Raw genomic sequence first — 55,839 nt, 5'->3', positions numbered from 1 at the left:
CCGCGCCGGCGCGGGCGGTACGCTCGCGGCCAACAGCGTCGCGCAGGCGCGCCCCGATGGCTATACCTTCCTCGACGACGCCAGCGGCTTCGCCATCAATGCCAGCCTGATGCCGCGCCTGCCCTATGACCCGCGCCGGCAGTTCACGCCGGTGGCTGGCCTCGTCACCGTGCCGAATGTGCTGCTGCTCGGCCCCGCCTGCCCGGCGCGCGATGTCGCGGAACTGGTCGCCCTGGCGCGGGCGCGCGGCACGGAGATCACCTGCGCCAGCACCGGCACCGGCTCGTCCCAGCATCTCGGGCTGGAATTGTTCAACCGCATGGCGGGCGTGGAGATCACGCATATTCCCTATCGCGATGCGCCGGCCGCGCAGAATGACCTGCGCGCGGGCCGCATCGCGATGATTGTCTCCACGGCGACCTCCGCCCTGCCGCTGCACGGGCAGGAGGGCATCCGCGTCATCGCCCATGGCGGGCAGCAGGAGATCGAGAAGCTGCCCGGCGTGCCGCCCGTCGGCGCGACCCTCGCCGGCTACCAGAGCCTCGAATGGCAGGGCCTCTTCGCCCCCGCCGGCACGCCCGCGGCCATCCTCGCCACGCTGAACGCCGCGCTGCGCGAGAGCCTGGCCGCGCCCGAGACGCGCGCGCGCCTCGCCGTGCTGGGGGCCAGCCCCATGGCCCTCTCCCAGGCCGCCTTCGCCACCTTCGTCGAGGCGGAGATGGAGAAATGGGGCCGCCTGATCCGCGAGGCGGGGATCAGCGCGGGGTGAACGGGGCCGCGCCTTTCGGCGCGGCCGGGATGGAGGGGGCTTCGCCCCCGCAAAGGCCCCTCCTTCCTTCCTTTGGGCAGGGGGCGGGCTCCCCCGCACCCGCCTTCGGTTTTCAGGGCTTTGGGCGCCTGCTCAGCGCAGCACCGCCAGCCCGTCCGCCGCGCGGGTGCCGTGGCCCTCGGGCAGCACGAAGAGCGGGTTGATCTCCGCCTCCACCAGCCTCTCCCCGGCGGCGCCGGCCATGGCGGCGAAGGCCAGCACGGCCTCCACCAGCGCCGGCACATCCGCCACGGGGGCGCCGCGATAGCCGCGCAGCAGGCGGCTGGCCTTCAGCTCCTCCACCATGGCCTCAGCATCGGCGCGGGTGATCGGCAGCAGGCGCAGGCTGGTATCCTGGAAGAGCTCCGCCGCGACGCCCCCGGCGCCCAGCAGGAGCACCGGCCCCAGCTGCGGGTCGCGGTGGAAGCCCAGGATCATCTCCACCCCGCCGCGGATGCGCTCCTGCACCAGGAAGCCCTCGGGCGCGGGGGCGCCGGCGGCCGCCAGCCGCCGCAGCATCGCGGCGCAGGCCTCCGGCACCTCCCCGGCGGAGAGGCCCACGCGCACACCGCCGAGCTCGCTCTTGTGCGCGATGGCGCGGGAGAGCAGCTTCAGCACCACCTCGCCCCCCATCGCCCGCGCGGCGGCGGCGGCTTGCGCGGCATCGGCCGCCACCTGCTCGCGCACCACGGGGAGGCCGAAGCGGGCGAAGAGGGCCTTGCTCTCCGCCTCGTTGAGCGGGCCGCAGGGCAGCCCGGCGAGGGCCGCGGCTTCCTCCCGCACCGGCTCCTCCCGCACCGGCTCCGGCGGCGGAGGCAGGGGCGCGCCGTGCAGGGCGCGCAGCATGGTGGCGCAGCTTTCCGGCGTGGCGAAGGCGGGGATGCCCCGGCCGTTCAGCAGCCGCACCAGATGCGGCGCGTGCGGGCTGACATAGGCCAGCACAGGCTTCTCGCTGCGCGCCTGGCAGGCCAGGATGGCCTCCGTCACGATCTCCGGCGTGGCCAGGGCGGAAGAGCCCACCACCACCACCGCCGCGTCATGGGCCGGGCTGTCGAGCAGCGCGGCGAGCGCCCCGGTGAACAGATCGGTCCGCAGCCCGGCCAGGGTGACATCCACCGGGTTGCGCGCCATGGCGGCCGCCTCCTCGCCGAGCAGCGCGGCGAGGCGCCCGGCCGTCTCCGCCTCCAGCGCCGGCAGGTCGAGCCCCATCAGGCCGCATTGATCCGCCAGCAGCGTGCCGGCGCCGCCGGTGGAGGTCAGGATGGCGGCGCGCCGCCCCGCCATGCGCCGCCCCGCCGCGAGCGCTGCGGGAATATCGAGCAGGTCGTTGAAGCTCTGGGCGCGGATGACGCCGCATTGCCGGAACAGCGCGTCATAGACGCGGTCCGCCCCCGCCAGCGCGCCGGTATGCGACACCGCCGCCCGCGCCCCGGATTCCGAGCGGCCGACCTTGTAGACCACGATGGACTTGCCAAGTTCGGCGGCGCGCCGCGCGGCGCGGCGGAAGGCCTCCGGCCGGCGCAGCCCCTCCATATAGACGGCGATGACGCGGGTGGCCTCGTCCTCCACCAGATGCGCGATCATCTCGCTGCTGTCGAGATCGGCCTCGTTGCCGGTGGAGACCAGCTTGGCGAAGCCGATGCCGCGATCCGCCGCGCGCGACAGCAGCGCGCCCAGGATGCCGCCGCTCTGCGACACCACCGAGATGCAGCCGGAGGCCAGCCCGCCCACCTCCAGCGCCCCGCTGGCGGAGAGCGTCATGCCATCGGTCAGGTTCACCAGCCCGATGGTGTTGGGGCCGAGCAGCCGCATGCCGCCCGCCGCCTCCTTCAGCGCCCGCTGCCGCAGCGCGCCTTCCTCCCCCGCCTCGCCATAGCCGCTGGCCAGCACGATGGCGGCGCGGCAGCCGCGGGCGGCCAGGTCGCGCACCGCCGCCTCGGCACGCCCGGCGCCGAGCAGCACGATGGCGGCATCCGGCGCGGCCGGCAGCGCCGCCACATCCGGGTAGCAGGGCAGGCCGGCGATGCTCTCGGCACGCGGGTTCACCGGCCAGATGGCGCCGGAAAAGCCGTGCCGGCGCAGATAGCCGAGGGGGCGGCCGGTCATCTTCGTGGTATCGGCCGAGGCGCCGATCACCGCGACGCTGCGCGGGCGGAGCAGGGCGTCGATGGCGCTCATCAGCCGGCCTCCCCCGCCCCGCCCCGCGCGGCGCGGCGGCGCGCCACCCCCTCCAGGAAGGCGGCGACGGCCTCCTGGTGCTCGCGCGAGCTGTAGCAGATGGCCTGGGCCTGGCTGCCCAGGGAGAACACCTGCTCAACCGGAAGCTCGAAGCTCTGGTCGAGGATGGTCTTGCTCAGCGCCAGCGCCGCCGGGGCGCCTTGCCCCAGTTCGGCGGCCCAGGCCCGCGCCTCCGCCAGCAGCGTGGCGGCGGGCGCGATGCGGTCGATCATGCCGATGCGCAGCGCCTCCTCCGGCTCCACCGTGCGGCCGGAGAAGATCAGCTCCTTGGCGCGGGAGAGGCCGACGCGGCGCGGCAGGAAATACATGCCGCCGCCATCGGGGATGAGGCCGCGCAGGATATAGCTCATGGCGAGGCGCGCGGTGTCGGCGGCGATGATGAAGTCGCAGCACAGCGCCACGTCGCAGCCCAGCCCGGTGGCCGCGCCGTTGACGGCGGCGATGGTCGGCTTGGGCAGGGCGTGCAGCATGGCGATGGCGTGGTGCGTGCGCTGCTGGCGGCGCCAGCCATTCAGCGCCACCTCGCCGGGCGGGACGGCCAGGCGCGCCTGCATCGCCTTCACATCGCCACCGGCGCAGAAGCCCTGCCCGGCGCCGGTGACCACCAGGGCGCGGATGCTGTCGGTCCGGGCCACATGGTCGAGCGCGGCCATCAGCTCGGCGCGCATGGCGTCGTCCATGGCATTGCGCGCGGCGGGGCGGTTGAGGGTCAGCACGGCCACCGGGCCATCGGCGCGCAGCAGGATGGCGGCGGCATCCGGGTCCGCGGCGGGCAGGGCGGTGGGCAGGGCGGTGGGCGCGGCGGCGGGGGAGGGCAGGGACATCGGAGCAATCCTTGTCAGGCTTTGGCGGCGGCGTTCAGCGGCCGCGGCAGGGGTGCGCCCTCGTTCCAGGCCCGCAGGCATTCCACCGCCCCCTCGAAGTACTGGCGGAAGTTCTGCTGCGTGACATAGCCGAGATGCGGCGTCAGGAGCGTGTTCGGCGCGCGCAGGATGGGGTCCGTGGCGGCGATCGGCTCGGGGTCGTGCGTGTCGATGGCGGCGCCGCCCAGAGGGCCGCCGTGCAGCGCGGCGACCAGCGCGGCATGCTCCACCAGCGGGCCGCGCGCGGTGTTCACCAGCAGCGCGCCCGGGCGCATCAGCGCCAGCTCCGCCGCGCCGACGATGCCGCGCGTGGCGGGGCCGAGGCCGAGATGCAGCGTCACGATATCGGCCTGGCGGAACAGCGCGTCCTTGCTGACCAGGGTGGCGCCGGCGGCCTCGGCGGTGGCCGCCGTCATGTTCGGGCTCCAGGCCAGCAGGCGCATGCCGAAGGCGCGGCCGATGGCGGCGACGCCCGTGCCGATGCGGCCCAGCCCGGCGATGCCGAGCACCGCCCCCTCCAGCCCGAGCCAGGCCCCGCGCTGCCATCCGCCCTGCCGCAGGCTCTGCTCCTGCTGCGGGATGCGGCGCGCCAGGGCGAGGATCAGGCCCCAGGTCAGTTCCACCGTCGGCGAGGCGAGGGAGGGCGTGCCGCAGACGGCGATGCCGGCGGCGTCGCAGGCCCCGGTATCGAGGCTGCGGTTGCGCATGCCGGCGGTGACCACCAGCCGCAGCGCGGGCAGGCGCCGCACCAGCGAGGCGGGAAAGGCGCTGCGCTCGCGGATCAGCACCACGGCATCGGCGGCCTCGGCCCGCAGCCGCGCGGCCAGGGCTTTCTCCTCCAGCTTCTGGGTCAGGATGGTGACGGGCAGGCCGGACCAGTCGGCCGCGCCCGGCGCGGCCTCGCCGTAATCATCCAGCACCAGGATGCGGCGGAGCGGGGGGCGCGGCATCATTCGGCCCGGATGCCGGCGCGGGTCACGACATCCTGCCACCGCCGGCGGTCCGCCGCGAGGAAGCGGGCATAGTCGGCGGGGTCGGGGCTGGGCTCGACCCCCACGCCTTCCTCGGCGAGGCGCTGCCGCGCGGCGGGGTCGGCCAGGGTGGCGTTCAGCGCCGCGTGCAGCGCCGCCACCCGCTCCGCCGGGATGCCCGCCGGGCCCAGCAGCCCGTACCAGGTGGAGGAGAGAAGGTTGGGAAAGCCCTGCTCCGGCGTGGCCGGCACCCCGGGCAGGATGTCGAGGCGCTGCGGCGCGGCCACCGCCAGGGCGCGCAGCCCGCCTGCCGCGATGTGTGGCCGCAGCGGCGCCGCCGCGTTGGTCAGGATCTGGACGCGCCCGGCCAGCACATCGGTGATGGCGGGGCCGGTGCCGCGATAGGGGATGTGCACCATCTCGGCGCCGAATTCGAGGCCGAGCATGGCCCCCAGCACATGGCCCGTGGTGCCCACCCCCGGGCTGGCATAGGAGAGCGGCGGCCGGGCGCGGCGGGCCAGGCCCGCCAATTCGCCGAGGGTGGCGGCCTCCACCTTCGGGTGCACGGTGATGACATTGGGCGCCTGGCCGATGAAGCCGATGGGCGCGAAGTCGCGCAGGATGTCGTAGGGCACGCGCGGCTGCACGAGGCTGCTGATGAGGAAGCTGCCGCTGCCGCCGAGCAGCAGCGTGTAGCCATCCCGCGGCGCCGTCGCCACGGCCTCGTTGCCGAGCACGCCGCCGGCGCCGCCACGGTTCTCCACGACGAAGCTCTGGCCGAGCCGCGCGCCCATGCCTTCCGCCACGACGCGGCCGACAATGTCGTTGCTGCCCCCGGTGGCGAAGGGGATGACGAGGCGCAGCGGCCTTTCCGTCGGGCGCCAGGGCGGCGCGCCCTGGGCCAGGACGGCGGGGGCGCGCAGGGCGGGGAGTGCGGGCAGCAGCAGCAGGGCGGCGCGGCGCTTCATGGGTGGGGATCCTCCGGTGGCCTGCCCGTGCGGTCCTGCCGCCGGTGGCCTTGTTTCCGGCAGTCTCGGCCCGGTGGAGTCCGGCGCGAAGTCCCAGATTTTCTTGTGCTACCCCAACCTGATGTTAGGGTGGGGCGATGCACCGCACCCCGCTGCCCCTTGAAAGCCTCTGGGCCTTCCGCGTCATCGCGGAGACGGGCAGCCTGACGGCCGCCGCCGCCGCGCTCGGGGTGACGCAGCCGGCGGTCAGCAAGCGGCTGCGCGAGCTGGAGGCGCGGCTGGGCTGCCCGCTGGTGCGGCGCGGGGTCAATGCCATCGGCCTGACGCAGGCGGGCGCCCGGTTCGCCGCCGAACTCCAGGCCGGCTTCGCCCAGATCCAGGCCGCGGTGGACCACCTCCAGGCGCGGCCCGCGCCGCTGCGCATCCGCGCCTATACGACCTGGGCGCTGCGCTGGCTGATCCCGCGCCTGCCGCGCTTCCACGCGGCGCATCCGGGCATTGACGTGGAGGTCTCGACCTCCACGGCGGTGGTGGACCTGGCGCGGGAGGGGGTGGACGCGGCCGTGCACACCGTGGCCGCCGGCGCCCCGCCGCCCTTTGGCGGGCGGCGCCTGCAACCCGTGGCGATCGCGCCTTTCGCCGCCCCGGCCCTGCTGCGGGGTCTGGCGGCGCCCTGGCCGGCCACGGCGCGGCTGCTGGGCAGCAGGGTCCGCGCGCGGGACTGGGAATTCTGGCTGTCGCGCGCCGGCATGGGCGGGGCCCAGCCGCCCGGCTTCCCGGCGCCCCTGCTGTTCGAGAGCACGACGCTGGCCATCGAGGCGGCGCTGCAGGGGCTTGGTGTCGTCATCTGCTCCCCCGCCTTCGTCTGCGGGGAGGTGGAGGCGGGCACGCTCATTCCCCTCTCGGCGGGCAGCCTGCCCACGGGGGATCTCTACTGGCTCTTCCTGCCGACCGGGCGTGTCGGCGGTGCGCTCGCCACCTTCGCGGACTGGCTGGTGCGCGAGGCCGAGGCCGCGACCCCACCCGCCTGAAGCGGCGGCCCGGCCGGCGCCGCCCGGCGGGCCTCCTGTGCCGCGCGGCCTGGCGGTATCTCCGCCCTCTTCATCCGGCTGTCCTGGCGGGCGCGCTTTCTGGCGCTCCTTCTGGCGCCCCTCCGGGCGCTCCTCCGGGCGCGCCTGTTGGCTGCGGGCGCGTTTTCCGTTTGCAGAATGGCATTCTCCATATTGAATGGTCCGCCGGAGCCGTCTAGCCTCCCCGCCAAGGCCGCGAAGGCCACCGAAGACTCAGGGATGGAAACGGCCAGGGTGCCCCCCCGGCCGCCGGGAGAGGGATGACGCCAGTGCCGGACACCACAGCCGTGCTCTCCAGCCGGGCCTTGCCCCTGGAGGCCCTCCAGGCGCTGCTCGACCCGCGCAGCGTCGCGGTGGTGGGCGCCTCGGGCGAGGCCGCGCGCATCGGCGGGCGGCCCATCGACTACATGGCCCGGCTCGGCTATCGCGGCCGCATCCTGCCGGTGAACCCGAAGCACCGGGTGGTGCAGGGGCTGGCGGCCTATCCCGGCATCGCCGACCTGCCGGAGACGCCGGATGCCGCCATCATCGCCGTCCCCGCCGCCGCGGCGGCGCGGGCGGTGGAGGAACTCGGCGCGCGCGGCACGAAGGCGGCCATCCTGTTCAGCGCCGGCTTCGCCGAGATGGGGGAGGAGGGGGCGGCGGCCCAGGCGGCCATGCTGGCCAGCGCCAGCCGCCACGGCATGCGGCTGCTCGGCCCCAACTGCCTCGGCCTGTTCAATGCCCGCAGCGGCTTCTACGGCACCTTCACCACCAGCCTGGAGCGCGGCGCCCCGGTGCCGGGGCCGATCGGCATCGCCAGCCAGTCCGGCGCCTATGGCATGCACCTCTTCGGCCTGGCGCGCGACCACGGGCTGGGCCTTTCCTGCGTCGTCACCACGGGCAATGAGGCGGATCTCAATATCGGCCACATGATCGGCTGGATGGCGCAGGACCCGGGCACGGAGGTCATCGCCGCCTATGCCGAGGGTATTCGCGACGCGGCGAGCTTCCTGGCCGCGCTGGAACTGGCGCGGCGCAACCACAAGCCGGTGGTGATGATGAAGGTGGGGCGCAGCGCCGTGGGCAGCGCCGCCGCGCGCTCGCACACCGCCTCCATCGCGGGCGATGACGCGGTGACGGAGGCGGTGCTGGCCGAATACGGCGTGGTGCGCGCCCGCACCACGGAGGAGATGCTGGATATCGCGCGCCTCGCCACGCGCCGCATCTACCCGGCGGGGAATTCCCTCGGCGTGCTGACCATCAGTGGCGGCGCCGGCGTGCTGATCTCTGACGCGGCGGAGGCCATCGGCCTGCCCATGCCGGAAATGCCGGCGGCGGCGCAGGCGGAACTCCGCGCGGCGCTGCCCTTCTGCGCGCCGCAGAACCCGGTGGACTGCACCGCCCAGGCGCTGAACGATCTCTCCCTCACCGGCCGCTTCGCCCGCGCGCTGGTGGAGGAGGGCGGATATGGCTCCATCCTCGCCTTCTTCACCCATGCGGGCGGCGCCGCCTCCGTGGCGCCCCGGCTGCGCGCCGAGCTGAAGGCGGTGCGGGACGCGCATCCCGGCCGGCTCTTCGTCCTCTCCGTGCTGGCCGATCCCGCCCTGGTCGCGCAGTTCGAGGCGGATGGCTTCACCGTGTTCGAGGACCCCTCGCGCGCTGTGGTGGCGATCCACGCCATGGGTCGCTTCGGCGATGCCTTCGCCGCGCCGCCGCGCGAGCGCCCGCACGCCGGCCTCGCGGTGGCGCTGCCCGCCAGCACGCCGAGCGAGGCGGAGGCCAAGCGCATCCTCGCCCAGGCCGGCATCGCCGCGGCGCCGGAACGCGCCTGCGCCGATGCGGAGAGCGCGGTTGCGGCGGCGGAGACCCTCGGCTTCCCCGTGGTGCTGAAGATCCTCTCGCCCGACATCCTGCACAAATCCGAGATCGGCGGCGTGCTGCTGAACGTCGCCGATGCCGCCGCCGTGCGCGCGGGTTTTTTTCAGTTGCTGGAACGCGCGGCGCGCGCGGCGCCGGCGGCGCGCATCGAGGGCGTGCTGGTGGCGAAGCAGCTTTCGGGCGGCGTCGAATGCATCCTGGGCGTGCACCGGGACCCGGTCTTCGGCCCGGTCGCCATGTTCGGCCTGGGCGGCATTTTCGTCGAGATCCTCAAGGATGTCGCCTTCCGCCGCTGCCCCTTCGGTGAGGCGGAAGCCGAGCGGATGATCCGCTCCATCAAGGGCGCGCCGCTGCTGCTGGGCGCGCGCGGCCGCCCGCCGGCCGATATTCCCGCCCTGGCGCGCATGCTCGCACGCCTCTCTGTCTTCGCCAGTGAGGCCGGGCCGCGCCTGGCGGGCATCGACCTCAACCCCGTCTTCGCCATGCCCGCGGGGCAGGGCGCCTTCGCCGCCGATGCGGTGATCGACATCGCGGAGGATGCTCAGTGATCGACCCCGAGAAACTCCTCAACTTTCCCATCCCCGAGATGCGCCAGCGCATCCGCCCGCAGGATGCGGTGTTCTACGCCCTCTCCATCGGCATGGGGCAGGACCCGCTGGATGCGCGGCAGCTGCCCTACATCACCACGCAGAAGGGGCCGGTGGTGATGCCGGCCATGGCGGTGGTGCTGGGCCATCCCGGCTTCTGGCTCGGCAATCCGGCGACGGGGGTGGATGCGCTGCGGCTGGTGCATGGCGAGCAGCGCATCACCCTGCACCGCCCCCTGCCTGCTGAGGGCGAGGTGATCGGCCGCACCCGCGTCACCGGCCTCGTCGACAAGGGCGAGGGGAAAGGCGCCTTGCTCTACTCGGAAAAGGAAATCACCGATGCCGCCACGGGGGAATTGCTGGCGGTGACGGGCAGCACCACCTTCCTGCGCGGCGATGGTGGCTTCGGTGGCCCCGCCGGCCCGGTCCTGCCGCCCAACCCGATGCCGGAGGGCGTGCCGGACCATGTGCTGGACCTGCCGACGCGGCCCGAGCAGGCCCTCTATTACCGCCTGAACGGCGACGACAACCCGCTGCACACCGACCCGGAGGTGGCCTCGCGCGCCGGCTTCCCGCGCCCCATCCTGCACGGGCTGTGCACGCTGGGCGTCGTGGCCCACGCCATCCTGCGCGAATTGTGCGGCTACAGCGCCGGGGCGCTGAAGGGGCTTTCGCTGCGCTTCTCCGCGCCGGTCTATCCGGGCGAGACGATCCGCGTGGAGATGTGGCGCGGCGGTGCCTTCCGCGCCCGCGTGGTGGAGCGCGACGTGGTGGTGGTCAACAATGGCGCGGCGGTGCTGGCATGAGCGCGATGCTCCAGGATGAGCGCGAGGACGCCATCCGCATGATCCGCGACAGCGCGGCGGGTATCGCGCCGCGCGGCGGCGACCGCCGGCGCGTGCGCGCGCTGCGCTTCCAGGCCCCCGGCTTCGACCCGGCCGTGTGGCGGCAGATGGGCGAGCTCGGTTGGATCGGCCTGCGCGTGCCGGAAGGGCAGGGCGGGGCCGGCCTCGGCATGGGCGCCTTCTGCGCGCTGGCCGAGGAACTCGGCGCGGCGCTGGCGCCGGAACCGCTGGTGCAGGGCGCGCTTTCCGCGCGGCTGCTGGCGGCGCTGGGCGCCACGGCGCCGCTGGGCCGCCTGATCGCCGGGGAAAGCCTGGTGCTCACGGCCTGGCAGGAGCGCGCCAACAGCCTCGACGTGCCGGGCACGCCGGAGGCGCCGCGCCTCTTCCTGCCCATGGCGGAGGGGGCGCAGTCCTTCCTGGTGCCTGTCCGCGCCGGCGATTCTTGTTCCCTGTTGCTGCAGACGGCGGAAGGCGCCGCGCTCGCGCTGGAGCCGACGCAGGATGGCGGCAGCTTCGGCACGCTGCGCCCGCATGGCGGTGAGCGGCTCGGCACCGTCTCCACCGCTCAGATGGAGGAGGCGCTGGAGGAGGCGGCCCTCGGCACCGCCGCGCTGCTGCTCGGGGTGATGGAGCAGGCCTTCGCGATGACGCTGGATTATCTGCGCACCCGCCAGCAATTCGGCAAGCCGATCGGCAGCTTCCAGGCCCTGCAGCACCGCGCGGCTGATCTCAAGGTGCAGATCGCCCTCAGCCGCGCCAGCATCGAAGCCGCCGCCGCGCTGTGCGACCGCGCCGCCATCCCCGCAGCCCAGCGCCGCGCCGCCATCGCCCGCGCCAAGGCGCGCGCCGCCGATGCCGCGCTGCTGGTGACGCGGCAGGCGGTCCAGCTGCATGGCGGCATCGGCTATACGGACGAGGCCGATATCGGCCTTTATCTGCGGCGCGCGATGGTGCTCGCCAACCAGTTCGGCACGGCGGCGCTGCACCGCCGCCGCTTTGCCGCCGCCCAGCCGGAGGCCGAGGCATGACCGACTTCAACGCCATGACCGACGAGGATTTCCGCGCCGAGGTGCGCCGCTTCGTCGAGGACGAATATCCCGCCCATCTGCGCAATCCGCCGCACCGCCTGCACTGGCAGGAGGGTGAGGAATGGTTCCGCATCGTCCAGAAGAAGGGCTGGGTGGCGCCGGGCTGGCCGCGCGAGCTGGGCGGCATGGGGCTGGACGCGTCGAAGCAGATCATCCTCATCGAGGAATATGAGCGGCACGGCGTGGCGCGCCTGCCGGACCATGGCGTGATCATGCTCGGGCCGCTGTTGATCCGCTTCGGCACGGAAGCGCAGCGCGCGCGCTTCCTGCCGCGCATCCTCTCCGGCGAGGATGTCTGGTGCCAGGGCTATTCCGAGCCCGGCGCCGGCTCCGACCTCGCTTCATTGCGCACCGAGGCGGTGCTGGAGGGAGAGGACTATATCGTCAATGGCCAGAAGATCTGGACCACGCTGGCCACCGATGCCAACTGGATCTTCTGCCTTGTCCGCACCGACAGGAGCGCCAGGAAGCAGGAGGGAATCTCCTTCCTGCTGATCGACATGAAGAGCCCGGGGGTGACGGTGCGGCCGATCATCAATCTCGGCCTGCATGACGAGTTCTGTGAGGTGTTCTTCGACAATGTCCGCGTGCCGCGCGAGAATCTCGTGGGCGAGCCGAACAGGGGCTGGAGCATGGCCAAGGCCCTGCTCGGCTTCGAGCGGATCTTCCTCGGCTCGCCGCGGCAATCCGCCTATGCCCTGGCGCGGCTGCGGATGCTGGCGGAGCGCATGGGCGTCTCCGAGGAGCCGGATTTCCAGGAGCGCTACACCCGCCTGCGCTGCGACCTGGAGGACCACAAGGCGCTCTACGAAACCTTCGTGGCCGTGCTGCGGCGCGGGGAATCGCTCGGCGCCGATGTGTCGATGCTGAAGCTGCACCAGTCCGATCTGTTCCAGCGCATCACCGAGTTGATGCTGGAGATCGGCGGCGAGAATGCCGGGCTGCTGAAGCCGATGGAGGGCAACCGGGACCTGCATCCGGCCGGGCAGTTCATCGAGGCCCGGCCAACCACGATCTATGGCGGCAGCTCGGAAATCCAGCGCGGCATCCTGGCCAAGGCGGTGCTCGAATTGCCGGGCTGAGAGCAGCCCCAGGGGAGGAAAAAGAATGAGCGTCCTGAACAGGCGTGCGGCTCTGGGACTGGCCGCGGCCGGGCTGCTGCCCGCCATGGCGCGCGCGGCCGAATCCTGGCCCGCGCGGCCCCTGCGCATGATCATCCCCTTTCCCCCTGGCGGCACGACCGACCTGATGGGACGGCTGCTGGCGGAGCGCCTCGCGGCGCGGATCGGGCAGTCTGTGGTGGTGGAGAATCGCGGCGGGGCGGGTGGCAATATCGGCGCCGACGCGGTCGCGAAATCGGCGCCCGACGGCTATACGCTGGTGATGTGCTCGATCGGCACGGCGGCCATCAACTATGCCGCCTATGGTGCCTCCATGCCTTACAGGCCGCAGGATCTCGCGGCGGTGGGGCTCGCGGTGCGCGTGCCGAATCTCGTTCTGGCATCGAGGGAATCGGGCTTCGCCAGTTTCCAGGCCATGGTCGAGGCGGCGCGCAGGGCACCGGGCCGGCTGAATTACGGCACCTCCGGCATTGGCGGCAGCCCGCATGCCTGCATGGAACTGGTGAAGGTGCGCACGGGCATCGACGTCACCCATGTGCCCTATCGCGGGTCCGGCCCGATGCTGACGGAACTGGTCGCCGGCCGCATCCAGACGGCGATGGACAATATCCCCTCCGCGCTGAACTTTGTGCGCGAGGGGCAGATCCGTGCCCTGGCGGTGACCAGCCGCGCGCGTGTGGCGCTGCTGCCCGATGTGCCGACACTGATCGAATGCGGACTCGCCGATTTCGATGCCACGGCCTGGTTCGGCGTGCAGGCTCCCGCGGCGACGCCGGCGCCCGTCATCACGAAACTGGGTGCCGCCATGAATGCGGTGGTGGGCAGTGCCGAATGGGCGGAGCGGATCGCGGCCTTTGCCGCCCAGCCGCCGGCGCTCACGCCACAGGGTGGCTCCACGCCGGAAGCCTTCGCCAGTTTCATTGCGCAGGAAATCACCCGCTGGGCCGATGTGGCGCGGGCGGGCAACATCAGTGTCCAGTGATCCCGGGGACAGCAGAAGGAAAAGCCGGTGAGCATCCGAGGCAAGGCCTGCATCATGGGCGCCTATGAGCACCCGACCCGCAAGGCCGAGAATAAGAGCGTGGCGCAGTTGCATGCCGAGGTGGCGCTGGGTGCGCTGCGTGATGCGGGGCTGACGCGGGGCGACGTGGATGGTTATTTCTGCGCCGGTGACGCCCCCGGCATGGGCCCGCTCAGCATGGCCGATTATCTGGGCCTGACGAAGCTGAAGCATGTGGACGCCACGGATCTTGGCGGCTGCTCCTACCTCGCGCATGTGGCGCATGCGGCGGAGGCCATCGCGCTCGGCAAGTGCAGCGTGGCGCTGATCACGCTGGCCGGGCGCCCACGCTCCGAGGGCCAGGCCACCGGCACCGCGCCGCGCGCCGGCAATCCGTCACAGCCGGATGTGCAGTTCGAATATCCCTATGGCGCCGCCATCGCCAATATGTATGCCATGTGCGCGCGGCGGCATATGCATGAGTTCGGCACCACCTCAGAGCAACTCGCCTGGATCAAGGTCGCTGCCAGCCACCACGCGCAGCACAATGAACACGCCATGCTGCGCAAGCTTGTCACCGTCGAGGAGGTTTTGAACTCGCCCCTGGTGGCCGACCCGCTGCACCGGCTCGATTGCTGCGTGATCAGTGATGGCGGCGGCGCGCTGGTGGTGACCAGCCCGGAGATCGCCCGCACGCTGAAGCGTCCCCTGATCTCGGTGCGCGGTGCGGGCGAGGCGGTCAAGCACCAGGAGGGCGGCCGTATCGACCTCACCTATACCGGTGCCCGCCATTCCGGCGCCCGCGCTTTCGCCGAGGCCGGCGTGACCCCGGCCGACATCAAATATGCCAGCATCTATGACAGCTTCACCATCACGGTTCTGCTGCAGCTGGAGGATCTGGGTTTCTGCGCGCAGGGCGAGGGCGGCAAATTCGTCGCTGATGGCAACCTGATTTCCGGTGTCGGCCGGCTGCCCTTCAACACCGATGGCGGCGGCCTCTGCAACAACCACCCGGCCAATCGCGGCGGAATCACCAAGGTGATCGAGGCGGTGCGGCAATTGCGCGGTGAGGCGCACCCCGCCGTGCAGGTGAAGAACTGCGATCTCGCGCTGGCGCATGGCACGGGCGGTTCGATCGGCACTCGCCATGCCAGCGCGACCCTGGTGCTGGAAAGGCTGTGAGCATGACCGACCGCATTCCCCCTTCGCCCACGCCCGACCCTTCCACGCTGCGTTTCTGGGAAGCCGCGCGCGAGGGCAAGCTGCTGATCGGCCGCAACACGCGGACCGGACAGGCGCATTACCCGCCCCGCCCCATCTGCCCTTTCTCCGATGAGGGGGAGGTGGAATGGGTGCAGGCCAGCGGCCGCGGCACGATCTACAGCTTCAGCATCATGCGCGCGAAGCTGCCCTATGCCATCGCCTATGTGGAGCTGGCGGAAGGGCCGCGCATGATGACCAACATCATCGGCTGCGACTTCGATGCGCTCCGCATCGGCCAGGAGGTCCGGCTGGTGTTCCAGCCCAGCGAGGGCGATGGCTACCCCGTGCCGATGTTCAGCCCGGTCTGAGTTTGTCAGTGCTCACAGGATACGCAAGGAATCCAACGCATGATGCTTGAAGGCAAGGTCGCGATCGTCACCGGCGCGGGGGGCGGCATCGGGCGCGAGATCGCGCTGGCCATGGCGCTGGCAGGGGCGAAGGTGGTGGTGAACGACATCGGCGCCTCGCTCACCGGTGAGGGCGAGACCTCGGCCACCCCCGGCCAGCAGACCCGCGCCATCATCGAACAGCGCGGCGGGCAGGCGGTGGTCAACACCGACAGCGTCTCCGACTGGGAGAGTGCGAAGCGCATCGTCGGCACCGCGATCGAAACCTTCGGCCGCGTCGACATCGTCGTCAACAATGCCGGCATCCTGCGCGACCAGATCTTCCACAAGACGACGCCGGAGGAATGGCTGTCTGTCATCAATGTGCACCTGAATGGCAGCTTCTTCGTCTCCCGCGCGGCGGCGGAGCATTTCCGCGCGCAGGGCTCGGGCGCCTATGTGCACATGACCTCGACCTCTGGTCTCGTCGGCAATTTCGGCCAAGCCAATTACTCGGCGGCCAAGCTCGGCATCGCCGCGCTGTCGAAATCCATCGCACTCGACATGCAGCGCTTCGGCGTGCGCTCCAACTGCATCGCGCCCTTCGCCTGGAGCCGCATGACCAGTTCCATTCCGGCCGAGACGCCGGAACAGAAGGCGCGCGTCGAGAAGCTGAAGCGCATGACGCCGGAGAAGAACGCCCCGCTCGCCGTCTTCCTCGCCAGCGATGCGGCCAGGGACGTGACCGGGCAGATCTTCGCTGCCCGCAACAACGAGATTTTTCTGTTCAACCAGCCCCGCCCGGTGCGCAGCGCGCACCGTTCGGAAGGCTGGACGCCGGAGCTGATCGCCGAGCACGCGCTGCCTGCGCTCAGGGCGCAGTTCATGCCGCTCGACCGCAGCGCGGATGTCTTCGCCTGGGATCCGGTCTGAGCGGATCATGGGCTTTCAGGGCTGCGCGCCGGGCCGGAGAATGCCTCGGCGCCTGAACAACAGGGAGAAAAACGAGAATGTTGCAACGCCGCCAGTTCCTGCTGGGCGCGGCCGCGGCCCCCCTTGCCGCAGGCGCCGCCCGTGCCCAGGGTAACCCCACCATCCGCCTCGCGGTGCTGGGGGATTTCTCCGGGCCTTACCGTCATCTCTCCGGCCCCACCGCCGTGGCCTGCGTCCGGCAGGCGGTGATGGATTCCGGCATCACCGCGCGCGGCATCAATGTCGAGGTGCTGCAGGCCGACCACCAGCAGAAGCCCGATATCGGCATGGGCATCACGCGCGAGTGGTTCGACCGCGCCGGTGTCGATGTCGTGCTGGAGGTCAACAACTCCTCCATCGCCCTCGCCCTGAACGGGCTGTGCCGCGAGAAGGACAGGATCCATCTCAACACCGGCGCCGTCACCGCCGAGCTGACCGGCAAGTCCTGCAGCCCCAACACGGTGCACTGGACCTACGACACCTACATGCTCTGCCGCTCCTCCGGCATCGCCACGGTGCGCGCCGGGGCGGACACCTTCTTCATCATCGGCGCCGATATGGCCTTCGGCCACCAGATGGAGCGTGACCTGACGAATTTCGTGAAGGCGGAAGGCGGCAGGGTGCTGGGCACGATCCGCCACCCCTTTCCGGGCACGATGGATTTCTCGCCTTTCCTGCTGCAGGCTTCGCAGAGCCGCGCCAAGGTGGTGGCCTTCGCCAATGGCGGCTCGGACTTCATCACCTGCGTCAAGCAGAGCCACGAATTCGGCCTGGTGCGGCGCGGGCAGAAGCTGCTCGGCACCGTCGGCTTCGTCAACGACGTGAAGGCGCTGGGGCTGGAGATGGCGCAGGGCCTGCTGCTGACGGAAAGCTTCTACTGGGACCTCAATGAGCGCACCCGCGCCTTCACGAAGCGTGTCCTGCCGCTGACGCCGGACAACTACCCGAACCAGACCCATGCCGGGAACTATTCGGCGGTCACGCATTATCTCAAGGCGGTGGCTGAACTGGGGCCGGCGCGCGCCAAGGAATCCGGCCGCGCGGCGATCGAGGTGATGCAGCGCATGCCGAGCGATGACGACGCCTTTGGCGCGGGCCGGCTGCGCCCCGATGGCCGGCACCTGCACGACGTGCATTTGTTCGAGACCAAGAAGCCCACCGAATCCCAGGGCCCCTGGGACCTGCTGAAACTGGTGCAGACCACGCCCGCCGAGGAGGCCTTCCGCCCGCTTTCCGAAGGTGGCTGCCCGCTCGTCAGAGGCTGAGAGGCGCATCCGGGAGGGCGCGTGCCCTCCCGGCGGCGTGCTTACCCGGCGTCGAGCTGCAGCCCCTCGCGCTTCAGCACGGCGCCCCATTTCTCCGTCTCGCCGGCGACGAAGGCGGCGTATGCGGCGGGCGTGCCATAGGCGGGTTCACCGCCCATCTCGGCGAAGCGCTGCCGCGTCTCCGGCTGTTCCAGCAGCGCCTTGATCTGCCCGTTCAGCGCCTGGACGACGGGATCCGGCGTGCCGGCGGGGTAGAAGGCACCGAACCAGGTGTTCACCTCGTAGCTGGCCAGTTCCGGCAGCACCTCGCGCAGCGGCGGCAGGTGCGGCAGCTGCGGGTTGCGCTCGGCGCTGGTCACGCCGAGCGCGCGCGCGCGGCCCTCGCGCACCTGGGTCATCGCGCTGGTCAGGTTGTCCAGGCTGAACTGCACCTCGCCCGCCACCAGCCCCATCATCGAGGGGCCCGCGCCGCGGTAATGCACCGCCGTGGCGCGCGTGCCGGTCAGCTGGGTGAACCACACCGCCGAGAGATGCGGCGACTGGCCGATGCCCGGCGTGCCGTAGCTGAGCCTGCCTGGATGGTCGCGCAGATAGGCGATGAAATCCTTCGCCGATTCCACCGGCAGGGACGGGTGCACCACCAGCACATTCGGCCCGCGGATCATGTTGGAGACGGGGATCAGCTGGTCCGCCCGGTAGGGCAGGCTGCGGAACAGCGAATAGGCGATGGCCTGCGGCCCGATATTGCCGAGCAGGATGGTGTGCCCATCCGGCCTGGAGCGCACCACCTCGGCGGTGCCGATTGTGCCGCCGGCGCCGGATTTGTTCTCCACCACCCCCGGCTGGCCCCAGTTCTGGGTGATGTGCTGGCCGAGCAGCCGGCCCATGATGTCGGTGGTGCCACCCGAGGCGGCGGGGACGATGATGCGCACCGGCTGGCTGGGCCGCCAGGCGGGGGGCGCGCTGGCGCGCGCGGGGAGGGGCGGCAGCCCCGCCCCCAGCGCGGCGCCCAGCCCGATGCCGCGCAGCAGGGTGCGGCGATCCAGGTCCTTCATGACGTTTTCCTCCGCGATGGCCCTCTCGCCGGGGCCATTCCCGCCGGAGTTGAGCCGATGCGCGGGCGCCTGTCATGCGCAAAGCGTGATATTCAGCCAGGAAAATATCATTCCGTATTCTGAGGTGGATGCCCCAGCGGAAACAGCGCCTTGCCGGTAAAGGCCGCGACCTCGCGCAGCTCCCCGCCAAGCCGGGCGAAGACCTCGGGCGGATGCTGCCCGGCGATGGTGATGCCGCTGAGGCCGAAGCGCGGCTGCCCGTTGCGGTCACGCACCAGCGCGCCCACGGTGATGAGGCCGCGGTAGAGATTGCCGTGGTCGAGGCTCCAGCCCTGCGTGCGGGCGGCCGCCACATCGGCCAGATAGGCTTCGAAGCTGGGGGGCGCCTGCCAGCGCAGGGCGGCGAAGCGGCGGCGCAGTTCATCCGCCGGCAGGTCAAGCGCGGCGGCGACGCAGCGCCCCACCGCGCCCACCAGCATCGGCAGCCGCAGCCCCAGGCGCATTTCCACGCGCACTGCCGTGTGGCTGTGGGCGCGGTCGATCAGCACGATGTGGCCATCGCCGGTGACGCGCCACAGCACGATCAGCATGTCGTAGTTCAGCGCCAGCCGCTCCAACTCGGGGCGGATCAGCTCGGCATGGCTGACGCCGATCAGCCCCGCCGCCAGTTCGGCCACGGCCAGGCCCAGCGTGTAGGTCTTGTCACTGTCCCGGAAGGCAACGAAGCGCGCCCGCGTCAGGGTGCGCAGGATGTTGAAGCAGCTGCTGGGGCTGATGCCGGTGCCGCGCGCCACGGCCGCGACGCCGAGCGGGCCGCTGGCGCCCGCCAGATGCTGGAGGATGCGGATGGCGTGGATGACGGCGCCCACATCGCGCTGCCCGGCGGGATCGCGTTCGGGGGCGGGAAGGGCGGTGTCCATTCGATATCCCGAAGAGTTTCCCGTATGCGGAATGTAGCCTGTGCGCCGGCAGGCGCAAAGCACCGCGTTCCGGGCAGTCCGCCGGGTGGCGGCGGGCTGCCTTTCCGGTCTCCCGCAGTCGCGCCACGCAGGCCGTCTGAACGGCGATTGCCGGGGCGCATTTTGATGCCCAAGTTTTATTATGACAATAAAATCACCTGATCATGGCGTGGCCTCCTCCTGCTCCGCCAACCCGATAACGCCGCGCTCACCCAGGGCGCGGATCCGCTCTTCGGAGTAATGCAGGCCATGGCGCAGGATATCCGCCGTGTGCTGGCCCAGCACCGGCGGCGCGGCCAGGGGTGCCTGCGGGCTGCCGGGGAATTTGATGGGGCGGCCCAGCACCGGCAGCGGCCCCAACCGGGCATGCGTCACCTCCACCACCATCTCCCGTGCCCGGGCATGCGGATGCGCCAGCGCCTCCCGCACGCCGAGCACGGGGGCATGCGGGATGTCATGCGCCGCCAGGATCGCCTCCCATTCGGTGACGCGCCGCGTGCGGGTGATGGCGGCAATGCGGGGCTCGATCTCCTCCCGGCGGGCCTGCCGCTGGGCCATGGTGACAAGCCCCGGATCCAGCCCCCATTCCGCGCAGCCCAGCGCGGCGCAGAGGCGTGGCCAGAAATGGTCCGCCAGGCAGGCGATGACGATGGTGCCATCCGCCGCCGGGAAGGCGTCATAGGGCACCACGCTGGGATGGGCCGAGCCCATGGGCCGTGGATCCTCCCCGGTGATGAAGGCCAGCTGCGAGAGATAACCCAGCAGCGACAGGGTGCCGTCATACAGGCTGGCATCGACCAGCCGGCCACGCCCTGTCGCCGCGCGCTCGTGCAGGGCGGCCAGGATGCCGAGCGCGCCGAAAATACCCCCCGACATGTCGCCCACCGGCAGGCCGAGCTTCACCGGTGGCCCGCCCCGGGCGCCGTTGACGCTCATGACGCCGGTCATCGCCTGCGTCACGATGTCGAAGGAGGGCGCCCCGGCCAGCGGGCCGGTGAGGCCGAAGCCGCTGATGGCGCAATAGATCAGGCGGGGATTGCGCGCCATCAGCGCGGCGGCGCCAAGGCCCAGGCGCTCCATCACGCCGGGGCGGAAATTCTCGATCAGCACATCCGCCCCACTCGCCAGCTCGCGCAGGATCGCGGCCCCCTCAGGCTGGCGCAGATCCACCACCATGCTGCGCTTGCCGCGGTTCAGCGCCAGGAAGTAATGGCTCTCCCCCTCCAGGAAGGGGGCGAAGCCGCGGGTCTCGCCGCCGCGCCCCGGCGCCTCCAGCTTCAGCACCTCGGCCCCCAGATCGGCCAGGAACTGCGCCGCCAGCGGGCCGGCCAGCACCCGCGTCAGGTCCAGCACGCGCAGCCCGGACAGCGGGCCGCGCCACCCGCCGCCCCCCTCCCCGGCCGCGCCGCCCCAGGGCATCGCCTGATCCATGACACGCTCCTCCCGCGCCCGGCTACTGCGCCGCCAGCCCCAGCTTGCGGATGACCGGCTCCCAGAGGGCGCGGTCACGCCGCATCAGCGCCGCCAGATCGGCCGGCGTGCCGCCCAGCGGGTCGGCGCCGTCCTGGACCATGGCGGCATGGATCGCCGGTTCGCCCAGCGCCGTGTTCACCGCCCTGTTCAGCGCCTGGATGATGGCCGGCGGCGTGCCGCGCGGCGCGTAGAGGGCATTCCAGGCCTCCAGCGCCACCTCCACCCCGGCTTCCGCCAGGGTCGGCAGATCGGGCAGGGATTCCGAACGCCGCGCGGTGGACAGGGCCAGGGCCGTGACCTGCCCCTGGCGGATCGGCGCCAGGGCCGCGGTGACCGTGTCGATCGAAACCTGCACGTCATTGCGCAGCAGCCCGGTCAGCGCCTGGCCGCTGCCGGTATAGGGCACCGGCAGCAGGTCCAGCCCCGCCCTGTCGCGGATCATCTGCAGCAGCACGCGCGCCGTGGTGCTGGGGCAGCCCACCGAGATTTGCCCCGGCTGCCGCCGTGCCGCCGCGGCCAGCTCCGCCAGGCTGGCATAGCGGCTGCCCCTGCCGCTGGCGAGCACCATGCCGAAGCGCAGCACCCCGGCGACCGGCTCGAAATCGCGCACCGGGTCGAAGCCCAGCGTGGCATAGACGAATTCATTGCCGGCATGGGTGCCGTTGGTGCCCCAGAGCAGGGAATAGCCATCCGGCTCGCTGCGCGCCGCCGCCGCCGCGCCGATATTGCCGCCGGCGCCGACCTTGTTCTCCACGATGAAGCCCTGGCCGAACTGCCGGTGGAAGGATTCGGCGAAGCGCCGGGCGAAGACATCCGAGCCCTGCCCCGCGGCATAGGGAACGATCAGCCGCACCGGCCGGCTGGGATAGGCGGCCTGTGCGCCGGCCCCGGGCGTGAAAAGGCTCGTTCCCGCCAGCAATGCCAGCGGGCCTGCGAGCATGGTCCTCCTGTGCATGACGTGCCATCCCTGTGCTGTGTTCTGTTTTGTCGTTCTTGGCAGGCAGGAGGCCGGGGGCGCGTGCCCCCGGCCGGGTCATGGCCAGAATGTGCTCCGCCTCAGGCGCCGCGGCTCGGCAGCGCCACGAGGCCGGTGCCGACCACCGACAATTCGCCATCCTGGTTGACGGCACGCTGCTCGATCTCGACGAGGTGGCGGCCGCCCTCCACGCGCCTGTCCACCACCGTGCCGTCGATGAAGAGCAGGTCGCCCTCGGGGTTGTGGCGGCGCAGCTTGCTGGTGGCGCGCAGCAGGAAGCCGTCATCGCCCATCCAGTTGGTGAGATGATGGGTCAGCCAGGAGCAGCGTTCCGGGCCGTAGTCATAGGCGCCGGGCGCGCCGACCATCAGCGCCATCTCGGGCTCCCAGTGCACGCGCTCCGGGCAGTCGGGGATGCCGAAGCGGTTCTTGATGCCGAGGCCGGGATGGTTGCGGATCTGCCGCCAGGCGAGCTTGTTGGCGCGGATATAGAGGCCGCCCCAGCCCTGGGCGTAGCCGATGAAGCCGGTGACGGTCATCGGGCCCTTGGCCATGGTCGGCAGCGCCTCGCCGGTGCGCACATCCTCCCAGTAGCGCGGCGTGGCGCCGCGCACCTCCTCCGCCTCGTAGAGCCTGTAGACGCGCTCCAGCTCGGCCTCGGTATAGACGCGGGGCGGCTTGTTCTTCACGTCACGATACTTGGTGCCCTGCTCACGCGCCGCGTCGCGGTCGGTGCGGAAGCACCAGCTCTCGGCCTCGGCCACCTTGTCGCCGCCATCGCCATAGAAATCCACATGGTAGATCTGGCGGATGGCGCGGCCGGCGAATCCCGTCTCGTGCTCGACGAGGTCGGCCAGATGCGCCTCGGTGCGGATGGTCTCGTTGCGCCTGACCCAGCGGTGCCAGCGCCAGTCCGCCCCGGACCACATGGCGTGCACCCCCGGCAGCCCGCCGACATAGCCGGAGATGATGCGGCTGGTGGTGAAGAGGAAGCTGGGCAGCGCGACGATGCCGCCGAGCGCGCTGCGCTCCGCATAGGCCGGGTCGCACCAGAGCGGGTTGTCATCGCCGATGCCATGCGCGTAGTGGCGGATGCCGTCGCGCGTGGCCTCGTAGTTCCAGGGCTCTGCGGTGTTCTCGATCGGTTTGCCGATGCGGGCGCGCAGCTCCTCCAGCGCCGCCTCCGTGATCTTGGGGAAATACCGTGTGCCAGGCTCATCCAGCAGCGTTGCGGACATGCGTGTTCCTCCATGCGTCTCGTTGTTCAGGCGGGGTGGCGGCTCAGGCGACCACGCGGCGCGCGGCCTCGGCGTCGCGCAGGGCCTTGCGGTTGATCTTGCCCGCCGGTGTCTTCGGCAGCTCCGCCACGAAGGCGAGCTGGCGCGGATATTCATGCTGGCTCAGGCGCGCGCGGGTGAAGTCCTGCAATTCGCGCGCGAAGGGCTCGCCGCCCGCGCGCGGGCTGACGATGAAGGCCTTGACCACCTGGCCGCGCAGCGCATCGGGCACGCCGATGGCGGCGGCCTCGCGCACATCGGGGTGCTGCATCAGCACATCCTCGATCTCCACCGCGCTCATGGTCCAGCCGGCGGAGATGATGACGTCATCCGCGCGGCCGGCGTGGTAGAAATAGCCCTCCTCATCCACCCGCCCGAGATCCTTGGTCGGCACCCATTCGCCGCGGCGCAGCAGGCGGATCTCGCCGATCTCGCCCGGCGCGGCGGGGGTGCCGTCCGGCCGCTGCACCTGCACCGTCAGCCCGGGCACGGCCTTGCCCAGCGCGCCGGGCTTGACCACGAAGTCCCGCGCGCCGGGGTAATTGACCAGCGCCACGCCGATCTCCGTCGTGCCGTACATGCTGCAGGCGGGCACGCCAAAGGTTTCGTCGATGAAGCGCAGCGTCTCGGCATCGATCGGCTCGCCCGTATAGGAGAGCTTGCGCAGGGCGAAGCGGAACTGCCCGGCGGCGCCGCTGGTGCGCATCATGCGGTAGTGGGTGGAGGCGGCGGAGAGGTTGGTGATGCCGTAATCCTGCAGGGCGCGCATCAGCCGCGCGGCGTCGAAGCGCCCGGCATAGGTGCCGGTGGTGACGCCCATGGCGAGCGGCGCCAGGGTGCCATGCGCCAGCCCATGCCCCCAGGCCGGTGAGGAAGGGCAGAAGAACTGCTCCCCCGGCCGGATGCCCGTGCCATAGAGCGCCGCCAGCATCAGCACCACCACGGAGCGGTGCGTGTGCCTCACCGCCGCCGGCAATTCCCGTGTCGTGCCCGAGGTATACTGGAACAGGGCGAGGTCGTCCGCCGCCGTCTCCGGCGCATAGGCCGCCGGGAAATCCGCCAGCGCCGCGAGGAAGCCGGCATCGGCGACCACCGTTTCCGTGCCGGCGAGGCCGGCCGTCATGGGCGCCTTCTCGGCATTGGTCAGCAGCAGGCGCGGCGCGCAGTCCGCCACCCTGAGGCGCACCCCTTCCGGCCCGAAAAGGGTGAAGAGTGGCACGGCGATGGCGCCGCATTTCATCGCGCCGAACATCGCCGCGTAGAAGGGCAGCGAGGGGTCGAGCATCACCGCCACACGCTCCCCCGGCGCGACACCGCGCGCCCGCAGCCAGTGCGCGATGCGCGAGGAGGTTTCGGCGAGGGCGCGGAAGGTGATCCTCTCGTCCCGGCCATCGGCATGGGCGACGCGCACCGCGAGGCGCGCCGGGTCGGCCGCGTGCCGGTCGATGCATTCATGGGCGATGTTGAAGCGCGCCCGGTTGCCATCGAAGAAGTCCCACAGGCGCTGCGGCGTGTAGTGCGACTGCGCGAACGCATAGTCACAGCTTTCGGCGAGCTGTGTCATCGGACGGTGCCTCCCTCGGCCTTTGAGGCCGTTGCCGCATTCAGGCGCGCGCCGCAGTGTGTTGTCAAATGGATTCATTTGTTGTATCAGTACAACATGAACCCCCCCGCAGACCCCCTCCCCGCCGCCACGGGCGGCGACACCATCCGGGCCGTGCCCGCGGTGACGCGGGCCATCGCCATCCTGCGCCTGCTCGCCCGCAGCGAGGCGCCGCTCGGCGTGCAGGCCATCGCGCGGGCGCTTGGCATCGTGCCCAGCACCTGCCTGCACATCCTGCGCGCCCTGGTGGCGGAGGAGATGCTGGTGGTGGACCCGGCGACCAAGCGCTACGCGCTGGCCAGCGGCATCCTCGCCCTGGCGCGCGGGATGCTGCGGAACGACCCGTTCAGCAATCTGGCGCAGCCCGTGCTGGACCGGCTGGCGGGGCAATACGGCACAACCGCCATCGGCGTGGAGGCGATGGGGCTGGAGCATATGGTGGTCCTGGCCATCGCCCGGCCCGGCCAGGCGCTGCGCCTGCAGGTGGATGTGGGCAGCCGCTACCCCGCCCTGATCAGCGCGACGGGGCGTTGCGTGGCGGCCTTCGGCGGCCACCCCGCGCGTGAGGTGGAACGGCGTTTCCATGCGCTGCGCTGGGAAAACCCGCCGACGCTGGAGCAGTGGCGCGGCGATGTGGAGGCCACGCGCCACAGTGGCTACGCGATCGACGAGGGGCGCTACATCGCGGGCGTGACGGTGATCGCGGCGCCGGTGCTGCTGCGCGGCCGCGTCTCGCATGCGCTTGTCATCGTCGGCGTGAGCGAGCAGCTCCGCCGCCAGGGCGTGCTGGAGATGGGCGCCGCGCTGAAGGAGGAAGCCGCCGCGCTGTCGCGGCGGCTTGAAAGCCTCTAGCCCGCGCGGTTCAGTTCCCGGCGGTCACGCCGGTCATGTTCAGCAGGGCTTCGCCGCTGCGGCGGTCACGCGCGATGAGGCTGGCAAAGGCCTCCGGCGTGCCGCCGACACCCTGGAAATATTGTGGCGCCAGGACGCGGCGGTGGAATTCCTCGTCCTTCACCACCTGGCGGACCGCGGCGGCCAGCCGCGTGCCGATGGCGGCGGGCGTCTCCGGCGGCGCGCAGAGACCCCACCACGCCCCGGCATAGGGGAAATCATAGCCCAGCTCGGCCATGCTGGGCGTCTCCGGCAGATCGGGGTGGCGCTGATCGCCCAGCACCGCCAGCGGGCGCACGCGCCCCGCGCGGATCTGCGGCATGGCGACCGCCATCGCCACATAGGAGGCCTGCAGGCGCCCGGCCGAAACTTCGCGGATGGCCTCGGCCACGCCGCGATAGGGCACGTGCTCGATCTCGATCCCCTCGCGCCTGCGGAGCCATTCCCACAGCAGGTTCGCCGTCGAACCGGCACCGGAGGAGGCGTAGTTCAGCCCTTTGCGCCCGCGTGCCCAGGCGATGAAGGCGCGCAGGTCGCCCGGCGGCGCCTCCAGGCTGGCGAGCACGACGGAGGGGCTGGTGGCCAGCTGCGTCACCGGCTGCAGGCTGGCGAAGCGCTGGAAGAGCTGCGGCTCCAGGAAAGGCAGGATCGTCATCACCTCCACATTGACCGCGCAGAAGGTGTAGCCATCCGGCGCCGCCTGGGCGCAGGCCTCCAGGCCGATGACGCCATTGCCGCCGGAGCGGTTCTCCACCACCACCGGCTGGCCGAGCACGGGGCGCAGCCCCTCCGCCACGGCGCGCACCAGCAGGTCCAGATTGCCGCCGGGCGGCTGCGGCACGATGAGGCGGAGGGGGCGGCGCGGCCAATCCTCCTGCGCCCGGGCCGGCGTGGCGAGAAGCGGGGCCATGGCGAGGGCCCCCAGCCCCTTCAGCAATGCCCGGCGATGTGCCTCGCTCCTTGGCATTTTCCTGTCTCCCTTGGACGTTTCTGTGGGCGGGCTTCGGCTAGTCTTCGTCGGCCACGCCGTTGACGAGCAGGCCGACCCGGTCGATCTCCACTTCCACCCTGTCGCCCGGCTTCATCCAGAGCGGCGGGGTGCGCTTGGCGCCGACACCGCCCGGTGTTCCGGTGGCGATGACATCGCCCGCCTCCAGCCGCGTGAAGGCGGAGCAGTATTCGATCTGGCGCGGGATATCGAAGAGCATGTCCTTCAGCCGCGCCTCCTGCACCACCACGCCGTTGAGGCGGGTCTGCAGGCGCAGCTCCGGCAGTTCGCCCACCTCGTCCGGCGTCACCATCCAGGGGCCGAAGGCGCCGGTGCCGGGGAAGTTCTTGCCCGGTGTGAACTGGTGCGTGTGGCGCTGCCAGTCGCGCACGCTGCCGTCATTGTAGCAGGCATAGCCGGCGACATGGGCGAAGGCCGCACCGCGCCCGATGGAGCGCCCCGGCGTGCCGATGATGACGGCCAGTTCGCCCTCATAGTCGAGATCGGTGGAGACGCGCGGGCGGAGGATGTTCTGCAGGTGCCCGGTCTGCGAATTGGCGTAGCGGGCGAAGATGGTGGGGTGCTCCACCTCGCTGCGGCCGGTCTCCTTGCGGTGCATCTCGTAATTGAGGCCGACGCAGAGAATCTTGTCCGGGTTCGGGATCACCGGCAGCCATTCGATTTCGCCGAGGGCGTGGCGCGGGGCGCGGGCGGCCTCGGCGGGCAGGTCCGGCAGGGCGCCGGCGGCGATGGCCGATTTCAGGTCCGGCAGCCGCCCGCCGAGGAGGGCGCCGAGATCGGCCACCGCCTCCCCCTCGACAAGGCCCCAGCTGACACGCCCGGCAAGGCGGAAGGTGGCGAGTTTCATGCGATCTCCTTCGCGAGGGAGGCGGGGTGGAGGCGCGCGGCGAAGCGGTGGAGCAGCGCCGCCAGCGCCGCCCCCTCCGCCGCGAGGCCGAAGACGTAGTGGTCAGGCCGCACCAGCGCGGCGATGGCGCCCTGGCGGGCGAACCAGGCGGCCAGCACGCCCTCGCGCTCCACCAGGCCACCAGGGCCGAGGCGCAGCAGGGTGACGCCCGGCGGCAGGGCGGCGGGCGGCGCGGCGCCCTCGGCCAGCACCAGCCGCCAGCCCGTGCCGGCCACGCGGTCCATCAGCACCGCGCCGCCCGGCGCCTCGATCCAGGGCTGGGGGAAGAGGCTGCCGCGCGCCGGATGCGCCGCGCTGTCGAGAAAGCCCGCCTCCAGCGGCGGCACGATCTCCTGGCGGGTGACGACCGGGGCGCGCCCGCCGCCCTGCGCCAGCAGCGCCGCGTCGCGCGCCGCTGCCGCCACCGGGTCGCGCTCGCACACCTGCCGGCCGATCGCCTTGATGCGTCCGGTCAGGGTGCGGACATGCTGGCCGCGCTCCCCGGCATAGCTGTCAAGCAGCGCGGGATCGGCGCCATCGCGCACGGCGGCGAGCTTCCAGGCGAGGTTGGCGACATCGCGCAGCCCCTGGCACATGCCCTGGCCGATGAAGGGCGGCTGCTGGTGCGCCGCGTCACCGGCCAGGAAGACGCGCCCGCGCCGCCATTCCGCCGCCACCAGGGCGTGGAAGCGGTAGCTCGCCGCGCGCCAGAGCCGCGCCGCCGCCGGGGTCACCCAGCGCGCGAGCAGGCGCCAGACGGCGTCTTCCTGCTGCATCGCCTTCGGGTCCTCCCCCGGCAGCAGCATGATCTCGAAGCGCCGGTGCCGCCCGGGGCCGAGGATGTAGGTGACGGGGCGCGCCGGGTCGCAGAACTGTGCCGAGGTCTCGGGCAGGGCATGCGCGGCCCCCGGCTCCAGCAGCAGGTCCACCACCAGCCAGGGCTCGTCGAACACCAGATCCTCGAAGCGGATGCCAAGCGCCTGGCGCACGAAGCTGGAGGCGCCATCGCAGGCGATGACCTGCCCGGCGCGCAGCGGCGCCTCCTCCCCATCGGCGCCGCGCAGCGTGAGGGTGACGCCCTCCGCATCCGGCGCGATGGCGGTGAGGGTGGTGCCGAGCCGCACCTCCACCCCCGGCGTCGCCGCGGCCTGGCGGCGCAGCGCGGCCTCGACCGGCGGCTGGGAGAAGACGAGGCTCGGCGTATAGCCCAGCGGATAGGGCGGCGGCACCATCTCCACCCGGCGGATGAGCTGCCCCGCCGCGCCGAAATGCTCGGAGGCGGTGAAGGGCGCGGTGTGCGGCAGCACCGCCTCCGCCAGCCCCAGATTGTCGAACAGGCGCAGGATCTCGTGGTCGAGGGCGATGGCGCGCGGCCGGTCATACACCGCCGTGTCGCGGTCGATGACGAGGACGGAGAAGCCGGCGCGGCCCAGCAGGGCGGCGGCCGTGGCGCCGGAGGGGCCGAAGCCGATCACGGCGATGTCGCGGGCGGGTGCGGTCATGGCGCGTATCCGATGGCGAGCTGGGCGCGTTTGGTGGCCTCGGGCTTGGGCGGGGCGATGCCCCAGTGGTCGCTGCGGCCCGGCGGCCAGACCCAGTGCTCCGGCCCGCGCGGCACATGGTCCTCGCCCACCTGCTCGACCTCGGCGGTGTATTCGACGACGATGCCGAAGGGATCGACGAAATAGGCGAAGACATTGTCCCCCGGCCCGTGCCGGCCGACGCCCCAGCCGATGGGGAAGCCGGCATCGACCAGCCGGCCGGCGCCGAGCATCACCCCCTCCCAGCCGGGCATCAGGAAGGCGACATGGTTCAGCCCGTTCACCGGCGCCTCGGCCAGGACCAGGGCGTGGTGGTCGCTGTTGCAGCGCTCGAAGGCCATCAGCCGCGACCGGTCGCTGAGGGCGAAGCCCAGCCCGCCCTCCAGGAAGCGCGCGGTGGCGTCCACGTCGCGGCAGTTCAGGTTGAGATGGGCGAGGCGCTCCGGCCGCGACGGGTCCGGCGGCAGGGGCGGCAGGCGCTCATCGCCGCAGACCAGCTTCAGCGCCACGCCATCCGGCAGGCGCAGCAGGGCGCCGAGCCCGCCCCCCGGCTCGGCCAGCGGCGCGGGGGGGGCGAGCAGCGTGGCCCCCGCCGCGACGGCGCGCGGGCAGAGGGCGTGCAGCGCCGCGGCGCTGGCGGCGCGGAAGGCCATGGCCCGCAGGGCCGGGGTGCGCAGGGCCGGGGTGGCGGCCTCGCGCAGCACCAGCACGTGATGATCCGCCCCGGTGGCGCGCAGCCAGAGCGCGCCGGGCGCGCGCGCCACCACCGCGAGGCCCCAGGGGCCGGTGTAGAAACGCTCGGCGGCGGCGAGGTCCGGCACGTCGAGTTCGGCGCTGCGCAGCGCGGAAAGGGGGAAATCCGCCATCACGCCAGCCCCAGGAAATGCCGCGCGGTGCCGGCCAGGATGGCCTCGCGCGCCGCGCCCGGCGGCAGCAGGGCGGTGAGGCGGCCCACCGGGTCGTCTTCGCGGAAGGCGAAGGGGGCATCGGTGCCCAGCATCAGCCGCTCCGCGCCGAAGCCCTCCAGCAGCAGGCGCAGCAGGGGCGCATCGAAGACCAGGGTGTCGAGATAGAGGCGGCGGGCCAGGGCGGTGGGGCTGTCCGGCAGGCTCTCGCCCAGGGCGGGGAAGGTGCGGCAGGCCTGTTCCAGCCGCGGCAGCAGCGCCGCCAGGGTGCCGCCGCCATGGCTGAGGCAGAGGCGCAGCGCCGGGTGGCGGGCCAGCAGGCCGGAGGTGACGAAGGCCGCCCCGGCCAGCCCGATCTCCGAGGGGTAGCCCAGCGCCTGCTCCAGCTTTTCGCCGCCCACCACGCGATCCATGCCGGTGGGGCGGACGGGGTGCACCAGCACCGCCATGCCCAGCGCCGCCGCCGCGGCGAAGAAGGGCTCGAAATCCGGCCCGGCGACGCTGGCGCCATTGACGTTGCTGCCGATCTCCACCCCGGCGAAGCCCAGCGCGCGCAGCCGGCGCAGCTCGGCCAGGGCGAGGTCCATCGCCTGGAGCGGCACGGCGCCGAGGCCGATCAGCCGCCCTTCCGCCTCCCCCACCATGCGGGCGATGTCGTCATTGATGAAGGCGACCAGCTCCGCCGCCGGTTCCGCCGGCAGCCAGTAGGAGAAGAGTTCCGGCATCGGGCAGATGGCCTGCCGCGCGAGGCCGCGCGCCGCCATCCAGGCCAGCCGCGCCGGCACGTCCCAGCAGCGTTCCCCCACGGTGCGGTAGATGCGGCCATCGATCATGACGTGGCGCTGGCCCGGCCCAGCCGGGGCCATGGCGGGCCATCCGGCGGGCGCCCCCGCCCGCGCCGGGAAGGCGCCGGGGACGACATGGGAATGCAGATCGATCGGCCCGTCGGGTCCGGCGGGTGGTGGCATGAACGCTCTCCTCGGCGGGGGCTCTGCGGCGCCCTGCCCCGTTGATGATGCATATTTTTGGGTATGTAAACAGAAATGTATATTTTTTGTCCGGATCGGGGATGATGTATGCTGGGGCCATGAGCATCTCCCGCCCTGCCCCCGCCACCCATGCCTCCAGCATTTTCGAGCGCCTGCGCGGCGATATCCTGGATGGGCGCCTGCCCCCGGGGGGGCGGCTGCAGATCAAGGCGCTGATGGAAAGCTATGGCATCGGCCAGACGCCGCTGCGCGAGGCGCTGAACCGGCTGAGCGCGGAGGGGTTGGTGCTCTCGGAGGACCAGCGCGGCTTCGCCGTGCCCGGCATCAGCGCCGGGGAGCTGACGGAACTGACGCGTACGCGCTGCTGGCTGGAGGAGCGCGGGCTGCGCGAATCCATGGCCGTGGTGACGGAGGAATGGGAGGAGGCGCTGCTGCTGGCCGGCCACCGCCTGGCCCGCACGCCGCGCGTGCCGGAGGGCGAGCTGGGGGCGGCCTGGGAAGTGCGGCACCGCGAGTTTCACCGGCTGCTGATCAGCCGCTGCGGTTCACGCTGGCTGATCGGCTTCTGCGAGCAGATGACCGACCGCCACCAGCGCTACCGCCGCCTCGCCGCGCGCCGTGCCTTTCCCGAGCGCGATGTGGGTGGCGAGCATGCCGCCATCCTGGAGGCGGTGCTGGCGCGCGATGTGGAGAAGGCCGTGGCGCTGCTCACCGCGCATTACCAGCGCACGGCGGCGGTGATCCTGGAGGATGAGACGCTGTTCGGCACGGCGCGGCAGGGCTGAGCTTTCTGCCAAAGTCTTTTTGCTTCTTTTTCTTCAGAAAAAGAAGGCCTTCCCTGCCTCACTCCTTTGTATCGCGCCCGGTTGTTGCGACACCCCGGTGAAGCCTGGGTCAGATCGACAATCCCCTGAGCCTGATCATGGCTCGCCATCATAGTCCGCCATCATAGTTCGCCCGGGGCATGGCCGCGCAGCAGCGCGGCGATCTGCGCGGCGGCGGCCCCGGCCGCCACGGGCAGGGCTGTGCCGGCGCGGGCATAGAGGCCGAAGCGGCTCAGCACCGGCCCGCCCCGGTGGCGCAGCGGCACATGCACCAGCTCCCCCGCCTCCAGCGCCGCCTCGATGCCGATGGGCGTCAGGAAGGCGATGCCCAGCCCCGCCGCCACCATCTGCCGCATCAGCTCGACCGAGCCGGCCTCGAAGGCCGCCCGCGCGCGCAGCCGCGCCTCGGCGAAGAGTGGATGCAGCTGGTCGCGGTTGGCGAAATTGGCCTTGGGCAGGATCAGCGGCGCCTGCTCCTGGCATTCGGCCAGGGTGACGCTCTGCCGCCCCGCCAGCGGCGCATCGGCGCGCATCACCGCCCCCAGGCGCAGCCGCACGGCGGCGATCTCGCGCAGTTCCGCCTGCCGGCGCACCTCGAAGGCCAGGGCCAGATGCGCTTCCCCCTCCGCCAGGCGGCGCGGGATCTCCGCCGCCCCGGCGATGCCCGCGCCGAAGGACAGGCCCGGGAAGCCCGCATGCAGCGCCCGCAGAGCGGCGGGCAGCAGGCGGTGGCAGGCCCCTTCCGGCGCGATGATCTCGACATGCCCGGCGCCGAGGCCGCGCAGCGCATCCAGCTCCGAGGCGGCGCGTTCCAGGTCGCGCAGCACCGTCACCACATGCCCGGCCAGCACCTCCCCCGCCGGTGTCAGGCGCAGCCCGGCGGGCAGGCGGTCGAAGAGCGGCGCGCCCAGCTCCTCCTCCAGCTTCAGGATCTGCCGGTTCACCGCGGAGGAGGCGATGTTGAGCCGCCGCGCCGCCTCGCGGATGGAGCCGGCGCGGCGCACCGCGTCGAAATACTGCAGGGCGGGGGCGTGGATGCGGGGAACGGGCGGGGCCATGGTCTCGCGGGGAAGCTGATGCCGGACCGGCATCGCCTTAGCCGAAAATTTCTTCTTTGGTGAGCGCTCTCGCGGCTTTATGCCGCCGCCTTCCCCTCCCCCGCCATGGAGCACCGCCCTGCCCGACCCCGCCCTCCCCGCCGGCGGCCCGCCCCTTGAGGATCTGGCGGAACGCCTCTTCGCCGCGCTGCGGGCACTGAGCTTCGACGGCACCGGCATCACCCGCGAATGCTACACCCCGGTCGAAACCGCCGCCCTGCGGCTGGTGGAGCAGGAGGCGCGCCGCCTCGGCCTGGAGACCGGCTGGGATGACGGCGCCAATCTCTGGGCCTGCCTGCCCGGCACGGCGCCGGAGCTGCCCGCCGTCACCTGCGGCTCGCATCTCGATTCCGTGCCGCAGGGCGGCAATTTCGACGGCGCGGCGGGCGTCATCGCCGGGCTGCTCGCCCTGGCGCGGCTGAAGGCGGCGGGCTTCCGGCCGCGCCGCTCCCTCCGCCTGCTCGCCCTGCGCGGGGAGGAAAGCGCCTTCTACGGCCAGGCCTATCTCGGCTCGCTGGCGCTGGCCGGGCGGCTCGGCCCGGCCGATCTGGCGGCCCGCCATGTCTCCGGGCGCGGCACGCTGGGGGAGGCCATGGCGGCCACCGGCCTCGACACCGCCCGCATCGCGCGCGGCGAGCCGCTGGCCGATCTCTCCCGCATGGCCTGCTGGCTGGAACTGCATATCGAGCAGGGGCCGGTGCTGGTGGCGCGGCGGATGCCGGTGGCCGTCGTCACCGGCATCCGCGGCAACCTGCGCCACCGCGCGGTGGAATGCCTGGGCGAGGCCGGGCATTCCGGCGCCGTGCCGCGCTGGCTGCGCCATGACGCCGTCTTCGCCGTGGCCGAGCTCATCACCCGGCTGGACCGCCACTGGCGCACCCTGCTGGAGCGCGGGCGGGACCTCGTCGTCACCTCCGGCATCCTCGGCACCGATCCGGCGGAGCACGCCATGGCGCGCATTCCCGGCCGCGTCACCTTCTCCCTCGACATCCGCTCGCAGAGCCCGGAAACGCTGGAGGGCTTCTACGACCTCTTCCTCTCCGAATGCGCGGGCATCGCCGAGGAACGCGGCGTGCGCTTCACCCCCGGCCGGCGCATCGACGCCGCGCCGGCGCGCATGGATGAGGGGCTGACCGCCTTGCTGCGCGAGGAATTGCGCGGCATGAACCTGCCCGACGAGCCGCTGCCCAGCGGCGCGGGGCATGACGCCGCGGTCTTCGCCAATGCCGGCGTGCCGAGCGCCATGATCTTCGTGCGCAACACGCATGGCTCGCACAACCCGATGGAGGCCATGGCGATGGAGGATTTCCACGCCGGCGCGGAACTGCTGCGCCGTGGCCTGGAAAGGCTTTCGGCATGAGCCTCGATCCCCACCGCGCCATCACCGGGCAGGCGGTCGCGCGGCTGCTGCTGGCCGCCGGCGCCATCCGCGTCAGCGCCGAGCAGCCCTTCTTCCTGGCCGCCGGCTGGGCCAGCCCCGTCTATGTCGATTGCCGCCTGCTGATCGGCCGCCCGCGCTGGCGGCGCAGCGTGACGGACCTCGCCGTGGCCACGCTGCGCCGCGCCCCAGCCTGCGACTTCACCATGGTGGCGGGCTGCGAGACGGCGGGCATCCCCTGGGCGGGCTTCCTGGCGGAGCGGCTGGATCTGCCGCTGCGCTATGTGCGCAAGCGCCCCCTCGGCATCGGCCGCCACGCCCAGGTGGAGGGCGGGCCGGTGGAGGGCGAGGCCGTGCTGCTGGTGGATGACCTGGTGACCGATGGCACCAGCAAGGCCGCCTTCGTGCGCGGGCTGCGCCAGGCGGGGGCGGTGGTGGAGGACCTGCTGGTGCTCTTCCACCACGCGCTCTTCCCCGGCAGCCGGGAGCGGCTGGCCGATCTCGCCCTGCGGCTGCATGTGCTGGCGGGGTGGGAGGACCTGCTGCGCCTCGACCCGGCCGAGGGCATGGAGAAGAACGAGCGCGCCGTGCTCGAGGCCTTCCTGGCCGACCCGCTGCGCTGGTCCGGCGCGCATGGCGGGCGGGAGGGCTGACGCCCCCCGGCCATCCCCGCCCCCGCCTTCCGCCGGCTTCCGGGGCCTGAAACGCCAGCGCAGCTTTGTGCAAGAAGAGCGCGGGGGCCGCTCCCTATATCCGCGCCACCCCGGCAGCCCGCGCGGCACCCCCGCCCCGCGGCGCACACCGGAGGGATCCGCTCGGAAAGGAAGCCGATGCTTCACCCCCCGCCCGCGACGCCGCTCTCCCGGCGCGCCCTCCTGCTGGCCGGCAGTGGCGTGACGGCCGGCCTTCTCCTCGGCGAAGCCGCCGTGGCCGAGACCCAAGCCGCCTCCCCGACATCCGGAGTGAAGACCGTGTCCAGCATCACCACCCGTGACGGCGTCTCGATCTACTACAAGGACTGGGGCCCGCGCACCGGCCAGCCCGTCATCCTCAGCCATGGCTGGCCGCTGAACGCCGATAGCTGGGAGAACCAGGCCTTCCACCTCGCCAGCAACGGCTTCCGCGTCATCACGCATGACCGCCGTGGCCATGGCCGTTCCAGCCAGCCCTGGGACGGCAATGACATGGACCACTATGCCGACGATCTGGCGCAGCTGATCGAGGCGCTGGACCTGCGCGGCGTCTCGCTCTTCGGCTTCTCCACCGGCGGCGGCGAGATCTCCCGCTATGTCGGCCGCCATGGCACGGGGCGCGTGGCGAAGCTCGGCCTGATCTCCGCCGTGCCGCCGCAGATGGTGGTGAGCCCGACCAACCCGGGCGGCCTGCCGATGGCGGTGTTCGACGGCCTCCGCGCCGCCAGCCTCGCCGACCGCGCGAAGCTCTATCTCGATATCGCCAGCGGGCCTTTCTTCAACTTCAACCGCCCCGGTGCCCAGGTCTCGCAGGGCATGATCCAGACCTTCTGGATGCAGGGCATGATGGCCGGCCACAAGAATACCTATGACTGCATCAAGGCTTTCTCGGAAACCGACTTCACGGCCGACCTGAAGAAGTTCGACCGGCCGACGCTGATCGTGCATGGCGATGACGACCAGATCGTGCCGATCGACGCCGCTGGCCGCGCCGCCAAGACGCTGGTGCCGCATGCGGTGCTGAAGGTCTATGCCGGTGCCCCGCATGGCCTGACCGACACGCACAAGCAGCAGCTCAACGACGACATGCTGGCCTTCCTGCGCGGCTGAGGGCATTGCGCCGCACGCGGGCCTGAGGGGGCTTTGCCCCCTCAACCCCCAGCAGGGGACGGGGTCCCCTGCACCCGCCTTCTGTTGGGTTTCCAAAGGCCTCAGGCCTTTGGTGGCTGCGCGGCACTGCCGCGCAGGTGCAGAGAGGGGCAAGGCCCCTCTCAAGACCGCGGGCCATGCATGCCGGAGGCGGAGTGGATCAGGCCGCCTCGATCCCGGCGCGGTGCAGCAGCACCGCCTCGGCCAGATGGTCCATCACCGCGCGCACGCGTGGCGTCTGCCGCAGATCCGGGTGGGTGAGCAGCCAGAGCGTGCCCGCCAGTTCCGGCTCCGGCGGCGCGAGGCGCTGGAGTCCCGCACGCGCATCCCCGGCATAGCAGGGCAGGTAGCCCACGCCGAGCCCGGCCCGCACCGCCTCTGTCAGACCCAGCACGCTGTCGCAGCGCAGCGCCACGCGCTCCGGCGGAATGCCCGCGGCGCGGCGCTGCAGGGGCCGCATGCCGGAAAGCGCCTCCCCCGGCAGCACCCAGGGGGCGCTATCCCCGGCCATCCCCTCCACCCCGTAGAGCGCCCAGGCGATGCGGGCGAGGCGGCGGCCCACCAGTGTCTCCGGCGGCGCGTCGCTGGCGCGCAGCGCGATGTCGGCATCGCGGCGGGAGAGGTTCAGCGCCGCATTGCCCGTCACCACATCCAGCCGGATCGCCGGCTGCGCCGCGCGCAGCCCGGGCAGCAGCGGCATCAGCAGGTCCGCACGCAGGCTGTCGCTGGTGGCCAGCCGCACCTCGCCCGAGGGCGCCAGCGCCTGCCCGGCCAGGCGGCGCATCATGGCTGTGATGTCCTCGTCCATCCGCGCCGCCAGGGTGGCGATCTCCTCCCCCGCCGGGGTGGGCACATAGCCGCTGCGGTGCCGCTCGAAGAGCGGCGCGCCGATCAGCGCCTCGATCTGCGCGAGGCGGCGGAAGGCGGTGGAATGGTGGATGCCGAGCCGCGCCGCCGCCGCCGGCAGGCCGCCCGCGCGGGCGATGGCGTCGATCAGGCGGACATCATCCCAGGCGATATCACGGGGGGGCTCGGCCATGCGGGGCTCCTTGGCCGCGTGGGGCCAGGGCAGGGCCGGAGCGCGGGGCAGCGCCATCCTATTTCTTTTTCAAGTGCAATTCCACGACGGGAAAGGCAATCTCCTCCTTGCATTCCTGCAAGCGGATTGCCCTGGCGGAGCGCCGCGCCGCGCACCAATCTCCGGCCAACCGGACGCATCGGGCGTCCTTCAGGAGATCAGGACCATGGTCCGCAACGGCATCCACCACGTCACCGCCATCGCCGGCAAGGCGCGGCAGAACCTCGATTTCTACACCCGCACCCTGGGGCTGCGGCTGGTCAAGAAGACGGTGAATTTCGATGATCCCGGCGCCTACCACTTCTATTATGGCGACGAGGCCGGCAGCCCCGGCACCATCCTGACCTTCTTCCCCTGGGAGCATGCCGCCCCCGGCCGCGCCGGCAGCGGCGAGCTGCAGGAAACCGTCTTCCGCGTGCCGCTGGCCTCGATCGGCTACTGGACGGCCCGTCTCGCCGCGCAGGGCGTGCAGCGCGGCGGCCGCTTCGGCGAGACGCTGCTGACCTTCCGCGACCCGGATGGCATGCGCCTCGCCCTGGTCGGCCTGCCCGGCATCGAGGCGGAGCCGGCCTGGGACAATGGCGAGATCCCGGTGGAACACGCCATCCGCGGCTTCCACAGCGTCTCGCTGCTGATCAGCGACGCGGCGCGGACGGGCGCCATTCTCTCCGATGTCTTCGGCTTCGCCGCCGCGGGGCGCGAGGGGGAGACGCACCGCTTCCAGGCCGAGGGCACGGCGGTGGGCGGTATCGTGGACCTGCGCGTGGCGGCGGGCGTTGGCCCGGCGCGGCTCGGGCGCGGCTCGGTGCACCACCTCGCCTTCCGCGCCGCCGATGACGCGGCGGAATTCGCCATGGTCCGCCGCCTGGCCGAGAATCACGGCCTGCAGACGACGGAGCAGAAGGACCGCGATTACTTCCGCTCCGTCTATTTCCGCGAGCCCGGCCATGTGCTGTTCGAGATCGCGACCGACGTGCCGGGCTTCGCGGTGAACGAGCCGCTGGCCAGCCTGGGCAGCGCGCTGAAGCTGCCGCGCTTCCTGGAGGGGCACCGCGCCGAGATCGAGGCGGCGCTGCCGGCCCTGGCGTGAGGGCGGCGGCGATGGACACCGTGATCGACGGTTTCGCCTACCGCTTCGAGGCGGGGCGGGATCCGGCGGCGCCCCCGCTGCTGCTGCTGCATGGCACGGGTGGGGACGAGAATGACCTGATCCCGCTGGGGCGGGAGGTGGCGCCGGGCGCGGCGCTGCTCTCCCCGCGCGGGCGGGTTCTGGAGGCTGGCATGCCGCGCTTCTTCCGCCGCCTGGCGGAAGGGGTGTTCGATGAGGCGGATCTGCGCGCCCAGGCGGCGGCGATGGCCGGCTTCATCGCCACGGCGCGGGCGCGGCACGGGCTGGCGGCGCCGGTGGCGCTGGGCTTCTCCAATGGCGCCAACATGGCGGCGGCGCTGCTGCTGCTGCATCCCGGCGCGCTGGCCGGGGCGGCGCTGCTGCGCGCCATGCCGCCGCTGCGCCAGCCGCCGCCGGTGGTGCTGGCGGGCACGCCGGTGCTGCTGCTCTCCGGCACGGCGGACCCGATCGTGCCGCCGCAGGGCAGCACGGCGCTGGCCGCCACCCTGGCGGCGGGCGGTGCGGCGGTCACCCACCGCGCCATGCCGGGCGGGCATGGGCTGACGCGGGCGGACCTCGCCCAGGTGCGGGACTGGCTGGCCGGCCTGCCCGCCTCTGCAAAAGAGACTTAGAATACAAAGCCCTGCCCGGCGGTTCGCGTTGCCAGCGCCGGGCCGGCGCTCTATACCGGGCGCATGCCCCGCGGAGGATGCCCGCGTTTCCGGCCGGAGGATGCGTGACCAGCGAGGAGGAGATCAGCTTCGGGGAGTTTTCTCTGTTCCCCGGGCGCAAGCTCCTGCTGCGCGGGGGGGAGCCGGTGCGCATCGGCCAGCGCGCGCTCGACCTGCTGGTGGCCCTGGCCCGCCGCCCTGGCGAGGTGATGGACCGTGAGGCGCTGATCCCCGCCGTCTGGCCCGGCCGCCATGTCGATGATTCCAACCTGCGCGCCCAGATGGCCACCCTGCGCAAGGCGCTGGGCGAGACCGAGGCCGAGGCGCGCCATGTGCTGACCGTGCCGGGGCGCGGCTACAGCTTCGTCGCGCCGCTGCGCCAGGCCGCCCCGCCAGTCCCTGTGCCGGCTCCCTCCTCGCCCGCCCCCTCCCCGTCCGCACCCGACCCGGCCTCCCTGCCCCTGCTCGGCGGCGGCCTGCCGGCGCGGCTGCAGCCGGTGGTGGGGCGGGAGGCGGAAATCGCCCTCATCGCCGGGCATCTGGCCACGCGGCGCTTCGTCAGCATCATCGGCGCCGGGGGCATCGGCAAGACCACCGTGGCGCTCAGCGTGGCGCGGCGGCTGGCGGCGAACTACACCGAGCCGCCGCTGCTGCTCGACCTCGGCGCGCTCACCGATGGCGCGCTGGCGCCGGCGCAGCTGCTCGCGGTGCTCAGCGGGGCGGCGCTCAGCGGGGCCCCGGCCAGCGGGGCCAGCACGGCCAATGCCGGCAGCCTCGCCTCGGCCCTGGGCGGTGCCCGGCGGCTCATCATCCTCGACAGCTGCGAGCATGTGATCGGCGCCGCGGCCTGCCTCGCCGAACAGATTCTTCAGGCCGGGCCGGGCCTGCAGATCCTGGCCACCAGCCGCGAGCCGCTGCGCGCCGAGGGGGAATGGACCTACCGCCTGCCCTCGATGGAATGCCCGCCCGAGGGCGCGCCGCTGCCGGCGCGGCAGGCGCTGGCCTTTCCCGCCGTGGCCTTCTTTGTCGAGCGCGTGCAGGCCACCGGGGCCCTGCACAGCCTCGATGATGAGGAGGCGGCGCTGGTGGCGCGCATCTGCCGCCAGCTCGACGGCATCCCGCTGGCCATCGAGCTGGCGGCGACGCGCGTCGCCCTGCTCGGCCTCGGCCCGCTGGCGGAGCGGCTGGGGGATCGTTTCCGCCTGCTGATGCAGGGCCGCCGCACCGCCCTGCCGCGCCACCAGACGCTGCGCGCCACGCTGGACTGGAGCCACGACCTGTTGCCGCCGGAGGAGCAGCGCCTGCTGCGCCGCCTCGCCATCTTCCAGGGCTGTTTCTCGCTCGATGCCGCGCTGGCCGTCTGCGGGGATGAGGGGGAGGACCCGGCCACGCTGGTGGACCGGATCGGCGGGCTGGTGGACAAGTCCTTCCTCATGCCGCAGCCGCGCCGGGTGGAGGTGGCCTATCGCTGCCTCGACACCACGCGGCTCTACCTCACCGGCAAGCTGGAGGAGGCGGGGGAGGCCGAGGCCATCGCGCTGCGCCATGCCCGCCACTACGCCGCCAGCTTCCGGGAGGCGGAGGCGCTGTGGGAGCGCCTGCCGGTGGCCGAGGCGCGGGCCCGGCTGTGCCCGGATATCGACAATCTGCGCGCCGCCATCGGCTGGTGCCTGGGCGCGGGGGGGCAGGCGGCGCTTGGCACCGCGCTCACGCTCTCGGGCGTGCCGCTGTGGTCGGCCCTTGGTCTGATGGACGAGGCGCGGCAGCGGCTGGAGGCGGCGAGCGCCGCCTTCCGCGGCGAGGTGGAGCCGGACCCGCATCTGGGCATGCGGCTTTATGCCGCGCTCGGCACCGTCACGGTGTTCCTCTCCGGCACGGTGGAGGCCGCCTGGGTCAATACGCTGGTCTTCGCCGAGCAGTTGGGCGACACTGAGCACCAGCTGCGCGCGCTGAACGGCCTGGCGCTCGGGGCGATGCGGCGCGACTACCAGGAGGCGCTGGGCCATGCGCTGCGCTTCCAGCAGATCGCGTGGCGTGACGGCCAGCCGGCGGATGGCCCGGTGGGGGACCGGCTGGTGGGCTTCATCCTGCACATGCAGGGGGAGCAGCCGGAGGCGCGGCGGCTGACCGAGGCGATGCTGGCCCGCTATCCCCGCCGCACCTTGCAGCCGCACCAGAACAAGCTGAACTTCTACGACCAGCGGATTCTCGCCCTGGCCACGCTGGCGCGCATCCGCTGGCTGCAGGGCGAGGCCGGCCCGGCCCTGGCCCTGGCGCGCGAGGTGGCGGAGGAGGCGCGGCAGCTGGACCACCCTTCCAGCATCATCTTCGCCCTGGGCATCACGCTCTGGCCGCTGGCCTTCCTGATGGGCGAGCTGGAGGAGGCCGCCGCCGCCCGGCTGGTGATCCAGCGCGACCTGCCGCCGCTGCGCGGCTGGGTGTTGTGGACGGATGCCTATCGCGGCGCCGAGATGATCGCCCGGGACGAGGTCGAGGAGGGCCTGCCCCTGCTGCGCGCGGCGATGGATGCCATGTCCCCAACCTCCTTCACCATCCGCATGCCGCTGCTGCATGCGGGCGTGGTGCAGGGGCTGCTGCGGCTGGGCCGCGCGGCGGAGGCGCTGGCCCTGCTCGATGCGGCGCTGGAGGTGGCGCGGCAAGGCACGGAATTGTGGTTCGAGCCGGAATATCTCCGCCTGCGCGGTGAGATCCTGCTGGCGCTGGACCGCCCCCTGCCCGAGGTCGCGGCGGCGTTCGAGGCGGCGCTGGCGGTCGCGGGGCGGCAGGGGGCGCTGGCGTGGTCCCTGCGCGCGGCCACCAGCCTTGTCGCGCTGCGCCGGCCGGGTGCCGCGGGCGAGGCGGACCGCGCGGGCCTCTCCGCCTTCCTCGCCCGCTACGCGCCGGGGGAGGACACGCCTGACCTGCGCGCCGCGCGCATTTTTTTCAGGCTGCCGCTGTCTCCCGGCGCAGCGGGACGCTGAACGGATAAAAGTTTTTTGGCTTTTTTTCAGGCTGCCGCCGTCTCCCGGCACAGCGGGACGCTGAACGGATAAAAGTTTTTTGGTTCTTTTTTTCAAAAAAGAACTTCTTTTCAATCTCCTTTTTCCCTCTCTCCCCTCTCTCTCCTTCCCCATTTCCGGCGGCAGTTTCATCCAAGCCGCGCCGCCCGCCCCCCTGCCATGCTGCCCGCGCCGCGCGGCTCGGGCGGAGGGGAATGGCCAGGACAAGGATGGCGGCGTGTCGGTGAAGCTGATGGGCAAGGTGGCGCTGGTCACGGGCGGGTCGCGCGGGATTGGCCGGGCCACGGCGCTGGGCATGGCGGCGGAGGGGGCGATGGTGGCCATCAGCTTCCGCCGCGATGCGGAGCGCGCCGCCGAGGTGGTGCGTGGCATCGAGCAGCGTGGCGGGCGCGGCATTGCCTTCCAGGCGGACCAGTCGCGGGTGGATGATATCCACCGCCTGGTGCGCGCCGTGGTGCAGGAGTTTGGCGCGCTGGACATCCTGGTGAACAACGCCGCGCATTTCGTCACCGGCGCTGTGGATGACCCGGATATCGACGCGGCGCATCTGGCGGCGCAGGCGGCGGTGAATATCCGCGGCGTCTTCACCGCCATCCGCGCGGCGGCGCCGCTGATGCGGCGGGGCGGGCGCATCATCACCACCGGCTGCGCGGTGGCCGAGCATGTCGGGGCGCAGGGGCTGGCGGATTATGCCGCCTCGCGCGCTGCCGTGGTGGGCTATACGAAGGGCGCGGCGCGTGACCTCGGGCCGCTGGGCATCACGGTGAATGTGGTGCAGGCGGGGCCGATCAACACGGAGCGCAACCCGGCGGATGGCCCCTTCGCGGCGCCGCAGCGCCATGGCACGGCGCTGGGCCGCTTCGGTGAGCCGGAGGAGGTGGCGGCCGGCATTGTCTTCCTGGCCAGCCCGGAGGCTTCCTTCATCACCGGCGCGGTGCTGGCCATTGATGGCGGCTATGGTGCCTGACGTCCTTCGGCCGCGCGGCCAGCCCGGCCTATAGTCATCGGATGACTGACCGCCTCCCCCCTCGCACCGGCCTCCTGCTCGCCCTTCTGTCCGCTGTCCTTCCCGCCCTGGCGTCACCGGCGCGGCCGGCGGAACTGCGCATCGGCATGGCCGCGCCGGCCACCACGGCCGACCCGCATTTCCACGCGGATGCCGCCAATTTCGCCCTGCACCGCCATGTCTTCGAGGCGCTGCTGCGATGGACGCCGGATGGCCAGCTGCGCCCGATGCTGGCGCAGGGCTGGGCGGCGCTGCCCGGTGGCGATGGCTGGGCGGTGCGGCTGGACCCCGCCGCGCGCTTCGCCGATGGCACGCCGGTCACCGCCGATGATGTGGCCGCCAGCCTGCGCCGCGCCATGACCATTCCGAACAGCCCGGCGCGCTACACGCCTTTCCTGCTCGGGCTGCGGCGGGTGGAGGTGGCGGGGCCGGGGCTGCTGCATCTCCACACCACCGGCCCCGGGCCGCTGCTGCCGAACGGGCTGACCACCCTGCTGGTGGTGCCGGAGCGCATCGCCGCCACGGCCAGCCCGGCCGATTTCAACAGCGGCGCCGCGGCGCTGGGCAGTGGCCCCTATCGCCTGCGCCAGTACCGCCCTGGCGAGGGCGCCCTGCTGGAGCGTAACCCGGATTGGTGGCAGGCCCGCCGGCCGGCCTCCCCCCTGCCCCTGCCGGAGTGGGAGCGCGTCAGCCTGCGCACGCTGCCGCAGGATGGCGCGCGGGTCGCCGCGCTGCTGGCGGGGGATGTGGAACTGATCGAGGCCGTGCCGCTGCGCGACGCGCCGCGCCTGGCCCGCACGCCTGGCCTGCGCATGGCCCGGCAGGACGGGACGCGGGTGATGTACCTCCTGCTCAACCCCTCGGCCTCAGCCGGTGCGGGGGGCGGGGATGGCGCACAGGTCCATCCCCAGGCCCATCCCCTGGCCCATCCCCTGGCCGATGCGCGGGTGCGGCGGGCGCTTTCCTTGGCGCTGGACCGTGGCGCGCTGGCGGCGCGGGTGATGGATGGCGCGGCCGAGCCGGCGGGGCAGATTCTGCCGCCGGACCGCCCCGCCGCCGACCCCACGCTCCGCCCCGAGGCGCAGGACCGCGCCATGGCCCGCCGCCTGCTGGAGGAGGCCGGATGGGGCCAGGGCCTCGCCCTCACCCTGACCGGCACCGCCAACCGCTTCCCGAATGACGAGGCGCTGCTGCAGGCCGTGGCGCAGATGTGGCAGCAGGCCGGCATCGCCGCGCAGGTGGAGCCGCTGCCGGCGGCGCTGTTCTTCCCGCGGCTGGCGGGCGGGCAGTTCACCACGGCGCTGTTCGGCTGGCTGACCGGCCCGGGCGAGCCGAATGCCGTGCTCGGCGCCGTGCTGGGCACGCGCGACCCGGCGCGCAGCCTCGGCTCGCTGAACGGCACGGGCTACAGCAATCCGCGCCTGGACGGGCTGATCACCACGGCGCTGGCCACCGGCGACACGGCCCGCCGCCTCGCGATGTGGCAGGAGGCGGCGCGGCTGGTGGTGCGGGATGAGGTGGCGCTGATCCCGCTGCTGCATCTGGCCAGCCTCTGGGCGATGCGGCAGGAGATCCGCTACGCCCCGCGTGGCGACAGCCTGACCCAGGCGATGGACGCCTATACCGCCAGGCCCTGAGCCAGCCCCGCCCCCTGCTGGCGCCGGGCCGGAAAGCCGCGCTCCGGCAGGGCGCGCGCCTGAAGCTGGCCCCGGCGCCATGCGGCCGGGCTCATGCCCAGGGCGCCACGGAAGCGCTTGGTCAGGTGCGGCTGGTCGCAGAAACCACATTCCAGCGCGATCTCCGACAGGCCGCGCGAGGAAGCCAGCATGAGCGTCTGCGCCCGCGCCAGCCGGCGCTGCAGGATGAAGGCATGCGGGGAAAGCGCGTGGCTGGCGCGGAAGGCGCGCGAGAAATAACCGGTGCTGAGGCCGACCAGCGCGGCCAGCTCGGCCACGCTCAGCGCCTCGGCCAGATGCGCCTCGATATGGCGCAGGACCTTGACGGCCTGCCAGGGCGCCAGGGTGGCGGGGCTGTCCTTGGGGGTCTGGGGCATGGGGCTTGCTCCTCGGAAGGTGCGCGGACCATCCGGGCGAAGCAGGCGGTGAAACAGTCAAACGCTGTGAAAAGTTGTGAAAGCCTTTTTTCACAGAAGGGTTCTTTTTTGGAAAAAAGAACCAAAAAACTTTTTCAGTCTGGCGTCCCGCCTCAGGCCCGAGGCGGGACGCGAAACTGAAAAAAATCTTCTCAGGATGCCAGGAAATGCCGCACCTGGGGCGCTTCTTCCCCAATATGGAAGCGGCGCAGCTCCGCCTGGAGGTCGGCATCCACCTGCGACACGCGGCGGTGCTGGCGCAGATGCTCGGCCCAGGATTCCACCATGAACCATTCGACCATGCGGTGCGGCTCGGCGGCATCCTCGGCGATGCCCCAGCTATAGGCGCCATCGCGCCGCCGCGCGGCGGAGAGGCGATGCGCCATGCGGCGGAACTGCGCCTGTGTGCCGGGTGCCAGCCGGTATTCGATCAGGATGAGCACCGGGCCGCGGTCATGCTCCACCGGGGCGGCCAGCAGCGGCTCCGGCCAGTGGTTGGAGGGCGTCAGATCGGCTTCGCCGCGCGGCAGCGGGAAACGCCGCAGCACGAGGGCGGAGAGCGCCAGCGCCAGCGCCGCCACCCAGAGCGCCCCCGGCACGCCGAGCCACTCGGCGGCGGCCCCCCAGGCCAGGCTGCCCGCCGTCATCGCGCCGTTGAAGACGGTGAGATAAACCGCCAGCGCCCGGCCCCGCACCCAGTTGGGCAGGATGGCCTGGGCCGTGCCGTTCAGGGTGGTGAGGGCGATGATCCAGGCCAGGCCGAGAATCAGCAGCACCAGCGGCGCCAGGGCACGCGGCGGGGCAAGGGCCAGCAGCACCATGGCGGCGGCGGTGAGCAGCGCGGCGGCGAGCAGCAGCCCATCGGTATCCAGCCGGCGGCGCAGCACGGGCAGCAGCAGGGCGCCGAGGATGGCCCCCGCCCCCACCGCGCCGAGCAGCAGGCCATAATAGCCCGCATCGCCGCCCAGCACCTGCCGCGCCACCAGAGGCAGCAGCGCCCAGACCGCGCTGGCCAACAGAAAGAAGAGCGCGGCGCGCCACAGGACGATGTGCAGCTCCCGGCTGGCGCGGGCATAGCGCAGCCCGGCGCGGAAAGCCCCGGCGAAGCGTTCGGAAAGCGGGTCCTCCCCGGCCGGCGGGCGGCGCCAGAGCAGCAGCGCGGCGATGACCACGACATAGCTGGCGACATCGGCGCCATAGGTGACGGCGGCGCCGAAGCTGGCCAGCAGCAGCCCGCCCGCCGCCGGCCCGATGGCGCGCGAAATATTGATGCCGAGCGAATTCAGCGCGACGGCGTTGCGCGTGTCGCGCGGCGGCACGAGTTCGGGGACGATGGCCTGCCAGGTGGGCGCCATCAGCGCCGCGCCGATGCCGCCGAGGAAGGTGAGCCCCGCCAGGGCAGCCACCGAGGCCAGCCCGGCCTGCGCCAGCAGCATCAGCGCCAGGCTGACCAGCGCCAGCAGCACCTGCACCGCCAGCAGGAATTTCCGGCGGTCCAGGATATCGGCCATGACGCCGGCGGGGATGGCGAGGAGAAAGACCGGCAGCGTCGCCGCCGCCTGGATCAGCGAGACGGCGGCGGGCCCGGCCGAAAGCTCGGTGACCAGCCAGGCGCTGGCCACGTCGCGCATGAAGCTGCCGATATTGCCGATGACCGTCGCCACCCAGAGCAGCGCGAAAGTCGGCTGCAACAGGGGGGCGAAGCTGCCGCCGCGCGCCTCAGCGGGCATGGTTCTTGTCCCAGACGGCAACCAGCAGAAAAGCGCCGACGAGGCCGAGATGCTCGTAGAAGGCATTGGCCGTCATGAAGCGCTCATGCCCCGGCGGCAGGTCCCAGTAGCGGTTGGCGATGAAGCTGGCCGCCAGGGTGAAGGCGGCCAGGGCCAGCGCGCCCAGCCAGCGCCACCGGCCGGTGAGGATGAGCAGGCTCGCCCCCAGTTCGAGGGCGATGGTGAGGGCGGCGGTGACGGGCGGCAGGGGCAGCGCGAAATGCGCCGCCTCGGCCACCGCGCCGGGATAGTCCAGCAGCTTGTTCAGCCCGCCCTGGAGATAGGCGGCGCAGAGGCCGAGCAGGCCGATCCAGGTGAGCAGCGGCGACCAGCGGGCCATGCTCAGAAGGCCCAGCAGGAGCAGCCGAGCGCCCCCCAGAAGCCGCCATCCTGCCCGGCGGGCGTGGCGGCGCCCCAGGCGCGGGCATGGTCATGCCCGTGCACGCCGCAGGCCGTGGCGCAGCAGGAGACGAGGCGGGCGAAGGCACCTTTCCCCGCCGGCGCCGCCGCGTGGCGGTCCTGGTAGCCGCCGAAGCGGCGCACCGGCGACCAGTCCGGCATGGCCGGCGGCAAGGCGGGGGCGAGTGGCGCATAGTCGCCCGCGCCATGCACCACGCGCCCGCCCACCACCGTGAGCACGGCGGTGATGTCCTGGATCTCCTCGCCCGGCACGTTGAAATAGTCGCGGTCCAGCACGGCGAGGTCGGCGAGCTGGCCGACCATGATGCTGCCCTTGCGGCCTTCCTCGTTGGAGAACCAGGTGACCTTCTCGGTCAGCATGCGCAGCGCCGTCTCGCGGTCCAGCGTGTTGCGCTCGGGCGTGATGCGCATCCCGCCGATGGTCCTGCCGGTGGTCAGCCAATAGAGGGCGACCCAGGGGTTGTAGGAGGCCACGCGCGTCGCATCCGTGCCGGCGGAGACCTTCACCCCCATCTCCAGCATCTTCGCGACCGGCGGCGTCGCCTCGGCCGCCTGGGCGCCGTAGCGCTCGACGAAATATTCGCCCTGGTAGGCCATGCGGTGCTGCACGGCGACGCCGCCGCCGAGCCGCGCGATGCGCTCCAGGGATTTCTCGCTCACCGTCTCGGCATGGTCGAAGATCCAGTGCAGATCGCCGATCGGCATCTCCGCATCGACCTTCTCGAAGACGTCGAGGGCGCGGCTGATGGTCTGGTCATAGGTGGCGTGCAGCCGCCAGGGCCAGCGGTTCTGCACCAGCACGCGGACCACGCCTTCCAGGTCGTCCTCCATCGAGGCCGGCATCTCCGGGCGCTCGACGCGGAAATCCTCGAAGTCGGCGGCGGAATAGGCCAGCATCTCGCCGGCGCCATTCAGGCGGAAATAATCGTCGCCCTGCTGGTATGTGTTCTCCGCCGTCCAGCGCAGGAAGTCGTCTTTTTCCTGCTTGGGCTTCTGGGTGAAGAGGTTGTAGGCGATGCGCACCGTCAGCTCGCCATCCTCGGCCAGCTTGCGGATGACCTCGTAATCCTCCGGGTAGTTCTGCGAGCCGCCGCCGGCATCGATGGCGCTGGTGACGCCGAGGCGGTTGAGGTCGCGCATGAAATGGCGCGTCGAATTCAGCTGGTAGTCGAAGGGCAGCTTCGGCCCGCGCGCCAGCGTGGCGTAGAGGATGGTGGCATTCGGCTTCGCCAGCAGCAGGCCGGTGGGCGTGCCGTCGGGCGCGCGCTGGATCTCGCCGCCCGGCGGGTTCGGCGTGTCCCGGCCATAGCCCACGGCGCGCAGCGCGGCGGCGTTCAGCAGCGCGCGGTCATAGAGATGCAGGATGAAGACGGGCGTGTCCGGCGCGGCGGCGTTGATCTCTTCCAGGGTCGGCAGGCGCTTCTCGGCGAACTGGTGCTCGGTGAAGCCGCCGACGATGCGCACCCATTGCGGCGGCGGGGTGATGGCGGCCTGGGCCTTCAGCATCGCCATCGCGTCGGCCAGGCTGCGCACGCCATCCCAGCGCAGCTCCATGTTGAAGTTCAGCCCGCCACGGATCAGGTGCAGGTGGTTGTCGAACAGGCCGGGGATCAGCCGCCGCCCGCCGAGGTCGATCACCCGCGTGGCAGGGCCGGCGCTGGGCAGGATCTCGCGCGCATCGCCCACCGCGCTGAAGCGCCCGGCGGTGATGGCGACGGCCTGCGGTGCCGGGTTGGCGCGGTCGAGCGTGGTGATCCGGCCATTGTGCAGGATCATGTCGGGGGCGGTGTCGGCGGCCATGGCGGGGCTCCGGCTGGAAAGGGCGAAGCCGAGGGCCGCGAGGCCCCCGGCGATGGCGCGGCGTGTCGGCGGCGGGCTCATCCCGCCCGGTCCGGGTTCTGCGGCGGCGTGCCGCGGCCAGGCAGCGGGCCGAAGAGATGCGCGGTGCATTCCTCGCGCAGCACGGCGAGGCTGGGCGGGTGGCCGGCCATCAGGCGCTTCGCCACGGGGACGATCTGCTCCCCGAGCAGGATGCCGAGGAGGCCGACCAGCGCCACCACCGGCGGCGCGGGGGAGCGGACATCCAGCAGGCTGTAGACCACGCCCACCAGCAGACCGGCCCCGAGCGAGAGCAGATAGGGCTTCATCATCATGGCCTCCACGGCGGGTCCGATCAGCCTTCGTGGGCGCCGAACATCGTCTTGGCGTAGATGATGCCAAGGCCGTAGCCGCCGCCGAACTTCTTGGCGATGCCGGTCGTCAGCTCGTAGGTCTCGCCGCGCGCCCAGTCGCGCTGGAGTTCGAGCAGGTACTGGAGCGAGGTCATCGGCCGCGCGCCGGCCTGCACCATGCGCTCCACCGCGCGCTCATGCGCCTCGGTCGAGACATCGCCGCAGGCATCGGCGATGACATAGACCTCGAAGCCCTGGTCGATGGCCGACAGCGCGGGGCCGACGATGCAGACCGAGGTCCACAGCCCGGCCAGCACGATGCGCGGCTTGCCGATGCGGTTGACCTCGGCGATCACCGCCGCATCCTCCCAGGTGTTCATCGAGGTGCGGTCGAGCAGCGCCTGGCCGGGGAAGGGCTCGGTGACCTCGGAGAACATCGGGCCGGAGAAGGACTTCTCGGCGACCGTGGTGAGGATGGTGGAAACGCCGAAGCCGGCGGCGGCGGAGGCCACCAGGGCGGCATTGTTGCGCAGCGCCACCGGGTCGATCGACTTCGTCGCGAAGGCCATCTGCGACTGGAAGTCGATCATGATCAGGGTATGGTCGGCGGGGCTGAGCAGCAGCTTGCCGGGGGTCGGGGTCGCGGTGAGGGCCATGGATCCGGTCCTTTTGGAAAAAGCATCCGGCCCGCACGCTGCGCCCCGGGCCGGGGCGGAGGGTGGGGCCATGGGCGCCAGGGTGGGGGCTTTCGCGCCACGCGGCTTGGATGCTTCGGACCTGTTTTTTCCGTGCGGGTTCTTTTCGGCCTGTTCCCGCCGGCATGCCGGCGCCTCTTGCCCGGCACGCCGCGCGGAAGGGTTGAATCCGGCAAGACGGCCGCGCGCCCCGCGGCACAGGATGGGCGGCGCGCGGGGCTGAACGCCCCCGTGCCCGGCCCTCCGCTTCCTCTCTTCCTCCCCGGCGGAAGGCGGTGCCTGCCCCCGCCCTCCCCCGGGCGGGGGCTTTTTTCAGGTCCGGCCGGTCAAAGGGCGGGCATTCCGCTTGCCGGGCAGGCAGTCCCGGCCGCCCGAAGGGCGCGCGCGGCCCGCTTTTGCGGGACCGGCTCCAAAAACATGCTTGCGTGTTTGTTTTTAAGCACCTTCACTCCCGGCTCATTCTTCCCGCCGGGATCACCGCCATGAACGGCCCTTCCGCCGCGCTCCTTCCCTCCCCGTGATCCTCAGCCCACCGCCATGCCCATGATGCCCCAGACCCCTGCCCGCCCGGCGGCCCCGCCCCACCCGAAGGCCCCGGCCTGATGCCGCGCCATCTGCGGCGCTGGGCGCTGAACGGGGCGGCGGGCCTCGGCCTCGGCTTCATCCTCCTGCCGCTGCTGCTGGTGATGTGGCTGGCCTTCTTCCGCCAGGAAATCCCGGCCTTCCCGCCGGAGGGCTATTCGCTGCAATGGTTCGCCGCCATTCCGGCCAATCGCGGCTTCGCCGCCGGCTTCCTGCTCAGCCTGCGCGTCAGCCTGCTGGCCACGGCCATCGGCCTGCTGCTGGCGGTGCCGGCGAGCCTGGCCCTGGTGCGCAGCCGCCTGCCGCTGCGCGGCGTGCTCAACACGCTGCTGCTGATGCCGCTGGTGGTGCCCGGCATCGTGCTGGGCGCCGCCTTCTATGTCGGCGAGCTGGAAATCGAGATGGCCACCGAATGGCCGCTGCTCGGCTCCACCACCGGGCTGGTGCTGGCCCATACCCTGGTCGTCATCCCCTGGGCGGTGCGGCTGGTGACGGCGAGCCTCGCCACGCTGAACCCGGCGATCGAGGAGGCGGCGATGAATCTCGGCGCCCCGCCCTTCACCACCTTCCGCCGCGTCACCCTGCCGGCGATCCGCCCCGGGCTGGTGGCCGGCGCGCTGTTCGGCTTCGTCACCTCCTTCGGCAATCTGGAGGCCAGCCTCTTCCTGGTCGGGCCCGGGCAGACCACGCTGCCCATCGCCATCCTCCAGTATCTCGCGTGGAAGATCGACCCCACCGTCGCCGCCGTGTCGCTGCTGCAGATCGTGCTGATCGGCCTCGCCATGCTGGTGACGGACCGTTTCGTCAAACTCTCCCAGGTGGTGTGAGGCCATGGCGCGTCTCGAACTCAACGGCCTCTGCAAGCAATACGGCGCCGTCACCACGGTGCGCGATGTCACGCTTGACGTGCCGGATGGTGAATTCCTTGTCCTGCTCGGCCCCTCGGGCTGTGGCAAGACGACGACGCTGCGCATGGTCGCGGGCTTCATCGAGCCCAGCGCCGGCAGCATCCGGCTGGGCGAGGCCGATATCACCCGCAGCCCGCCCTGGCGCCGCAGCACGGGCATGGTGTTCCAGAACTACGCCCTCTTCCCGCATATGACGGTGGCCGAGAATGTCGCCTTCGGGCTGGAGATGCGGAAGGTGCCCAAGGCCGAGCGCGAGGCCCGCGCGCTGGAGGCGCTCGGCATGGTGCGGCTCGCGCCATATGCCGCGCGCTATCCGCGCCAGCTCTCGGGCGGGCAGCAGCAGCGCGTGGCGCTGGCGCGCGCCCTGGCCATCCGCCCCGATGTGCTGCTGCTGGACGAGCCGCTCTCCAACCTCGACGCCAAGCTGCGCGAGGAGGTGCGGGTGGAAATCCGCCAGCTCCAGCAGCAGCTCGGCCTCACCGCCATCATGGTCACGCATGACCAGGAAGAGGCGCTGACCATGGCCGACCGGCTGGTGGTGATGGCCGAGGGGCGCATCCGCCAGGTCGGCTCCCAGCGCGACCTCTATGAGCGCCCGGCGGACCGCTTCGTCGCCGGCTTCGTCGGCCGAAGCACGATGCTGGGCGGGCGCGTCACCGCGCCGGGCGAATTCGAGAGCGCGGGCGGGCTGCGCCTGCTCTGCGACCCCGCCATTCCGCCCGGCCCCGCCGTGCTGGCGGTGCGGCCGGAGGCCATCAGCCTTTCCGCCAACGTGTCCGCCGCCGGAGCCACCACGGGGGCCACCACGGGGGCGGAGGAGAACCTGCTTCCCGGCACGGTCGAATTCACCTCCTATCTCGGCCCGGTGCTGGAAGTGCATGTGCGCCTCTCCGCCGCCGAGCGCGTGGTGCTCCACCTGCCCAACCGTGCCGGCCGCCCCGCCGCGGCGCCCGGCGAGCGCGTGACCATCGGCTGGCCGCGCGAGGCTGGCATGGTCTTCCCCGAAGCGGCCTGATGTCCCACCTGAGCGGAGAGCCTTCACGATGAGCACCTTCCATGCCCCCATCGGCCGCCGCGCCGCGCTGCTTGGCCTCGGCGCCGCGGCGGCGCTGCCCGCCCTGCCCCGCCCGGCCCTGGCCGCCGGCCGTGTCGTGGTCGGCACCTGGGGCGGCGACTATGCGCGCCTGCTGACCAAGAATATCGAGGAGCCGCTGCTCACGCCGAAGGGCTGGGAGGTGGTGCAGGACCAGGCCTCCGACGCGCCGCGCCGCGCCAAGGTAATGGCCGAGCGCCGCCTGCCGCGCGGCACGGTGGACATCCAGGGCTTCTCCGCCGCCAATATCCACGAGATCGGCGAGGCCGGCGCGGCGGAGGAGATCGACTACACCAAGCTCGCCAACGCCGCCAACATCCTGCCGGCGATGCGCTACAAATACGGCATCGGCCACATCTATTCGGGCAAGGTGGTGCTCTATAACCCGAAGCTGGTGGAGAAGCCGGCGGGCTTCCGCGAGGCGATTGACCCGAAGCATGGGGCGAAGATCGGCTTCATCGACATCCAGTATCAGTTCGTGATGGTCGCCGCGGCGCTGGCGGCGGGCGGCAGCGTCTCCGACATCGACAAGGGCAAGCCGCTGCTGCTGGAGGCCAAGAAGGCCGGCGCCCGCCTCTACCCCACCAATGAGGCTTTCGCCCAGGCGATGAAAACCGAGGAGATCGCCCTCGGCATGATGTGGAAGGCGCGCGGCGTGCAGTGGCAGAATGCCGGCATTCCGCTGGAGACGGTCGCCCCGGCCGAGGGCATCCCGATGTATGTCAGCGGCTTCCTCATCCAGAAGAACGCGCCCAACAAGGCCGGCGCCTATGCCTATATGGATGCCATGCTGGAGAAGTCGGCGCAGGAGGCCTTCGCCGTCGATATGGGCTTCAACCCCACCGTGTCGAATGCCCGCGTCGAGCCCGCGCTGCAGGCGCGCATCGGCTTCACCGAGGCGGAGCAGAAGCGGCTCGTCGATCTCGACTACGCCTATCTCGCGCGCGAGAACGCGGCGATGAAGGAGTGGTGGGACAAGGTCTTCAAGGCATGAGCCTGGGGACACGGGGCCGTGGCAGCGCCGCGGCCCTGGTGCTGCCGGCCACGATCTTTGTCGCGCTGACGCTGCTGGTGCCGCTGGCGCTGCTGTTCCGCTACAGCCTGAATGCCTTCATCCCGGGGCAGTTCATGGTGGAGGCGGTGACGCTGGAGAACTACGTCAAGTTCTTCACCGACCCGTTCTACACCACCGTGCTGTGGCGCACCTTCCGCATCGCCGCGCTGGTGACGGTGATCTGCCTCGTTGCCGGCTTCCCGCTCGCCTATGTGCTGGCGCGGACGCAGAGCCGCCACAAGCCGCTGCTGCTGATCGCCGTGGTGCTGCCGCTCTTCGTCGGCAATGCGGTGCGCGCGGCGGGTTGGATGGTGGCCTTCGGCGCCAAGGGCGTGGTGAATGCCTCCCTCCTCGGCCTGGGCTTTCTCTCCGTGCCGCTCGACATCATGTTCACTGAGACGGCGGTGGTGATCGGCATCACCGCGGTGAACCTGCCTTTCATGGTGCTGAGCCTGCAAAGCGTGATCGAGGGCATCGACCGCGCGCTGGAGGAGGCGGCCTTCAACCTGGGCGCGCCACCGTCGGCGATGATCCGCCGCGTGCTGGTGCCGCTGGCGGCGCCGGGCATCGCGGCGGGCTGCATCCTCACCTTCATCCTGGGGATGAACGCCTATGCCACGCCGGTGCTGATCGGCGGCCCGCGTTTCCAGACCATGGGCCCCTTGGTCTATGGCCAGGTGATCGAGCAGAACAACTGGCCCTTTGGCGCCGCCGTGGCCTTCATCCTGATGACGGCGACGCTGGTGCTGACGCTGGCCTCCAGCCTGCTGGTCCGCCGTAAAGGCTGACTTCTCAGTCTGGCGTCCCGCCTCGATCCTGAGGCGGGACGCCAACGGAGAAAAGTTTTTTGGTTCTTTTTTCCAAAAAAGAACCCCTTTCCTTTCCCTGCATGATCCATGCGTGTTTTCTGAAAACCCCGCACGGATCCCGCACGCCCCATGCATAAGCGCCCCATTATGCACACACGATGCGCGGCGCCTCGCCTAGCCTTCCCGCAGAAGAAGCAGGAAGGAAGCCTCCATGGGTCCGTTTCCCCACGATGCCCCGCGCCCGGTGATCAGCGAGCACAATCCGATGGGCACGGATGGCTTCGCCTTCGTCGAATACGCGCATCCCGAGCCCGAGACGCTGCATGCGCTGTTCCGCCAGATGGGCTTCACCGCCGTGGCGCGGCACCGCAGCCAGGCGGTCACCCTCTACCGCCAGGGCGACATCAATTACCTGCTGAACGAGGAGCCGGGCAGCCATGCCACCCGCTTCGCCGCGGCGCATGGGCCGAGCGTGCCTTCCATGGGCTTTCGCGTGGTGGATGCGCAGCACGCCTATCGCCGCGCCCTGGAGCTGGGCGCCGAGCCGGCGGAAGAGGGGCGCACCCTCAACGTGCCGGCCATCAAGGGCATCGGCGGCAGCCTGCTCTATTTCGTGGACCGCTATGGCGATGCCGGCTCGGTCTATGACGAGAATGATTTCGTCTGGCTGGTGGAGCGCGAGCCGGCGCCGCAGGGGGCCGGGCTGTTCTACATCGACCACCTGACGCACAACGTCTATCGCGGCCGGATGGATGTCTGGTACGCATTCTATGCCAAGCTCTTCAACTTCCGGCAGATCCGCTATTTCGACATCAAGGGCGAATATACCGGCCTCTTCTCCCGTGCCCTGACCAGCCCGGACGGGCGCATCCGCATCCCGCTGAACGAAAGCGCGGATGATGAAAGCCAGATCGAGGAATATCTGCGCGCCTACAAGGGCGAGGGCATCCAGCATATCGCCTGTGGCTGCAACGATATTTACGGCACCATCGAGGGGCTGCGCGGCGCGGGGCTGAACTTCATGCCCGCGCCGCCGGCCACCTATTATGAGCGCGTCGATGCCCGCCTGCCGGGCCATGGCGAGGACCTCGCGCGGCTGAAGCAGAACGGCATCCTGGTGGATGGCGAGGGCGTGGTGGAGCACAGGCAGGCCCGGCTGCTGCTGCAGATTTTCTCCGCCAATGTCATCGGGCCCGTCTTTTTCGAGTTCATCCAGCGCAAGGGGGATGACGGCTTCGGCGAGGGCAATTTCCGCGCGCTGTTCGAAAGCATCGAGGAAGACCAGATCCGCCGGGGCGTCATCGCTGCACCCGGGCGGGAGAAGGCTGCGGCATCGGCTTGAGGGGGCTTTGCCCCCTCAAACTCCCCCAGCAGGGGACAGGGTCCCCTGCACCCGCCTTCAGATGGGTTTCCA

At 71.8% G+C, this 55,839-nt stretch carries 49 protein-coding genes (1 of these 49 only partly in view); 26 read left to right on the top strand and 23 right to left on the bottom strand.

Annotated elements, in window-relative coordinates; translation table 11 throughout:
* Window positions 1–769: the 3' portion of a tripartite tricarboxylate transporter substrate-binding protein gene (locus tag NON00_RS01695; RefSeq protein ID WP_256016992.1), read on the top strand. 203 nt of this gene lie to the left of the window's left edge; the window shows 769 of its 972 coding nt (coding positions 204–972); its start codon lies beyond the left edge, outside the window; the stop codon is at window positions 767–769.
* Window positions 770–901: 132 nt separating this feature from the next.
* On the opposite strand, the gene NON00_RS01690 is transcribed toward NON00_RS01695, so the two are convergent.
* Genes NON00_RS01690 through NON00_RS01675 form a run of 4 tightly spaced genes read right to left on the bottom strand, consistent with a single transcriptional unit; the run spans window position 902 to window position 5,848 of the window.
* Window positions 902–2,986, bottom strand: a complete 2,085-nt coding sequence (locus NON00_RS01690; protein ID WP_256016990.1) for an acetate--CoA ligase family protein — start codon at window positions 2,984–2,986, stop codon at window positions 902–904.
* On the bottom strand, window positions 2,986–3,870 hold the full coding sequence (locus NON00_RS01685) for an enoyl-CoA hydratase/isomerase family protein (RefSeq protein ID WP_256016987.1): 885 nt from the start codon (window positions 3,868–3,870) through the stop codon (window positions 2,986–2,988). Before NON00_RS01685 ends, NON00_RS01690 begins: the two co-directional genes overlap by 1 nt.
* Window positions 3,871–3,884: 14 nt before the next feature.
* On the bottom strand, window positions 3,885–4,862 hold the full coding sequence (locus NON00_RS01680) for a D-2-hydroxyacid dehydrogenase family protein (RefSeq protein ID WP_256016984.1): 978 nt from the start codon (window positions 4,860–4,862) through the stop codon (window positions 3,885–3,887).
* Window positions 4,859–5,848 (bottom strand): tripartite tricarboxylate transporter substrate binding protein, encoded by a 990-nt coding sequence (locus NON00_RS01675; protein WP_256016981.1) that lies wholly within the window; start codon window positions 5,846–5,848, stop codon window positions 4,859–4,861. The genes NON00_RS01680 and NON00_RS01675 overlap by 4 nt, the downstream gene beginning before the upstream one ends.
* A gap of 137 nt (window positions 5,849–5,985) precedes the next feature.
* Here NON00_RS01675 and NON00_RS01670 point away from each other — a divergent pair, with 137 nt between their 5' ends.
* The 10 genes from NON00_RS01670 to NON00_RS01625 all read left to right on the top strand — a co-directional run bounded on the left by NON00_RS01670 (window position 5,986) and on the right by NON00_RS01625 (window position 17,245).
* Entirely contained in the window at window positions 5,986–6,879 is an 894-nt protein-coding gene (locus NON00_RS01670; RefSeq protein WP_256016978.1) for a LysR family transcriptional regulator, read from the top strand.
* A 308-nt stretch (window positions 6,880–7,187) separates the two neighbouring features.
* A complete protein-coding gene (locus tag NON00_RS01665) occupies window positions 7,188–9,326 on the top strand; it encodes an acetate--CoA ligase family protein (RefSeq protein ID WP_256016975.1) in 2,139 nt (712 codons plus the stop codon).
* A complete protein-coding gene (locus tag NON00_RS01660) occupies window positions 9,323–10,171 on the top strand; it encodes a MaoC/PaaZ C-terminal domain-containing protein (RefSeq protein ID WP_256016972.1) in 849 nt (282 codons plus the stop codon). Before NON00_RS01665 ends, NON00_RS01660 begins: the two co-directional genes overlap by 4 nt.
* On the top strand, window positions 10,168–11,238 hold the full coding sequence (locus tag NON00_RS01655; RefSeq protein ID WP_256016969.1) for an acyl-CoA dehydrogenase family protein: 1,071 nt from the start codon (window positions 10,168–10,170) through the stop codon (window positions 11,236–11,238). Before NON00_RS01660 ends, NON00_RS01655 begins: the two co-directional genes overlap by 4 nt.
* Window positions 11,235–12,380 carry an acyl-CoA dehydrogenase family protein gene (locus tag NON00_RS01650; protein WP_256016966.1) on the top strand — a complete coding sequence of 382 codons (1,146 nt, stop codon included), beginning with the start codon at window positions 11,235–11,237 and terminating at the stop codon, window positions 12,378–12,380. Before NON00_RS01655 ends, NON00_RS01650 begins: the two co-directional genes overlap by 4 nt.
* A 25-nt stretch (window positions 12,381–12,405) precedes the next feature.
* Complete coding sequence (locus NON00_RS01645; RefSeq protein ID WP_256016963.1) at window positions 12,406–13,401, top strand: tripartite tricarboxylate transporter substrate binding protein; 996 nt, start codon at window positions 12,406–12,408, stop codon at window positions 13,399–13,401.
* A gap of 27 nt (window positions 13,402–13,428) precedes the next feature.
* The gene (locus tag NON00_RS01640; protein ID WP_256016960.1) at window positions 13,429–14,601 is read left to right on the top strand and encodes a thiolase domain-containing protein; all 1,173 of its coding nucleotides are present in this window, start codon (window positions 13,429–13,431) and stop codon (window positions 14,599–14,601) included.
* A 2-nt stretch (window positions 14,602–14,603) separates the two neighbouring features.
* A complete protein-coding gene (locus NON00_RS01635) occupies window positions 14,604–14,990 on the top strand; it encodes a Zn-ribbon domain-containing OB-fold protein (RefSeq protein ID WP_256016949.1) in 387 nt (128 codons plus the stop codon).
* Window positions 14,991–15,029: 39 nt separating this feature from the next.
* Window positions 15,030–15,941 (top strand): SDR family oxidoreductase, encoded by a 912-nt coding sequence (locus NON00_RS01630; RefSeq protein ID WP_256016946.1) that lies wholly within the window; start codon window positions 15,030–15,032, stop codon window positions 15,939–15,941.
* Between the two features lie 77 nt (window positions 15,942–16,018).
* The gene (locus NON00_RS01625) at window positions 16,019–17,245 is read left to right on the top strand and encodes an ABC transporter substrate-binding protein (RefSeq protein WP_256016943.1); all 1,227 of its coding nucleotides are present in this window, start codon (window positions 16,019–16,021) and stop codon (window positions 17,243–17,245) included.
* A gap of 41 nt (window positions 17,246–17,286) precedes the next feature.
* Here NON00_RS01625 and NON00_RS01620 read toward each other — a convergent pair whose 3' ends face one another.
* From NON00_RS01620 to NON00_RS01595, 6 genes are all read right to left on the bottom strand, one after another.
* Window positions 17,287–18,300, bottom strand: coding sequence for a tripartite tricarboxylate transporter substrate binding protein (locus NON00_RS01620; RefSeq protein ID WP_256016940.1), 1,014 nt, complete (start codon window positions 18,298–18,300; stop codon window positions 17,287–17,289).
* A 107-nt stretch (window positions 18,301–18,407) separates the two neighbouring features.
* Complete coding sequence (locus tag NON00_RS01615; RefSeq protein ID WP_256016937.1) at window positions 18,408–19,220, bottom strand: IclR family transcriptional regulator; 813 nt, start codon at window positions 19,218–19,220, stop codon at window positions 18,408–18,410.
* Window positions 19,221–19,421: 201 nt separating this feature from the next.
* Window positions 19,422–20,690: a CaiB/BaiF CoA-transferase family protein gene (locus NON00_RS01610; protein WP_256016935.1), complete on the bottom strand. Its 1,269-nt coding sequence runs from the start codon at window positions 20,688–20,690 to the stop codon at window positions 19,422–19,424.
* A gap of 22 nt (window positions 20,691–20,712) precedes the next feature.
* A complete protein-coding gene (locus NON00_RS01605) occupies window positions 20,713–21,672 on the bottom strand; it encodes a tripartite tricarboxylate transporter substrate binding protein (RefSeq protein ID WP_256016933.1) in 960 nt (319 codons plus the stop codon).
* A 116-nt stretch (window positions 21,673–21,788) separates the two neighbouring features.
* A complete protein-coding gene (locus NON00_RS01600) occupies window positions 21,789–22,946 on the bottom strand; it encodes a MaoC family dehydratase N-terminal domain-containing protein (protein WP_256016930.1) in 1,158 nt (385 codons plus the stop codon).
* Window positions 22,947–22,989: 43 nt separating this feature from the next.
* Window positions 22,990–24,549, bottom strand: coding sequence for an acyl-CoA synthetase (locus NON00_RS01595; protein ID WP_256016927.1), 1,560 nt, complete (start codon window positions 24,547–24,549; stop codon window positions 22,990–22,992).
* Between the two features lie 96 nt (window positions 24,550–24,645).
* Here NON00_RS01595 and NON00_RS01590 point away from each other — a divergent pair, with 96 nt between their 5' ends.
* Window positions 24,646–25,440 (top strand): IclR family transcriptional regulator, encoded by a 795-nt coding sequence (locus NON00_RS01590; protein ID WP_256016924.1) that lies wholly within the window; start codon window positions 24,646–24,648, stop codon window positions 25,438–25,440.
* A 10-nt stretch (window positions 25,441–25,450) separates the two neighbouring features.
* Here the strand turns inward: NON00_RS01590 and NON00_RS01585 are convergent, their stop codons facing one another.
* From NON00_RS01585 to NON00_RS01565, 5 genes are read right to left on the bottom strand one after another with little or no spacing between them, the layout of a single operon-like run.
* A complete protein-coding gene (locus NON00_RS01585) occupies window positions 25,451–26,446 on the bottom strand; it encodes a tripartite tricarboxylate transporter substrate binding protein (RefSeq protein WP_256016921.1) in 996 nt (331 codons plus the stop codon).
* Window positions 26,447–26,486: 40 nt separating this feature from the next.
* Entirely contained in the window at window positions 26,487–27,335 is an 849-nt protein-coding gene (locus NON00_RS01580; protein WP_256016918.1) for a fumarylacetoacetate hydrolase family protein, read from the bottom strand.
* Window positions 27,332–28,876 (bottom strand): bifunctional 3-(3-hydroxy-phenyl)propionate/3-hydroxycinnamic acid hydroxylase, encoded by a 1,545-nt coding sequence (locus tag NON00_RS01575; protein WP_256016907.1) that lies wholly within the window; start codon window positions 28,874–28,876, stop codon window positions 27,332–27,334. The genes NON00_RS01580 and NON00_RS01575 overlap by 4 nt, the downstream gene beginning before the upstream one ends.
* Entirely contained in the window at window positions 28,873–29,781 is a 909-nt protein-coding gene (locus NON00_RS01570; RefSeq protein ID WP_256016904.1) for a VOC family protein, read from the bottom strand. Before NON00_RS01570 ends, NON00_RS01575 begins: the two co-directional genes overlap by 4 nt.
* Window positions 29,781–30,788, bottom strand: coding sequence for an amidohydrolase family protein (locus NON00_RS01565; RefSeq protein ID WP_256016901.1), 1,008 nt, complete (start codon window positions 30,786–30,788; stop codon window positions 29,781–29,783). The genes NON00_RS01570 and NON00_RS01565 overlap by 1 nt, the downstream gene beginning before the upstream one ends.
* Window positions 30,789–30,907: 119 nt before the next feature.
* Between NON00_RS01565 and NON00_RS01560 the strand changes: the two genes are divergently transcribed.
* Window positions 30,908–31,594: a GntR family transcriptional regulator gene (locus NON00_RS01560; RefSeq protein ID WP_256016898.1), complete on the top strand. Its 687-nt coding sequence runs from the start codon at window positions 30,908–30,910 to the stop codon at window positions 31,592–31,594.
* 161 nt (window positions 31,595–31,755) lie between these two features.
* On the opposite strand, the gene NON00_RS01555 is transcribed toward NON00_RS01560, so the two are convergent.
* A complete protein-coding gene (locus tag NON00_RS01555; RefSeq protein WP_256016896.1) occupies window positions 31,756–32,724 on the bottom strand; it encodes a LysR family transcriptional regulator in 969 nt (322 codons plus the stop codon).
* Between the two features lie 46 nt (window positions 32,725–32,770).
* Between NON00_RS01555 and NON00_RS01550 the strand changes: the two genes are divergently transcribed.
* The 3 genes from NON00_RS01550 to NON00_RS01540 all read left to right on the top strand — a co-directional run bounded on the left by NON00_RS01550 (window position 32,771) and on the right by NON00_RS01540 (window position 35,910).
* Window positions 32,771–34,090 carry a Zn-dependent hydrolase gene (locus NON00_RS01550; protein WP_256016893.1) on the top strand — a complete coding sequence of 440 codons (1,320 nt, stop codon included), beginning with the start codon at window positions 32,771–32,773 and terminating at the stop codon, window positions 34,088–34,090.
* Window positions 34,087–34,761, top strand: a complete 675-nt coding sequence (locus tag NON00_RS01545; protein WP_256016891.1) for an orotate phosphoribosyltransferase — start codon at window positions 34,087–34,089, stop codon at window positions 34,759–34,761. Before NON00_RS01550 ends, NON00_RS01545 begins: the two co-directional genes overlap by 4 nt.
* 318 nt (window positions 34,762–35,079) lie before the next feature.
* Window positions 35,080–35,910, top strand: a complete 831-nt coding sequence (locus NON00_RS01540; RefSeq protein WP_256017149.1) for an alpha/beta fold hydrolase — start codon at window positions 35,080–35,082, stop codon at window positions 35,908–35,910.
* A gap of 199 nt (window positions 35,911–36,109) precedes the next feature.
* Here the strand turns inward: NON00_RS01540 and NON00_RS01535 are convergent, their stop codons facing one another.
* Entirely contained in the window at window positions 36,110–36,988 is an 879-nt protein-coding gene (locus tag NON00_RS01535) for a LysR family transcriptional regulator (RefSeq protein ID WP_256016888.1), read from the bottom strand.
* Window positions 36,989–37,193: 205 nt separating this feature from the next.
* Here NON00_RS01535 and NON00_RS01530 point away from each other — a divergent pair, with 205 nt between their 5' ends.
* From NON00_RS01530 to NON00_RS01510, 5 genes are all read left to right on the top strand, one after another.
* Window positions 37,194–38,117, top strand: a complete 924-nt coding sequence (locus NON00_RS01530) for a ring-cleaving dioxygenase (protein WP_256016885.1) — start codon at window positions 37,194–37,196, stop codon at window positions 38,115–38,117.
* An 11-nt stretch (window positions 38,118–38,128) separates the two neighbouring features.
* On the top strand, window positions 38,129–38,767 hold the full coding sequence (locus NON00_RS01525) for an alpha/beta hydrolase (RefSeq protein WP_256016882.1): 639 nt from the start codon (window positions 38,129–38,131) through the stop codon (window positions 38,765–38,767).
* Window positions 38,768–38,871: 104 nt separating this feature from the next.
* On the top strand, window positions 38,872–41,787 hold the full coding sequence (locus tag NON00_RS24685) for a winged helix-turn-helix domain-containing protein (protein WP_370688651.1): 2,916 nt from the start codon (window positions 38,872–38,874) through the stop codon (window positions 41,785–41,787).
* A gap of 256 nt (window positions 41,788–42,043) precedes the next feature.
* Window positions 42,044–42,793: an SDR family oxidoreductase gene (locus tag NON00_RS01515; RefSeq protein WP_256016879.1), complete on the top strand. Its 750-nt coding sequence runs from the start codon at window positions 42,044–42,046 to the stop codon at window positions 42,791–42,793.
* A 41-nt stretch (window positions 42,794–42,834) separates the two neighbouring features.
* Entirely contained in the window at window positions 42,835–44,469 is a 1,635-nt protein-coding gene (locus NON00_RS01510) for an ABC transporter substrate-binding protein (RefSeq protein ID WP_256016877.1), read from the top strand.
* On the opposite strand, the gene NON00_RS01505 is transcribed toward NON00_RS01510, so the two are convergent.
* From NON00_RS01505 to NON00_RS01480, 6 genes are all read right to left on the bottom strand, one after another.
* Window positions 44,451–44,885 (bottom strand): helix-turn-helix domain-containing protein, encoded by a 435-nt coding sequence (locus NON00_RS01505; RefSeq protein WP_256016875.1) that lies wholly within the window; start codon window positions 44,883–44,885, stop codon window positions 44,451–44,453. The genes NON00_RS01510 and NON00_RS01505 overlap by 19 nt on opposite strands.
* 191 nt (window positions 44,886–45,076) lie before the next feature.
* Entirely contained in the window at window positions 45,077–46,654 is a 1,578-nt protein-coding gene (locus NON00_RS01500) for an MFS transporter (RefSeq protein WP_256016872.1), read from the bottom strand.
* Complete coding sequence (locus NON00_RS01495) at window positions 46,644–47,033, bottom strand: DoxX family protein (protein ID WP_256016869.1); 390 nt, start codon at window positions 47,031–47,033, stop codon at window positions 46,644–46,646. The genes NON00_RS01500 and NON00_RS01495 overlap by 11 nt, the downstream gene beginning before the upstream one ends.
* 2 nt (window positions 47,034–47,035) lie before the next feature.
* Window positions 47,036–48,994 carry an amidohydrolase gene (locus NON00_RS01490; RefSeq protein ID WP_256016867.1) on the bottom strand — a complete coding sequence of 653 codons (1,959 nt, stop codon included), beginning with the start codon at window positions 48,992–48,994 and terminating at the stop codon, window positions 47,036–47,038.
* Window positions 48,991–49,263, bottom strand: coding sequence for a XapX domain-containing protein (locus tag NON00_RS01485; RefSeq protein ID WP_256016864.1), 273 nt, complete (start codon window positions 49,261–49,263; stop codon window positions 48,991–48,993). The genes NON00_RS01490 and NON00_RS01485 overlap by 4 nt, the downstream gene beginning before the upstream one ends.
* A gap of 23 nt (window positions 49,264–49,286) precedes the next feature.
* The gene (locus tag NON00_RS01480; protein WP_256016861.1) at window positions 49,287–49,940 is read right to left on the bottom strand and encodes a hydrolase; all 654 of its coding nucleotides are present in this window, start codon (window positions 49,938–49,940) and stop codon (window positions 49,287–49,289) included.
* Between the two features lie 641 nt (window positions 49,941–50,581).
* Here NON00_RS01480 and NON00_RS01475 point away from each other — a divergent pair.
* The 5 genes from NON00_RS01475 to hppD all read left to right on the top strand — a co-directional run bounded on the left by NON00_RS01475 (window position 50,582) and on the right by hppD (window position 55,767).
* A complete protein-coding gene (locus NON00_RS01475) occupies window positions 50,582–51,388 on the top strand; it encodes an ABC transporter permease (protein ID WP_256016859.1) in 807 nt (268 codons plus the stop codon).
* Window positions 51,389–51,392: 4 nt separating this feature from the next.
* Window positions 51,393–52,484, top strand: coding sequence for an ABC transporter ATP-binding protein (locus NON00_RS01470; protein WP_256016856.1), 1,092 nt, complete (start codon window positions 51,393–51,395; stop codon window positions 52,482–52,484).
* 28 nt (window positions 52,485–52,512) lie between these two features.
* A complete protein-coding gene (locus tag NON00_RS01465; RefSeq protein ID WP_256016853.1) occupies window positions 52,513–53,556 on the top strand; it encodes an extracellular solute-binding protein in 1,044 nt (347 codons plus the stop codon).
* On the top strand, window positions 53,553–54,404 hold the full coding sequence (locus NON00_RS01460; RefSeq protein WP_256016850.1) for an ABC transporter permease: 852 nt from the start codon (window positions 53,553–53,555) through the stop codon (window positions 54,402–54,404). The genes NON00_RS01465 and NON00_RS01460 overlap by 4 nt, the downstream gene beginning before the upstream one ends.
* 232 nt (window positions 54,405–54,636) lie before the next feature.
* Complete coding sequence (gene hppD / locus NON00_RS01455) at window positions 54,637–55,767, top strand: 4-hydroxyphenylpyruvate dioxygenase (RefSeq protein WP_256016848.1); 1,131 nt, start codon at window positions 54,637–54,639, stop codon at window positions 55,765–55,767.
* Window positions 55,768–55,839 lie beyond the last annotated feature (72 nt).

Source organism: Roseomonas sp. GC11, assembly GCF_024437745.1.
GTDB lineage: Bacteria > Pseudomonadota > Alphaproteobacteria > Acetobacterales > Acetobacteraceae > Pseudoroseomonas.
Note: the sequence above shows the minus strand (reverse complement) of the source record. Positions and strands in the feature narration are given on the sequence as shown.

Excerpts from the sequence above, each read along its gene's own strand:
- NON00_RS01690 (WP_256016990.1), bottom strand. The coding sequence starts at position 2,986 with ATGAGCGCCATCGACGCCCTGCTCCGCCCGCGCAGCGTCGCGGTGATC.
- NON00_RS01685 (WP_256016987.1), bottom strand. The coding sequence starts at position 3,870 with ATGTCCCTGCCCTCCCCCGCCGCCGCGCCCACCGCCCTGCCCACCGCC.
- NON00_RS01680 (WP_256016984.1), bottom strand. The coding sequence starts at position 4,862 with ATGATGCCGCGCCCCCCGCTCCGCCGCATCCTGGTGCTGGATGATTAC.
- NON00_RS01675 (WP_256016981.1), bottom strand. The coding sequence starts at position 5,848 with ATGAAGCGCCGCGCCGCCCTGCTGCTGCTGCCCGCACTCCCCGCCCTG.
- NON00_RS01670 (WP_256016978.1), top strand. The coding sequence starts at position 5,986 with ATGCACCGCACCCCGCTGCCCCTTGAAAGCCTCTGGGCCTTCCGCGTC.
- NON00_RS01655 (WP_256016969.1), top strand. The coding sequence starts at position 10,168 with ATGAGCGCGATGCTCCAGGATGAGCGCGAGGACGCCATCCGCATGATC.
- NON00_RS01650 (WP_256016966.1), top strand. The coding sequence starts at position 11,235 with ATGACCGACTTCAACGCCATGACCGACGAGGATTTCCGCGCCGAGGTG.
- NON00_RS01645 (WP_256016963.1), top strand. The coding sequence starts at position 12,406 with ATGAGCGTCCTGAACAGGCGTGCGGCTCTGGGACTGGCCGCGGCCGGG.
- NON00_RS01635 (WP_256016949.1), top strand. The coding sequence starts at position 14,604 with ATGACCGACCGCATTCCCCCTTCGCCCACGCCCGACCCTTCCACGCTG.
- NON00_RS01630 (WP_256016946.1), top strand. The coding sequence starts at position 15,030 with ATGATGCTTGAAGGCAAGGTCGCGATCGTCACCGGCGCGGGGGGCGGC.
- NON00_RS01625 (WP_256016943.1), top strand. The coding sequence starts at position 16,019 with ATGTTGCAACGCCGCCAGTTCCTGCTGGGCGCGGCCGCGGCCCCCCTT.
- NON00_RS01620 (WP_256016940.1), bottom strand. The coding sequence starts at position 18,300 with ATGAAGGACCTGGATCGCCGCACCCTGCTGCGCGGCATCGGGCTGGGC.
- NON00_RS01615 (WP_256016937.1), bottom strand. The coding sequence starts at position 19,220 with ATGGACACCGCCCTTCCCGCCCCCGAACGCGATCCCGCCGGGCAGCGC.
- NON00_RS01610 (WP_256016935.1), bottom strand. The coding sequence starts at position 20,690 with ATGGATCAGGCGATGCCCTGGGGCGGCGCGGCCGGGGAGGGGGGCGGC.
- NON00_RS01605 (WP_256016933.1), bottom strand. The coding sequence starts at position 21,672 with ATGCTCGCAGGCCCGCTGGCATTGCTGGCGGGAACGAGCCTTTTCACG.
- NON00_RS01600 (WP_256016930.1), bottom strand. The coding sequence starts at position 22,946 with ATGTCCGCAACGCTGCTGGATGAGCCTGGCACACGGTATTTCCCCAAG.
- NON00_RS01595 (WP_256016927.1), bottom strand. The coding sequence starts at position 24,549 with ATGACACAGCTCGCCGAAAGCTGTGACTATGCGTTCGCGCAGTCGCAC.
- NON00_RS01590 (WP_256016924.1), top strand. The coding sequence starts at position 24,646 with ATGAACCCCCCCGCAGACCCCCTCCCCGCCGCCACGGGCGGCGACACC.
- NON00_RS01585 (WP_256016921.1), bottom strand. The coding sequence starts at position 26,446 with ATGCCAAGGAGCGAGGCACATCGCCGGGCATTGCTGAAGGGGCTGGGG.
- NON00_RS01580 (WP_256016918.1), bottom strand. The coding sequence starts at position 27,335 with ATGAAACTCGCCACCTTCCGCCTTGCCGGGCGTGTCAGCTGGGGCCTT.
- NON00_RS01575 (WP_256016907.1), bottom strand. The coding sequence starts at position 28,876 with ATGACCGCACCCGCCCGCGACATCGCCGTGATCGGCTTCGGCCCCTCC.
- NON00_RS01570 (WP_256016904.1), bottom strand. The coding sequence starts at position 29,781 with ATGGCGGATTTCCCCCTTTCCGCGCTGCGCAGCGCCGAACTCGACGTG.
- NON00_RS01565 (WP_256016901.1), bottom strand. The coding sequence starts at position 30,788 with ATGCCACCACCCGCCGGACCCGACGGGCCGATCGATCTGCATTCCCAT.
- NON00_RS01560 (WP_256016898.1), top strand. The coding sequence starts at position 30,908 with ATGAGCATCTCCCGCCCTGCCCCCGCCACCCATGCCTCCAGCATTTTC.
- NON00_RS01555 (WP_256016896.1), bottom strand. The coding sequence starts at position 32,724 with ATGCCGGTCCGGCATCAGCTTCCCCGCGAGACCATGGCCCCGCCCGTT.
- NON00_RS01550 (WP_256016893.1), top strand. The coding sequence starts at position 32,771 with ATGCCGCCGCCTTCCCCTCCCCCGCCATGGAGCACCGCCCTGCCCGAC.
- NON00_RS01545 (WP_256016891.1), top strand. The coding sequence starts at position 34,087 with ATGAGCCTCGATCCCCACCGCGCCATCACCGGGCAGGCGGTCGCGCGG.
- NON00_RS01535 (WP_256016888.1), bottom strand. The coding sequence starts at position 36,988 with ATGGCCGAGCCCCCCCGTGATATCGCCTGGGATGATGTCCGCCTGATC.
- NON00_RS01530 (WP_256016885.1), top strand. The coding sequence starts at position 37,194 with ATGGTCCGCAACGGCATCCACCACGTCACCGCCATCGCCGGCAAGGCG.
- NON00_RS01525 (WP_256016882.1), top strand. The coding sequence starts at position 38,129 with ATGGACACCGTGATCGACGGTTTCGCCTACCGCTTCGAGGCGGGGCGG.
- NON00_RS01510 (WP_256016877.1), top strand. The coding sequence starts at position 42,835 with ATGACTGACCGCCTCCCCCCTCGCACCGGCCTCCTGCTCGCCCTTCTG.
- NON00_RS01505 (WP_256016875.1), bottom strand. The coding sequence starts at position 44,885 with ATGCCCCAGACCCCCAAGGACAGCCCCGCCACCCTGGCGCCCTGGCAG.
- NON00_RS01500 (WP_256016872.1), bottom strand. The coding sequence starts at position 46,654 with ATGCCCGCTGAGGCGCGCGGCGGCAGCTTCGCCCCCCTGTTGCAGCCG.
- NON00_RS01495 (WP_256016869.1), bottom strand. The coding sequence starts at position 47,033 with ATGGCCCGCTGGTCGCCGCTGCTCACCTGGATCGGCCTGCTCGGCCTC.
- NON00_RS01490 (WP_256016867.1), bottom strand. The coding sequence starts at position 48,994 with ATGAGCCCGCCGCCGACACGCCGCGCCATCGCCGGGGGCCTCGCGGCC.
- NON00_RS01485 (WP_256016864.1), bottom strand. The coding sequence starts at position 49,263 with ATGATGAAGCCCTATCTGCTCTCGCTCGGGGCCGGTCTGCTGGTGGGC.
- NON00_RS01480 (WP_256016861.1), bottom strand. The coding sequence starts at position 49,940 with ATGGCCCTCACCGCGACCCCGACCCCCGGCAAGCTGCTGCTCAGCCCC.
- NON00_RS01475 (WP_256016859.1), top strand. The coding sequence starts at position 50,582 with ATGCCGCGCCATCTGCGGCGCTGGGCGCTGAACGGGGCGGCGGGCCTC.
- NON00_RS01470 (WP_256016856.1), top strand. The coding sequence starts at position 51,393 with ATGGCGCGTCTCGAACTCAACGGCCTCTGCAAGCAATACGGCGCCGTC.
- NON00_RS01465 (WP_256016853.1), top strand. The coding sequence starts at position 52,513 with ATGAGCACCTTCCATGCCCCCATCGGCCGCCGCGCCGCGCTGCTTGGC.
- NON00_RS01460 (WP_256016850.1), top strand. The coding sequence starts at position 53,553 with ATGAGCCTGGGGACACGGGGCCGTGGCAGCGCCGCGGCCCTGGTGCTG.
- hppD (WP_256016848.1), top strand. The coding sequence starts at position 54,637 with ATGGGTCCGTTTCCCCACGATGCCCCGCGCCCGGTGATCAGCGAGCAC.